Below are 57,671 nucleotides of genomic sequence, written 5' to 3' on the forward strand. Positions count from 1 at the left end.
GTTGCAAAAGAATACGCTCCAGTTAACGCTCTGTATGTTGGTTATGTAGCTAAAACTTCTTCCAACGACGCACGTATCACTCACACTGGTGGTTACTCGGTGGTTAACGATAACACTGTTTACACAATCAATGGCGAAGTGAAAGCTGTTACTGATCTTGCAGCTGACGACGTATTGGAAGTTGTACGTAACGCTAAACAAGTAGCTTCTGAAGTTAACGCTACTCGTAACGTTGTTACTGGTAAAGTAACTGCAGTAACGAAAGTTAATGCTGATACTTTCTACACAGTAAATGGCGAGCAGTACAAAGAAGCTATTGGCGGTCTGGCTCTGAAAAATGGTACTGAGTACAAATTGTTCCTGAACAAAGACAAAGGTATCGTTAAAGCTACTGTCGTAACTCCAGGCGCAGCTGACAACAACCTGGCTATCGTTCTTGGTTACAACACTGGTGACAATGGTCAAGGTGCTCAAGTAATCGTTGACGGTGTAGTTGTAAAACGTAATGTTTTGAAATACTACTCGGTAAAAGAAGACAAAATCGTTACAGTTAACCTGCCAGCAGTTGGTCAAGCTGGAAACACTGATATCGGTAATGTAGTTGTTGGCGAATTTGCTAAACTGAAATTCGACGGCGCAACTGTAACTGGTATTGATGGCGCTCCTAAAGGCAACGTTTTGGGAACTACTACTGTAGCGGAGAAATCCGATACATCTGTTAAAATCGGCAACAGCACTTACAACATCAACGGTAGCACTGTAGTTCTGGATGCAACTAAAGTTGTTGAAAACAATGCTGTTAAATCCGATGCAAAAATCACTAAAGGCGATATCGCTCGTGTAACTAAAAACGACATTGCTTTCGCTGTAACTGACGATAGCGGCTACAACGCTGCTTACATCGTATTGGTTAAAGATCTTGAAGCAGCTGAAAAAGCTCTTCCTACAATCGCTGGTAAATACTTGGCTGTTACAAAAGTTACCAACGACAACGTTAGCGACTCGGTATACAAAGTTAAACTGAGCGTAAACGGTAACGACAAAGAAGTTGAAGTTAAAGAGAACGTTTATCTTGCCCTGGCAGCTAAAAATGCTGACAACAACGTAATCGTTAAACTTGCTAGCATTCTTGATGGCAACGGAAATCCAGTGTCGTCGAAATACGATGGTCTGACTGTTGTTTACGAGAAGAACAGCACTACTGGTCTGATCAACAACTTCACTGCTGCTAGCCAAACATACAACACGTTTGTAGCTGACAACTTGAACTATGTATTGACAGCTGAATCTTCTGTTGTAGTAATCGATGCTAACAACAATGTTAAATTCGGTTCGATCGCAGACGTTGTAACTGCACAACTGACTGATGATCAAGGCGACAATGCATACAGCGTATTCGTATCTAACACTGGTAAAGAATTCGGTGTTAATAAAGAAGTTGCTGTAGTTGTTATCAAAAAAGGCTAATAATCTTCTAGAAGATTAAAGGTCTTATAGGGAAAGGGTTCCTGACATGGTCAGGAACCCTTTTTCTATATTAACTCTGTTCATCTTATGTTCATATAGCATTGCTAAAATAAATACATATAATAGATTGTAATGGGGAAACAAAATCGACTTGTATTGCGTCTATATAAAAAACGATACGGAGTGATTAAAAATGCATAGTTTTTTGCGAACGAAGATAAACAATAAGTTTTATCTGTTATTAGCTATTGTATTAGTTCTATCTCTTGTCCTGCCTATTGCTAGGCAAACCGGTTATGCAGCCGGTACAGACATTAGTAAACCGGTATACATAAACTCTAGTTCCTATGTTAAGCTGGAAAGCGCGGATCTGATTCCAAGCAGCAAAGGAAGTACAGCAAGTTTTACAGTAACATTCTACAATGGTGGTAGTGCAGCTATGAATTTGCAAGACTATTGGGCAAGGCTTTCATCGTGGAGTGGAAATAAATATACATTAGCTTTGATCGAATCTGATAAAGCTAAAAAATCTGTTGCACCTAAGTCGAGCGTTACTTTAACCTTCTATAGTGAAGTTCCTAATAATGTTACTTTAGCTAATCTGGTACTAAAAATTATTAAATTTGATTTTTCTGTATCAGGATACGAAAAGAATGTGGCTAAGTTTATGTTTCCATCGGATTATAATAATGATGTGAAAGTGGGCGGCTATAAAGCTGTTAAATTGAATAACACGGTTATCAACATGCGTGTTAATAAATCGACTGTTTCTTCAGGTTCAAGCAATAATGTTATTAACTTAGAACTCGCTATGCGTAACACCGGGAAATTTAGTGTAACGATCCCTAATTTTAAATTTTTTATGCAATCCACAACAGGTGCACTGTATGAATTGAAACAATCGTCATCCACTGCTCCCGCAGAGATTTCACTTCGCCCGGCTATTCTAGAAACAGTAAAGATATCGGTTGAATTACCTAAGACAATTAAAACGACTGGTATGAAGCTAATTGTTGTTCAATCTGTTGGAGAAGGTGCAGCAAGCATTAACGTACCAGCAGCCAGGTTCAATGTGAGTTTAAATGCACCAACCGTTAATGTTGCAACTAATAAATACGAATATATTACCGGTGATTATGTTTATGACATCAGTATTGACTCCCTGCAGAAATATCCATGGCAAACAAATGATAATTTAATTGGTAAGCTGACGATTACAAATAAAGGAACCAAGGCTGCTCCTATTCCAAAAATCAACGGCGCCTTTTACTTAGATGACAGTGCAGAAATTGATACAAAGGTTCTTCCTTTAACAACTCAGGTCTCTATTCCTGCTAAAGGTTCTGCAGTAGTATATTATTATGGTGCTGTGTCAAACAGTTTTAATATAAATAACATCAAATTCAAGTTGTTCGAGCTTGATGGTGAAAAGAAAAATGAATTAGCCTCACTTACAACTAAAGCTGCTACCACACCTAAAACAATTGCTGTTGGTTCAAACTATTCCATTGAAGATAATGGTGAGAAGGTAGCAGCCGCAGTAACAGATGTTCGCACTTTTGAAGGAGAATTCAGCAAAGTGTTTGCTATCTATATGGATATTACGAATAATCAAACACGAGCGAAAGCAACATCCAAATGGACAGGTTATGTTCAAACATCCAATGGATCTTTATTTGAAACTAAATTAATAAAAACGACAAATTCGATTAATCCTAATCGTAAAGAACAAGTCATTGTAACAGTAGACGTGCCGAAAGATATGGACATGACAGGCGCAACTCTATTGTTTGGGCTGGCATTTAACGATAAAGGTATTATTCAGAATAATGATGATCAGGCCCAAGGATACTTTAATGCTGCTAAATTCTCGTTACCAACTGAGAAGCAAGTAACCAAGGATTTTAGTAATATTAAAGTTGGTCCTTTTGCAGTTAACATCAAGTCACTTTCTGCGTGGGTTACAAATACAACATTAAATATGAATATTGCAACAGAAGTACAGCGTAATTATAGTTATGATGGATTTAGCTCTCGTAAATTGATTATTACAATTGAAGATGAATCTACTAACACAACAATTATGTCAGCACCAATTGAACTAGACACTAATTCAACTACAGCCAAATATATTTGGAAGACTGGAAGTAATTTTACAGAAATTAACGAAGAGATTAAAAATTATTCAACAGCAATAAGTGTAAATATCTATGAAGAACTTAATGGACTTAAAAAGAAGCTGATTTCCAAGAAAATCCAATGGTCAGGCTTTACTAACTGGGCAGATCCGAATGTAAACTAGTTCAACGCTATCAATTATCCAAATAACAGTAGAAAAGAAGTACTAAATCGGGTATCTTTAAACAGATACCCGTATTTTTTTGCTAGAGAGGAGTTATCGATTACGATGAAGAAATGGGTTGCTAGAATCGCGCTTGGGGCTGTGCTCGTTGTTGGCGGATTCGGTATCGGTTATTGGAACACGAGTACAATTGAAGCAGATGGGGCTTCAGCGGTGCCAGGCTCTGTAGAGGACCCAGTTGTCACTAAGAGCTACGTAGATGCATTAGTTGGAGATAAGGGCCAAGAAGGCAATTCGGGCGGCGACAAGCTGGAAGTCGTTACGGTGCCGAACGGCAAAATCCTGATCGCAAATGAAGGGACAGAAATTATTGTCCGCGCTGGCAAAGCAGTGGCTTATAGCCCTGACTCGAACGGTTTGGCTGATGTGACGGGCGGCAAGGATGTATTTAAAGGACAGTCTGTTCCGGCGAATCATCTCGTTATTTTCCCTCGGGCGGGACGCGGTATTACAACGGATCCTGGCTTTACCAAAACATTGACGGTTCTGGTACGCGGCGGCTATACAATTCAGTAAATATTGATGCTGTTATATTTTGCTCCGGCTGACAATAGCTTATACGCTTACGAAAACACAAATGAACGCAATCTATAGACATGTTCCTACATCCTATGGAGGTGTCTCATTATGGGTCGTCGTTCATCTAATCAAATCGTGGTGCCAAATTGCAAAGCAGCTTTAAATCAAATGAAATATGAAATCGCTGCTGAATTGGGTTTGTATTCATCCACAGCTCCTGGTGCAGGCGAGGATACCGAGTTTGCGGGCGAGCTTGGGGCCTATAACGGCGGAGGACATGGAGCGATTCAGTGGTCTACCCTTACCTCAAGAGAAGTTGGAGCTGTCGGAGGCTCGATTACAAAACGGCTTGTATCCCAAGCTGAAGCGGTTCTTCGGGGCTATCAGTAAAAGTTGTCAGGACTCCCGTCCATTGACACAAACCGACAATTTCGGTATTATACTGTTCTAGAGAGTTGTCTAACAACCTTTTCCTATGGGAAAAGGTTCATTTTTTGTTTAGAGTATTTGCACTTATCTTATAATAAGGCTGTAGGAGGTTGATACGGATGTCGGTTGTTAAAGGTCGTCACCTATTCACATCGGAATCGGTGACTGAAGGCCATCCAGACAAGATTTGCGATCAAATCTCGGATGCTGTTCTTGACGCATTTCTTGAAGCTGATCCTTATGCGCGTGTAGCGTGCGAAGTATCGGTTGCGACTGGACTCGTACTGGTAATTGGAGAAATCAGCAGCCGTGCTGATTATGTTGATATTTCAGCGATTGCACGTCGTACGATTAAGGAAATCGGGTACACTCGTGCAAAATACGGCTTTGATTCCAGCACTTGTGCGGTTTTGACATCATTGAACGAGCAGTCTGCTGATATCGCGCAAGGTGTTAACGCTGCCCTTGAAACACGTGATGGTAAAGACGTACAACAGGAAAATGAAGACATCGGTGCCGGAGATCAAGGCTTGATGTTCGGATTTGCTACGAATGAAACGCCAGAATTGATGCCTTTGCCTATCGCATTGTCGCACCGTATCGCACGCCGTTTGGCTGAGGTTCGTAAGAACGGTACGCTGGGTTACCTGCGTCCTGACGGCAAAACGCAAGTAACGATTGAGTATGTGGACGGCAAGCCTGTACGTGTCGATACAATCGTCGTATCCACGCAGCATGCGGAAGAAATCTCGCTGGAGCAAATCCAAGCGGATATTCTTGAGCATGTAATTAAGCCTGTTGTGCCAGTAGAATGGCTGGATGAGCAAACGAAATACTTTATTAATCCTACGGGTCGTTTCGTAATCGGGGGACCACAAGGTGATGCAGGTCTTACTGGCCGTAAGATTATCGTTGATACGTACGGCGGTTACGCCCGACACGGCGGCGGCGCATTCTCCGGCAAGGATCCTACGAAGGTTGACCGTTCCGCAGCTTATGCAGCACGTTATGTAGCGAAGAACATCGTTGCAGCCGGGCTTGCAGACAAATGCGAAATTCAACTGGCTTATGCAATCGGTGTTGCTCAACCGGTATCCATTAATGTGGACACTTATGGCACAGGCAAAGTTTCCGAAGAGAAGCTGGTTGAAGTCATTCAAAACAACTTCGATCTTCGTCCTGCTGGCATTATTAAAATGTTGGATCTCCGCCGTCCTATCTACGGCAAAACAGCGGCTTACGGTCATTTTGGCCGTACCGATATCGATCTGCCTTGGGAAAGCGTAGACAAAGCTGAGAAGCTGAAATCCGAAGCGCTTGCATAAGCGATAGACTATTACCAGAGCTCAGAATCTTATGATTCTGAGCTTTTTTTATTTCATCATAGAAAGATCTTTGGTGAACTATTCCAGAAAAGTAACTCCTAAACCTACATTTTTAAGTGGAACTAACCGACAAATAAAGTACGACTGTAATTTTTCGGGGAGTGAATGAAATGAATCGTTACCGCCAAAAGATCGGTTTGTTCTTATCGATCGTATTATTCATGCAGCTATTATTGCCGGGATCGATGACAAGTTCCCACATTGTCAAAGCCGCAGCAGCTGGGCCTATATTAACGAGTAAAAGCCCTGCTGACGATTTTACGAATGTTGGACTTAATGCACCGCTCATTTTTACATTTGATGAGCCCGTAGCGAAGGGGACAGGTTCCGCCTCGTTTACGATTTACAATTACACGCTAAACACAGTGTTTGAAAGCTATAATGTTGCAACCGATGGTCGGGTTTCGATCGATGCAACTGGACGGACCGTTACCGTGCGCCCAAGCAAGGCTTTCAATCTGAATACCGATTATTATGTATTAATCGACCCAGGTACATTCGTAAATGTATCGAATGGCGCGAACTATTCGGGTATTGCCAATGCAACGGAATGGAATTTCAAAACGGTGGAGACGGTAGATACAACGGCTCCTGTATTGATTGCAACCTATCCGGCAAGTGAACAAGCGGGGATTGCCATCACATCGCCGATCACCCTTGTTTTCAATAAAATCGTATACATCGCCAATGGCGATCTTAGCCTCGTTACCAATCCAAGCAGCACAGCTTACGAGGAACGGAAAATACCGGTTACCTCAAGCCAAGTAACAGGCAGCGGCACAAATACGATTACGATCACGCCAGCCACTGCATTGTATCCGAATAGTACCTATACATTCACGATACCAAGGGGCGTCCTGCAGGATGCAACAGGCAATGTTTATCAGGGCCAGATATGGCAATTTACAACTGCGCCGGCTCCGGTAAATGTGATAGGTCTATCGCCAGCGGATAATGCAACGTCCGTACCGGTAACGAATGCACTAGCGGTTGCTTTCGATAAAGAAATTGTTGCGGGGGCTAATAAGTACATACATCTTATTCGTGCCTATGACAACTATGACGAGCGGATTTTGGCAGCGGATATTTCTAGAGTTACAATATCAGGAAATGTAGTTACGATCCGTCCTCAAAAGATGCTCGCAAATACAAGATATTACGTACTGATTGATGCAGGCGCCTTTGTCGATAAAAACACAGGGAACTGGTTTCAGGGAATATCTAATGCATCAACATGGGATTTCACAACCGATCCGGGCGATGAGAAAGACCCTCCTCTCCGTACGGCAGTCTTTCCTGCCCATGGCGGAGCAATAGGCACTTTGAATTCTAATCTTGAAATTACGTTTAATGAGCCGGTTTATCCGGATTCCGGAAATATTGAAATTCGAAATGTAGTAAATAATGTATTGTTCCGTTCTATTCCGGTAACTTCAGATAATGTAACGGGAGGCGGTACAAATAAGATTACGATTAATCCTAATAAAGCGCTGCATGCAGGTGATTCCAATAAAGCGTTCGTTAATAACTCTCAATATTATGTTGTTATCGGCAATAGAGGTTTTAGAGATGCGGCAGGCAATTATTTCGCAGGTGTAACGGCAAACAGCTGGCAGTTCCGTGTTACTCAGGACACCGTCAAGCCTACGCTTGAATCGGTAATTCCGGCTAATAACACGAACAATGTATTGCCCAATGCATATTTTTCTGCTTTATTTAGTAAAACAGTTGTGAAGGGAACGGGTTCAATATGGATTAGACCGGTAGGTAGTACTACTGCACAGCCTGTCCAGGCAAATTACTATGTTAATCCAGACAACAACAAGCAGATTGTCATCGTTCAGCCAACTGGTACCGTTCTGGCCGGCAATACAAACTATTACATCGAGATTAGTCCAGATGCCGTCACCGATTTGGCTGGCAATGCCTATGCCGGCATTCAAAACCAATATCAATGGGCGTTCAAAACGATAGGCGAAGATACAAACCCGCCAGTCATTAGTAAGATGGAATATGAGGGTAATATTATTACGATGACTTTCAATGAAGAGTTGAATGTATACAGCGTGCCTGCGGTCAGCAATTTTTACGTGACCGTTAACGATGTGATGAGACCTGTCGTTTCCGTAGCGGTATCGGACGTCACGGTAAAGCTAACCTTGTCCAGCGCTATCGTGAATGGGCAGCCGGTCAAGCTATCGTATTCGAAGCCGCTTACTACAACCGGCGGTATCACGGATATTGTAGGGAACCAGACACTTAGCATCGGCAATTATGAGGTCAAACCGATTGTAAATACAACATCTGCTGCACCGGTAAGCGGTTCAGCCAACGGAAGTATTGTCTCAATTACGTTTAATAAAGCTTTGACTACTGCAAACAGCTATGCCTATTCACAGTTTGGCATCAGTGTCGATGGCACCTATTACAGCCCGACAGCTATTTATGTGAGCGGAAGCACCGTGCAGTTGACCTTTAATGGTACAGCTTCAAACAGTCAAGCTGTTTATGTTTCTTATTCACCAGGCTCCTACCCGATTAAGGATACCGATGGCATTAATGTAAATGCGTTCTCCAGCTACCGGATAAGCGGTGGAACGGACACAACTCCGCCTTCCTTAATTAGCGCAGTTGCCAATGGCTCGACAATCACGTTGCGTTACAACGAGTCCCTGAATAGCTCCTCTGTACCTTATCCGGGCAGCTATAGCGTTAGCGTGAACAGTTCTATCCGTACAGTTACACAGGTGCAAGTTAGCGGGGATCAGGTCATATTGACTTTGAGCAGCCCTGTATCATCGGGGGATTCGATTTATGTCAGCTATGGAGCGGCTTCTCCAAGAATAACGGATCAGGCCGGCAATGCTGCTGCATCCTTCTCTACAATTAATGCGCCTGTTGGGAATGCCTCAGGATTATTAGCAGCAGGAGTTGTAAAAGGATCGACGGCAACGTTGACCTTCAATGAGTCGCTTAACAATTATTACGTACCGTCCATATCCCAGTTTATGCTGCAAGCGGACGGAACAAATTATTCAGTATCAAAGGTGGTATTAAGCGGTTCTACGGTTACATTGACGTTATCGTCCCCAGTCGGCGCGTCCAGCAAAGTGACGATGTCCTACTACGGGAATTCATCAACAGGACTAAGAACGAATAGCGGCAAATTAATCGAGAACTTTACGAATTATACGCTTACTAATCAGACCTCTGTCATAGATTCCTTGCCGGGAGGCTTTGAGCAAGCTGAAGGCGGAGGCATCGGCATCCAGAAGTCCAATGCTACGATTACGGGCGCCACTTCGCCGGCAGGAAAATACGTAAATAAATACACGATTCCATCGGAGAAAATTATTTTGGCTTATCAAGCGGCTCGTACGCTGGGATCGAATAATCTGCGAGTTGTGTTCCAGGTACCTAGTACTGAGGGAGCAGCCGTAGTAGCATTTCCGCTGTCTGCCTTGCAAAGCGCAACGTATTATGGCAACAACGCAGCAATCGCTGTTCAGTACAACGGAATTTCGTATGATATTCCGCTAAGCGCATTGAATTTCTCGCAAATTGCAAGCTCGTTGAATGCAAGCGGAGCTGTAGGTGATTTGCTGATTCAAATCGATCAAGGCAGCTCCAGCTTGACGAGCACGCTGACGTCGGCGATTAGCAGAGCGAATGCGTCATCGCTGGCGCCCCCGGTTCACTTTGATGTGTCGGCCTCTTACGGAGGCACTGTGAAGCCAGTTCAAAGCTTCAATGGTTATCTGACACGTTCGATGGAAGCTCCGTATTCCATTGATCGCAAGACCGTGTCGGTTGTCTGGTATGATCCTGAGACGGGCGGATTGTCCTACGTGCCGACGACTTTTACGACTGTTAATGGCAAAATGATCGCTAAGTTCCAGCGCAAAGGCAATAGCGCATATGCACTTGTGCAAGGCAATGTAAGCTTCACGGATATTAGCAAGCATTGGGCGGGCACAACGATTCAAATATTGGCCAAGAAATATATCGTGGAAGGACGCAGCACGAGCAAGTTTGAGCCGGAAAAGCCGATTACGCGCGGCGAGTTTGCCTCGTATATCGCCAAAGGACTTGGTCTGGCCGGCAATAAAGCGGCTGCATCCAAGTTCAGGGACGTTAATACTGGAACAGCTATGGCTGCCTATATTGGCGCGGCTTCGGAAGCGGGCATCGTCCAAGGCAATTCGGACGGAACCTTTAAGCCGAACAGCCCGATTTCCCGTCAAGAGATGGCGGTTATGATGACGCGTGCTTCTAAAGCGGCAGGGGTTACAGTGACACTGCAATCTTCTACATCCTCTTATTTGTCGAAGTTCTCTGACCGCAGCAAAATCGCCTCCTGGGCGCAGACAGACGTCGCTAAGGCCGTCTACACCGGTGTCATTACCGGCAAAACGACGACAACGTTCAGCCCGACAACGAATGCAACACGGGCGGAAGCAGTCGTTATGATTAAAAGATTGCTCGAGAAAGTCAACTTTCTGAGTGCCTAACAGGTCAAAAGCCTCCCTTCCGCGGAATTCGGCAGGGAGGCTTTTTTCTGCCCTATTTCAGAGACTAAACTAGCTGAAGCTAATGATTGATCTCGCAAATAGGCTGATCTTATGCGATTCTACCGATCAAAGAACGGGTCAGGCTCTCACCCATTAATATTTATTAATATTGTGAATACGTAACTTTTAACCTAGTCTTGTAGTCTATAATAGATAGACTTAGAGATGGGAGAGTTGCAAAAAAGATGCGTAAGGTAGACAACAACCATGTTCGGCAGACGGTGAGCAAGAAAGTTATTGTAGTCCTGTTAGGCGGAGCACTCTTGATTCAACCGCTGTCGGCGGTACCTGTGAGCTGGAATCCGGTAAAAACCCCCGTCGCAGCAGCGGCAACGGCAAGCTCGGCATTTAAACTGCTTCAAGAATCATACATAACGGCTGGAGCGATCAAGAAAGAATACGTCTGGACGACGCAGCGCAGCGGCAAAAAGGCGGAAACGAACGTTCACGTCATCGAGATCGACCTCTCGAATCCTAATGTGAAGCTGGACGCAATGAGCGGGAAAAACAACACAGTTGGCAAACTGAATACGATTGCCAATATGACAAAGGAAAACGGCGCGGTTGCCGGAATTAATGCCGACGTGTTTATTACGTCTACGGAAGGCTCGCCGATGGGGGCGCAAGTTTCAAGCGGCACTATGCTTGTCAGCCCGATGAAGATAAAAGGGATGTACGCATTCGCAGTGACGAAGGACCGTCAGCCGGTCGTCGACAGCTATACGTTTGATGGAACGGTGAAGGCGGGAGACGGCGCAACCTTTGTACTTGCCGGCATGAACCAGTCTGCTTATGTTCCTGAAGTCGGGGACTCCAAATATAGCCATTTCAATCAGCTTCATATTTATACAAGCGCCTGGGGCGGAGCCGAACGTCCTCGCAACGCAATGGCCACGCCAACTGAGGTGCTCGTCCGCAACGGCATCGTCGAGCAGATCTCGGAGCAGGCTCCTATAGCCGGAGCAATTCCGAGTGACGGTTATATTCTACGGGGGCATGGAGATGCCGCTAAGTTTATTGTAGAGCATCTGCAAGTAGGCCAATCCGTAACTAGCAATTATTCACTAGTATCCTCTACTGGAAGCAAGGTAGATCCCTCCACCTTCCAAATGCTTATCGGCGGTCATACTATCCTCGTAGACAAAGGTGCGGCAGCGGCTTTCTCTCGCGATATTACGGGGGTCAGCGGCTCGTCGATCGTCTCTCGTTCAGCAGTAGGCTACTCCAAGGACGGTAAAAAAGTTTACTTGATTACGACCGAGAAGTTCGGCAACAGCACCGGCGCTACTTTGAAGGAAATGCAGCAAATTATGGTCGGACTAGGCGTCTACAAAGGGATCAATCTTGATGGCGGCGGCTCAACGACGATGATTGACCGGCCGCTGGGCGAGACGGGCTTGCAGCTTACTCACTCTACGCAATACGGGACGACGCAGCGCAGTGTAGCGAACGGAATCGGCGTGTTTTCGACGGCACCGAAGGGATCTTTGAAGGGCATTACGGTAAGCGGCTCGAATGTGCTGTTTATTGGCCAAAAAGCCTCGTATTCAGTTAAAGCTTACGATACGTACTATAACCCGTTCGAGCTGACCAGCACGAACGCCAAATGGAGCAGCATCGGCAGTGTCGGTACGATGAGCGGCAACGAGTTTACAGCTACAAAAGCAGGAACGGCAACTATTTCGGTTAGATCCGGCGATGTGACCTCCAACTATCCAATTGAAGTCATTGGCCAGGATCAGGTTGCCGAAGTGAAGCTGGATGCCGCTGCAGGCGTGCTCAGCAAGGGAGCGACCGTGTCGGTACCGGTTACGATTACGCTGAAGAACGGCAAAAGCTATAAGCTGACAGGCGATTCGCTGAAATGGGAGTTTATCGGCTTTACGGGCTCGCAGAAAGGCAATACGATTACGGTTGAGTCGACGGGATCATCGACAACTGGCTATGCGATTGGACGCTACGACGGTTTCCCGACACTTCTGCCATTTACACAAGGCGGTTCGGAGAAAACATTGGAGAACTTTGAGAACGTTGGCTACGCCATCACAACTCAAGTCACGCCTGCAGCGACGACAACAGGCAGCGTGAAGCTTGTCAGCGATTTGCCGAAACAGACATCCGGCAAGGCGCTGCAAATTTCGTATGATTTCAGCGCAGGTACAGGAACGAAGGCTGTATATGCTGTGTTCAACGGTACGTCCGGCAGAACGGTAGAGGGCGCTCCTAACGGCTTGTCGGTTGACGTCTACGGAGACGGCAGTTTGAACTGGCTGCGGGCTGAATTCACCGATGCTGACGGCAAAGCGCATTTGGTTGATCTGGCAAAGCAGCTCGATTGGACAGGCTGGAAAACGGTCAGAGCCGATCTTGGCTCCTACGGCATGAAATACCCGGTGAAGCTCAAGCGCATCTATGTTGTAACGATCGCTGACGGTCAAGATGAGCGTGCAGCAACCGGAGCGGTAGGACTGGACAACTTGAAGCTGCAGTATGCGACCGCACCGGTCACAAGCGTGAATAAGTCTATCGTCATGAACATCGGCAAGAAAACAGCGACTGTAGACGGAAAGGCTATTACGCTGGACGTAGCTCCTCTTGAGCTTAGCGGAACGACTTATGTCCCTCTTCGTTTCGTCAGTGATACTTTAGGCGCAACTTTGAGATGGGACGATAAGCTCAATCGCGTAACCGTTATTAAAGGCTCAACGATGCTGGAAATGGTTATCGGCAAGAAGGAGCTTGTCATGAACGGAAAACGCTCAGATACCGCCGTTGCGCCAATTGTCCGCAATGGACGGACGCTGATTCCGATTCGTCTATTCTCTGAAAACCTGGGCCTAAAAGTCGGGTTTGAGAACAAAACGAAAAAGATTACCATTGATTAAAAATAGACGGACGGCAGCTTTCCTGTGTTATGATAGAATGGTATAACCTTCTATATTCATCTTTTTAAGAGGGGTTGCCGAATCGTCGTGGATCAACATATTGTAGATATCAATCGCGTCATAACCAATGCAATTGCGGTTATGGAAGACAGCAAGATTCAAATTTACGAAATATGCGAATCAGCGCGCGCCGAGCTTGATTCCCTCGTGCAGGAGCTTGAGCTTGTACTGGAGGAGAACGGCAAAACGATTCTTCGGGTAGATGAGCTGGAGAAGGAGTATCGGCGCGCCCGTATTCGGCTGACTGAAGTCAGCAAGGATTTCGTCCGATATAAGGAAGAGGATATAAAGCAGGCGTACGAGAAGGCGACTGTCATTCAAATGGACCTGATGGTCTATCGGGAAAAGGAAGCCTATTTGAAGACGAGACGGGATGACTTGCAGAAGCGGGTCCGCAACGTCAAAAGCTCCATTGAGCGCGCTGAAATGATCGCCTCGCAAATCAATGTCGTACTGGAGTATTTGTCCGGCGACTTGAACCAGGTCACGAGAATATTGGAGTCCGCTAAAACGAGACAGATGATCGGCTTAAAGATCATCGTTGCGCAAGAGGAAGAGCGAAAGCGGATTTCCCGTGAAATTCACGACGGGCCTGCTCAATCGCTCGCCAATATTGTGCTGCGGACCGAAATTGCAGAAAGAATGCTCATCAAGAAGGAATTTCAAATGGTACAAGACGAATTAATAGATTTGAAAGGACAAGTTCGTTCAGGGCTGGAGGACATCCGCAAAATTATTTTTAATTTGCGTCCTATGGCATTGGATGATTTGGGACTTGTGCCTACGCTTCGCAAATTCGTGCAGGACTTCGAAGAGAGGACCAAAATACATACCATATTCGAGCTGACCGGAAAAGAAGTCAGAATGCCGTCTGCGATGGAAGCAGCAATCTTTCGGCTTGTGCAGGAGGCTTACACCAATGCGCATAAGCATGCAAGCGCCTCGCACGTCACACTGGAAATGAACTACCAACCCGAGATGGTGATCATTACCGTTCTTGATAATGGAGTAGGTTTTCAGAGCGAGCTTGTCGAATATCAAGCGAGTCACAACTCCCATTTTGGCCTGATTGGCATGCGTGAGCGTGTCGATCTTCTCGAAGGGAGGATGGAAATCGACTCAAAAATCGGACAAGGGACGAAAGTTTTATTTTATATCCCAATAACAGTAGAGTAGAGAAAGGAGAAAGATAACGAATGAACCAAAATGCTCAGGCACCAAGTGTAAAGAGAAAAATTAAAGTGTTGCTCGCGGATGATCACCAGCTTTTTCGCGAAGGACTCAAACGGATTCTGAATATGGAAGACGACCTTGAAGTGATCGGAGAATGCGGCGACGGCATTCAGGTGCTGGAGTTCTGCAATCATACGCAGCCGGAAATCGTGCTGATGGATATTAATATGCCGATCGAGAACGGGGTCGTCACGACAGAGCGTTTGAAGACGATTTTTCCCGATGTAAAGGTGATTATTCTTTCGATTCATGATGACGAGAGCTACGTATTCGAGACGCTCCGCAAAGGGGCGACCGGCTATTTGCTGAAGGATATGGAGGCTGAGGCACTCATTAACGCGATTCGTTCCGTTGTGAATGGACATGCGTATATTCATCCGAAAGTGACGGGCAAGCTGATCAATCAGCTGCGCCGGATGACGTATCTGGATGAAATGGGCGTCGTATCGGGTGCAGCTGCGACGAGCGAGCCGGGCGTGAAGTTCATCGCCAGCGAAGATAATCCGTTGACCCGCCGCGAGGCGGAGGTGCTTCGTCTGATGGCCGAGGGCAAGAGCAATAAACTTATCGGCGAGTTTTTGTTCATCAGCGAGAAAACCGTTAAAAACCATGTCAGCAGCATTTTGCAAAAGATGGAGGTCGACGACCGCACGCAAGCGGTTATTCAATCCATCAAATATGGCTGGGTGACGTTGTAATTCATACTGCTTAAGTTAGCTGGATGCGTTTTGCGGCATGATGCTGGGCTGTAGGCGTTTAGTCGCTAGGCTCTCGCAATAGAGCAGACCGAAGCTGCAGCTATAGGAGCAGGAGCGCGGAGGAAATGGGCTGGACCAACGCAGCCAGCCGTCAGTCGCAACAAGTCTGGTTAATACATAGCAGAGTCCCGTGTCTATAGACGCGGGATTTTTTTTGTTTTTGTTGGTTGCTAGCTAGAGGGGGAGATAAGACCCTGATAGGGTCTTAAGCATGCTGTGAAGCGTGTGAGGGTGATGCTTACGGCGTTGAGAAGGCCTTAGGTGAAGAGAAACTTGACTTTTTACGCAGATACGATGCCTCTGGGAGGGGATAAGACCCTGAGCGGGTCTTATCCTTGTTGAAAAGTGTGCACGAGTGATGTTTAAGGCCTTGAAAAGGCTTTAAGCGTAGAGAAACTGGACTATTTTATGCAGATTCGAGGCTTCTGAGAGGGGATAAGACCCTGGGCGGGTCTTATCTTTGCTGAAAAGTGTGCACGAGTGATGTTTAAGGCCTTGAGAAGGACTTAAGAGTAGAGAAACCTGACTTTTTTACGCAGATATGATGGTTCTGGGAGGGGATAAGACCCTAGGCGGGTCTTATCCTTTTTGAAAAACATGTACGCAGGCAGGTTAAGGTCCTTTCAGGGTCTTAAGAATTTGGAACAAACAAATTGGATGGCATGTTCTGCGGGATAGAGTACTGCTATGAAAGAATGGGTAGAGTTAAGGGTGGTACCGGACTAACAGCTGAAGTAAGATGGCAAGCCTTCATGCAATTTGTATAAACGAATACGTTGACTTCCTGTTGAATGAGCCGCGACATACTTTTTTTGCAAAAGCTCGAGCAGAAGCCGACGGGCAAACTTTGGCCCAATATGCAGAAGGCTGCTAATTTCTTTAGGACTAACCGGCTTTTGGACGATTGTCATATAGCGAATGATCTCCTTATGGTGAACAGTCAGGTCTGGCAGAAACTGCGGATTGTAAAGCTTCCCAAGAAGTTGATGCAGCAGCTGCTGGCATTGGCGCGGTCTCTTTGCAATGTCATCATAAGATAGGCGAATTACAGTCCAACCATCAAGAACAAGATGATTTTGACGCATTAGTCCGTCAGCAAAACGATCGCGGTCCACATCACGGGAATGCGGGCCGAAGCCATCGATTTCAAAACAAATCCGATAAGGCGGGCGAATATAGGCAAAATCCAAATATCGTTTGCCGTCTTTAAAGTCACTGACCTCATGTTCACCGTATAAATACTCGAAGTGACTAAAGGCCGGCCTCCAAACATGCTGTAAAAATAGTTGTTCGGCGTGTCCGTGTTGGGATAGGCGGCGTTTTCTCTCCCCTGTACAATCCGCTATTTGTTCCGAAATCCATATTGCATAGTTTGATTCAAACAAGACGTTTCCTCCAATCTTTTTAAAAATAAAAAAACCGCTCCTCGTCCGTTGATTCACGGAAAAAGAGCGGTGTGCTTCACACGCATCATATTAAGCAATTAAGGAACAGAGATCCTTCATCTGCTGCTTTGGTTTTATTTTACAGTAAGTATAAAGGGAAGTCGATAGCGGACAGGGAAAAGAGATCAGGCTATTTCAACAAAAACTCGTCCTATTTGTCCGGAACCACTAGGCTCGCCTCCGCATATAGTGTCAACAAAGAGGAGGTGGCTTCCATGGTTGGGATATTGCTCGTCGTTGTTGGCTGCTATGCTTTGGTCGCTGCTCTCGTGCACCTCACATATTGGCTCAAACGGGATCGGGTGCGGGTGAGTAAACATTACGTACTTGTGGCACACAATCAACATATGAGAATGGAATGGCTGGTACGATCGTTTTATGCTTTTTCGCGTCGGGTGGGTACGGATGCTAAGCTCACCTTAGTTGATGCCGGTTCGATGGAGCAGACAGCAGAAATTGTCGACCGGCTGGAGCAAGGCGGCGGTTCAGTATTCGTACACGAGGGAAAGGCAGAGAAGGACGTCGATTCAGGGGCAGAGCAGTCGAATGATCGGAAGCGCTCTCATACGGAAGATGCGGGCCATTCCAGATTGTTATGGCGGTTGAAAATGGACGGAGTCGTTACATCCTCTGAACATGCTATTCTAGTTGATCTGCAAAATCCGGAGGATTTGTCTAAAATGCCGTTTTGAGTTATAGTTGGAGCAACTAAAATATTTCGAAACTCGGAGTGAAGCACACCCGACGACGCTTGATGCGTCGTTGAGGTGTGCTTTTTTTATTGGTTAGCAAACAAGGGACGATAGGGGGCGTGAAATGAAGGCGCAAGTGTATGTGGTGAAAATTGGCGGAAAGTGGTTTTCTAATGTGACGATAGCGGCAGATGTTGATCGTTTATTTTGGTTTGGGCAGTATTACGATGGGGGTATCAAAAACAGCGGTAAGGGTTTTGAAGGCAATGCAGACTATGGAAAATATGAAGGAAGGTATAGGAATGAAGCGCTAGATTTGAGGGAAGAAGGCCGCTTGGCAGAAATGATAGTTCTGTGGAAGGAACTGCTTCCGCTTGGGGATGCATGGCGCTGTAAGCAATTGTGGGATGATGAGCAGGAGAGAGGCGAGTGGAAAAGCAGCGGTGCGTTGTTGAAAGTATTGGCGAAGATACCGGTGATGCAGAGAATAGGGGGGGTGGGAAGGCAGGGAGCCGGGGAGCGCAGGGGATTCCGGGAGGGTAGAAAGAGCTTGTATACGCAGGGACAAAAGAGGGAGGAGGATGGATTTAGCGAGGCGGGAATGAAGGGATTGTGCGAAAAAAGGGAATCGAGAACGGGAGAGTCGCACGGACATTACAGGGATGGAGAGATGACAGGCATAAACAGACATAGCGAGGATGTGGAGACGAAGGATGTAAATAGACATGACAGGGATGGAAAGAGGAAGAATGCAAGAGATGGAGACATAAAGCTGAATAGAAACAACAAGGAAAGGGAAGGTGAGAGCTTGGAGAGTAAGGAAATAAGCGGAGAGGAGGCCGCGGTGATGAAGCGACTTGCGGCTTGTGTCGAGCAAGCGAAGCACGAGGCGCATGGCGATCATCCGGGAGCGCAGCAGCAAGGAGGCGGAAGCCTGCGCGCCCGGATGGAGCGGTGGACGCGAGCCGAGGCAGGGCGGCGAAGCGGGGTTGTTTCGACAGAGCGCGCGGATAGCGGCGCGTGGTGGCAGGAGCTGGCGGCCGCCGCGAAGCGGGCCGCCAGTGCCTTGCAGGGCCGTGCGCTGCTTCGCGGCGAAGCGCACGCCCTGTTGGAAGGCGCCGCCGCCGATATTGGCGGCGCTCTGCAGTTGGCGCAGCTGCATGGCTGGCTGCGCCTCAGCGGCGCTGTCGCCGCCGGGGGCGGCGGGCGGCTTCGCCAGCGCCGCAAGAGCCAAACCCGCTGCCTGCGCTGCGGCAGCGGTGAAGCGCACATGCACCGCACGCGCTGCGCATCGTGCGGGCGCATGTGCGCCTACTGCTCCGCATGCCTCGGAATGGGACGCAGCCGCGAATGCGAGCTGCTGATCCTCGGCATGCCCTCGCTCCTTGGCGGCGCTGCGCTTGCGCCGCCGCAGCCCGAATCAGCTTTCGCCCGGTGGGGGCTCAGCCCGGCCCAAGCGGCTGCCACCAAAACAGCGCTTCGCTTCGTCAAATCCACCCTTCATTCCGCTTCAGCGAATGCGCGCCAAAGCGAATTGCCTCCGCCAAGCTTTCTCCTATGGGCGGTTACAGGAGCAGGCAAAACGGAAATGATCTTTCCGCTTGTTGATTCCGTAACGAGGCTTGGCGGACAAGTGCTAATCGCTACTCCCCGAAGGGATGTCGTGCTGGAACTGGATCCGCGAATTCGAAAGGCTTTTCCCGAGGCTAAGGTGGTCACTTTATACGGCGGCAGCGAGCAGCGCTGGGAGCGGGGTGAGATTACGCTGGCTACGACCCATCAGCTGATGCGGTTTCATCAGAGCTTTAATCTCGTCATCATCGACGAATTAGATGCTTTTCCTTATGTCAATGATCCCGTTCTCCACTATGCGGCGGAACGCTGCTGTTCTCCGGTGGCGGTACGAATGCTGCTTTCCGCCACGCCGCCGATGGAGCTTCAAAGACAAGCGAGAAGGGGGCGCTTGCCCCACGCCCGGGTGCCGGCACGTTATCATCGGCAGCCGCTGCCTGTTCCCCGGCTGCTTCGAACGCCAACCGTCAGACAAATGCTTGTGACGAAAAGGCTAACTGCGGCTCTTCAGGCAGCTATGATGAAATCGCTGCAGCGGGGCGCACAGCTGTTTGTTTTCGTCCAGCGCATTGAGCAGACGGAACCGATGGCGGCGCTCCTACGCAGTGTATTAAAACAGCCGGCCATCGGAGGAACCTCCTCCAAAGATCCGCAGCGGGCCGACAAAATTATACGTTTTCGCAACAAGGAGCTGCGCGTACTTGTTACGACAACGATTTTAGAACGGGGCGTAACGATTCCCCGCAGCGATGTGTACATATTGGATGCGGACGGCAGATTATTCGATGAGGCTTCGCTCGTTCAGATGGCAGGCCGAGCGGGACGCTCGGCTGACGATCCGAACGGCTTTGTCTTTTTTGGCGGCAAGGAACGGACACGTTCGCAAGTTGCTGCTGTGCGGCACATTCAGAAAATGAATCGAATCGCCCGTGCCAACGGCTATTTAGAACAATAAGGGAGATGTAGCTATTGTCGATGAAGTGGCTTCTCCATTTTTTGCAACGCTCTTACGCGGGCTTTGACCGTTCGATTCAATGGCTTGGCCCGAATGCTGTATCCTGTACATTTTGCGGACAAATGATCCGCGAGGGCAGTTCTTCATCTCGCAACGGCTTGCCCTCCGAATTGCCCAAATCGTTTATCCGCTCCGTCTGCCATAACTGCCTGAACGATATTCCATGGCTGCTCCGCCCGAAGTGCCGGATTTGTGGACGAGGCATTATTTGCGGCGATTGCGCCAGACGAACGAATGCCTATTTTGTTGCGAATCGAAGTGCGGTTCACTATACGAGTGAAATGAGAGAATGGCTGGCCCAGTACAAATACCGGGGGAATGAGCAGTTGGAGCCGCTATTAGCTGAAATGATGGTACCGGCGTATCACGCTGTGACTAAGCTTGCTGCGGCCCGCATTGCTCTTCAACATCCATCTCTTCACAATTCACCAAAGAGCAGTACAGCATCAATGGATGAATTCCGCTGGGATGCCGTCACGTACGTCCCAGTCAGTTCTGAACGCGCGGAGGAGCGGGGCTTTAATCAAGCCGAGCGGTTTGCGGAGCGAATCGCCCGTCAATTCCAAATCCCCCTTGTCAATTTGCTATACCGTGATCGGCACAGCGAAAAGCAAAGCTTTCAATCCCGTTCCGAGAGAATGCGCAACACGCAGCGTCTTTTTCGGGCTTTGCCGGAGGGGCTTGCCCATTTGTCTCAACTAGCCGCAGAGCCGTCAGCTGGCGAACGAACAGCATCTCTTCAATCCGGTAACATCTCTGAGGCTCGCCAGCGCCGTCGTAACCGGCAAATCCTTCTCATCGACGACATCTATACGACCGGAAGCACCATTCAGTCTTGCTCAGAATCGATTCATCGCAATGCCCCCTTTCCTCTTGATATTTATGCTTTAACCTGGGCCCGCTCCTAATCGGTTCCGGCACTTGCAAGATTAATAGTGAAATCATTGTCACAATCCGCTAGAATAGAGGATAATTAATCGTTAACAGATGGAATTGGGGGATGTTTATGATGAATTTAGACAATTGTCCTCGCTGCGGCAAGCTCTTCGCTAAAAACTTCCGTGATGTATGCCCGGCATGCATGAAAGATATTGATAAAGAATATGAGCTGTGCACGACTTACCTAAGGGAAAACAAAGGTGCTATCATTACAGAGCTGTCCGATGCGACAGGAGTTTCGATCCGGCAAATTACAAAGTTTGTCCGCGAGGGCAGAATTTCTCTTGTAAATGCGCCTAATATGTCCTATCCTTGCGAGGTTTGCGGTACGCTTATTCGGGAGAATCATATTTGCGACAACTGCCGGACACGCTTGCAGAAGGATGCAAACAAGCTGAAATCCACTTTTGCGAGCAAACCAGACGAGGAAAAACCTACGGGCGCGCATAGCGCTTACCGGATAAAAGATCAGTAAAACCAGTAAATAATGGCATTCTACAAATGTTCTATAAAATTTCATTTCCTTCAAGCCGATAATACTTGTAAAGAGTTATCGGCTTTTTTGATGCATTGAAAAGATGAGGTGAACAATTTGAAAATAAATGAGCCCCAGCGCATTGGCGCTTTGAACAATTACTTGAAGCAAAATGAATCCCGTGCGGCAGGCACGAGCCAGAAGCGTCAGAAGGACAATGTTCAAATTTCAGCGGAAGCGAAGGAGATGCTTTCTTCCAGCCAAGCACAAAGCACGGAGCGGTCCAAGCAGATCGAGCAACTGAAACAAGAGGTTTCGTCCGGTACCTATCATGTCGAGGCGGGTAAAATCGCCGAGAAGCTAATGGCCTATTTCAAAAACGATCCCGGCAAATAAGGAAGGATGCAGCTGACTATGTCTGTACAGCCTATTATTGAAATCCTCCAAGCGCAGCTTGCCTTGTACGGCACCTTGCTGGAAATCGAGAAATCCAAAAAACCATTGATTATGAGCAATGATTTTCTTCAGCTTAATGTGGTGACTCAGAAGGAGAAGCTTTTGGTCGCTCAAGCTGAGGAATTGGAAAGCAACCGCAGCTTGATTACACTGCGCTATTTCAAAGATATCGGCTTTCGTTACCGAGTCTCCTTGTTGTCAGAAGTTATTAAATCGGTTAGTGAGCTGGAACCGAAGCAGAAGCTTATGCAGCTGCATGAGCAGCTAACCGACATTCTGAAAGAGCTGCAGCAAATCAATGAGCTGAACCAGCAGCTGATTCAGCAATCGATTGCGTTTATTGATTTTTCGATAGATCTGATGGTAGAGGATCCAAGTGAGGATGTTGTTTACCAGCATCCGATGAACCAGATTGGAAATTACAAGCGCAGCGGATTGTTCGATTCCCGAGGCTAAGAAGGAGGATTTACGATGAGATCGACTTTCCATTCAATAGAGACCGCTAAGCGGACGCTTTTCACACAGCAGGCCGCACTTAATACAGTAGGCCATAATATCGCAAACGCCAATACTGAAGGATTTTCAAGACAAAAAGTAAATATGGTGGCATCCAGACCTATCGAAGCCTATGGCTTGCAGCGCTCGACAGCACCAGGTCAGCTCGGCACTGGCGTAGAATATACATCCATTACACGAATCCGCAATTCCTTTCTCGATACGCAGTACCGTGAGCAAAATCAAGGTGTCGGCAGTTTATCGATTCAGACGGACACGCTGAGCAAGCTGGAGCAGATCGTGAATGAACCATCCGATGCAGGAATTAGAACGGTGCTGGAAAACTTCTGGAACGCTTGGTCTGATTTAAGCAAGGACCCTGAGAATGTGACCGGCCGGGAAATTTTGAAGGAAACTTCCAAAGCTCTGACGGATACGTTTAATGAGCTGAGCCGCCAGCTGTCTCAAATGAGCTCTGACCTGACAACGAACATTGAAAATAAGGCGTCAGAGGCCAATTCACTTCTGCAAACCATATCCTCATTGAATGATGAGATTAGAAAAATTGAATCAATCGGCGACAATGCCAATGATTTGCGTGATCAGCGGGATCTGATGACGGACAAGCTGTCCAAAATCGTGAATATTAATGTCGTTGAAGGGGCTACCGGATATTCCATTACAATGGGGAACGTGAATCTGGTAGACGGCGGAGACATCACACCATTAACCTCCGGAGCTTTGGAAACCGCATTTGCAACCGGGGCGTTGACTGGCGGTGAGGTTCACGGGATGATCGTCTCGCGGGATGTAAACGTTGCTGGTTTCGCTAAAAGCTTAGATACACTGGCGAATACACTTGCCAACGGCGAGTTTCAAGTAACGATTCCGAAAGGCTCGATGCTTCCGGGGACGACGATTGAAACGACGGCAGATCAAATTGTTACGGTCAGAGGTATTAATGGTCTTCATAAACTAGGCTATTCATTAGACGGCACCGCAGGGGAAGACTTCTTTACATTCAAAAGCGGAGCGAATGGCATTACAGCCGCTAGTATTCAATTGAACCCGACGATTGCTGACGATTCAAATAAAATTGCAACATCTATTCGTGCTGCTGTTGATGGCGGCGGGGCTGTAACTCCGATTAAAGGCAACAATGGCTTGGCATTATTAATGGCCGGACTGAAGGACGTTAAATTCGCGTTTGATGAGACGGCTAGCGGCGGAAGTGTTACTAATGCTACTGTCAACGATTTTTATGGGGCCACTGTGGGTACGCTTGGCGTAAAAAGCAAAGAAGCGTCCAGACTTTATACGAACACGCAAGCCCAGTTGGATCAGGTGGAAAGCAACCGCCAGTCGGTCAGCGGCGTTTCGCTGGACGAAGAAATGTCTGATTTAATTAAATACCAGTACGCATATAGCGCTGCTGCACGTTTTATGACGACATTTGACCAATTGCTAGAGAAGCTTATTAACGGTACAGGCGTTGTAGGACGCTAAGAATCGGATACTTTGAGGGGGTATTAATGTGGCACTTCGTGTTACGCAGAGCAATATGCACTTGCAGCTTACGAGAAACTTGAACCGGAACATGTTACAGATGGAGCAGCTCCAGCAGCAAACAACGACAGGGCGGAAACTTAACAAACCATCAGACGACCCGGTTGGAATGACCTACTCGCTGCGTTACCGTTCTGAGATTGCAGGGAATACACAATATCAGAAAAATGTTGATGCGGCGTTATCCTGGTTGGATTTTAACGATACGGCAGCCGAACAAGTGGGGGATGTATTGCTTCGGGTTAAGGAATTGGTTACCAACGCTGCGACGGGTACCAATCCTCAGCTGGCCTTGGACAGTATAAAGAATGAGCTTGAGCAAATCAAAAATCAGTTGATTGATATCGGCAACAGTCAATTTAATGGAAAGTACGTATTTAATGGTGAAAATTTTAGTGAAGCACCTTATGATAAAACAGTTGCCGGTTTCGATCCCAAACAAACTGAGACGGATAAGGGAATCGTTAATTACGCATTAGGCGTCAATATGACGATTGATATTAATTTCTCCGGTGAACAACTATTTGGTGCTGCTGATCCGGCGGGCACGGGAAACAATATTTTCTCGGTGCTGGATCGTGTCATGAACGGACTAAATACAGGCAATTATGCTGCGGTTTCAGCAGAGCTGCCTAATATCGAAGCGGGCATGGACCGTATCATTAATGTAAGAGCAGAAATTGGTGCACGCGTGAACCGTGTGGAGCTTATTCAAAACCGCTTGGCTGATATGGAGATTAATTTAACGGACATGCAGTCAAAGACAGAAGACGCGGACTATGAGAAGCTGCTGATTCAAGCTCAAATCAATGAAAATATTTATCAGGCCTCACTATCGGTTGGTGCAAAGATTGTAAGCAAATCATTAGTCGACTTCTTGAGCTAATGTTATGATATTGCCACAGATTCAAATTCAATCTACTCCGGCTAGAATTGGTATACAATCGGAGCTCGGGCAATATCAAATGAGGCAAGGTAAAGTTAATCTTAATATCAAAACAGAACCTACGGTTATTGATATTAAAACCGAACGCCCTGTTCTGATCATCGACCAGACAGATACCTGGAACGCTCTAACAGGCGGGAAAGCGGAAGCGTTTTGGGATCGGATTTACAATTCATACGGGCAATATGCAGCGAGATATGTCGAGAACAAAACACAAGAATACGATCGTATCGGGGATATTACTGCAGGAGGCAATCCCGTGGCGGATTTAGCGCGGCAGAAGATGTCGCAAGATATGATTCCGCTTAATGTATACGGACATGCTTCTCCGCGTAATGTTAAATTCGATGCAATCATTTCAAAGCCAGAAGTGAATGTCCAGGTAGGGGGAGTGACTACAACTCCGGACTATAGCCCGCTGGATATTCAGTATCAAAGAGGAAAATTCAATGTGTATATGGAGCAATATGCTTCGGTTAAGATTACGCCGCCCGAAATTGACTTGACTATATAAGGGTGAGATAATCATTGCAAAGCTGTAGAATCGGGTAACGATGCTATGGCTTTTTTTGTTAATGAACATAATGGGGTGTGTGAAGAGCATGATAATTGAATCTACTCGTTTTGGAGCCTTTGAATATGAAGAATCTAGTATTATTCATTTTGCTAATGGGATACCAGGTTTTAAGGATAACAAAAACTACATATTAGCCGATATCGAGGATAGCCCGTTTGTTTTCATGCAATCTGTTGAAGATGAGGATTTAACGTTTATTGTTGCTTCCCCATTTGATTTTCATGAAGCCTATGAGTTTGAGCTTCCACAGCATTTGAAAACAGAATTGCAACTGCAAGATGAAAGTCATATTAAAGTATATAACATTGTCACAATTAGCGGTCTATTGGACACGGCTACAATGAATCTGATTGCCCCGATTATTATTAATACAGCAGAACGCAATGGCGTCCAGTATATTTTATCAGAAGGCAATTACTCGATTAAGCATCCTCTATTCTTAAATAGCCTTAGTGAAGAAGGAGGAAAGTAAATGCTCGTATTAGCAAGGAAAAAGGGTGAGTCGCTGCTTATTGGAGAAGATATTGAGATTAGCATATTGGAAGTTCAGGGGGATGTCGTAAAGATTGGGATTAAAGCTCCCAAAGACGTACCTATTCTTCGAAAAGAGCTGTATGCGGCTGTCGAAGAGATGAACCGGGCGGCAGAGCAATCCGCCATTGATGGCGATTTATTGAAAAATCAATTAAAAAACATTAAAAAGCATAAATAAGCTATAAACAAATTGAAATAATTGCCGATATATAAAGAGACAAGGAAATAGTGCAAACTATCAACTTGACCTGCCACAAGGATGTGGCATAAAACCAATTTCAGGGAGGAAATTTCAAATGCGTATTAATCACAACATCACAGCTTTGAACACTCACCGCAACATGGGCCTTAACAATGCTGCGGCTGGTAAATCCATGGAGAAACTGTCTTCGGGTCTTCGCATCAACCGTGCTGCTGACGATGCTGCAGGTCTTGCAGTTTCCGAAAAAATGCGCGGCCAAATCCGTGGTCTGGAAATGGCACAACGTAACGTTCAAGACGGAATCTCGTTCGTACAAACAGCTGAGGGCGCAATGAACGAAGTTAGCTCCATGCTGACTCGTATGAAAGAGCTTAACGTTCAAAAATCGACTGGCACTTACTCAACTGGCGACAAAGCTAACATCGACGTAGAGCTTGGCGAACTGGGCAAACAAATCACAGCTATCATGAAAGACACGAAGTTCAACGGCATGGCAATCACAGGCGGCGCAACGATTCAATCCGATGATGCAGCTCAAAAAATCGCTATCGGAAGTATCGCAGTTGCTAGCTTTAACGCTTTGACTTCAGCTTCGACTCTTGGTCAAGTTGAAACGGCTATCGAAGCTGTTTCCACTGAGCGCGCTAAACTGGGTGCTGTTCAAAACCGTCTGGAATATACTTCCAACAACTTGGGCACAACTGTTGAGAACCTGACTGCTTCTGAGTCGCGTATCCGTGATACGGACATGGCTTCGGAAATGGTTAAACTTACGAAGGACAATATCCTTCTTCAAGCGTCGCAAGCAATGCTGGCTCAAGCTAACTCGCAGCCACAAGGCGTTCTGTCCTTGCTTCGTTAATTCTTACACAAAGGGAGAGGCCTTGGTATTTACCAAGCGCCTCTCTTTTTTATTAAATAGATTTATATCTAATAAACCGGACTATAATTTCCGATATAATAGTTAACTAATAATAGTAGAGGTGAACAAAGGATGATGGATATTTCCTCTGTAAACTCTTCGGCTGCTTATACTTCAGAAGCGAATTTGAACATCGGACCGAAAAAAGAAATATTATCGGAAACGATTGATACGAGTGCCAAAGTAACAGGCGAACAAAATTTAGGCGGAGTTACTGATAGTTTCGTGCAGAAAAGTCTAGAACGAATCGTTAAAGCTATTCAGTCACCAGAAACAACAATTGACCGTTCTGTTCATGATGTAACGAAACAAGTCATTTATAAGGTAAAAGATAAGTTAACTGGCGAGGTTATACGTCAGTTTCCGGAAGAAAAATTGGTAGAGGCTGCTGCTAAACTCATCGAGCTGACAGGAATGATGATTGACAAGAAGGTTTAAGGAGGGGCTAATAAATGAGACTTTCAGGATTAGCGTCTGGACTTGATGTTGATGCAATGGTAAAAGAGTTAATGAAGGCCAAACGCAGCTCATATGATACGATGGTCAAGAAGAGAACGCAGATCGAATGGAAACGGGAAGATTATAGGACGATAAGCTCTAAAATAGTCGACTTTAGAAATAATAAGCTGTCTTCATTTAATCTATCGAATACTATTGCTGCAAAAACCACAGAGGTTAGCGGTGATACCAATGCGTTAAAGGTAAATTCAACAACCTCTAGTGCCTCCGGCACCTTAAGTGTAAATGTTACGGATGTTGCAACTAATGCAAGAACGATTTACCAAGTCGGAAATGGTAATCTTGGAGCCGTATCATTTACGATTAATGGGGAGCAAATCACATTGGATGCAGCTGCTTCTAAGGGCTCGGATCTGGCAGCTGCAATTAATGCGAACAGTAAGACCAAAGCGACAGCCGTTTTTAATGAGCAGACGGGACAAATCTCCATTTCTGCTACGGAAACAGGCGGTGGTGCCGTCACTGCACCTACTAGCAAGCTGATTATAACGAACACTGCCGGTCTGACAGCAACGAGCAGCGTACCGGGCAAACAAGCGTCGATAACGATCAACGGCATGACGTATACGCAAGATTCCAACCGATTCCTTGTTAACGGTATTGATTTTACGGTAAAGGCGCAATCGGCATCCGATACGACAATTGCAGTCGTACAGGACACTAGCAAAATAATAGACACTATAAAATCCTTCGTTAAAGAATACAATGATTTAATAGGTTTAATTAATGGTGAACTGTCCGAGGATAAAAATCGCAAATTCTTGCCGCTAACAAGCGATGAGAGAGCTGCTTTGAGTGACAAAGAAGCAGAACAATGGGAAGACAAGGCCAGAAGCGGCACATTGCGAAATGATTCAACCTTATCGAAATATGTCTCAGATCTGCGTACCATTGCGACTACATTAATTAATGGGATTAGTACGGGTGGTACGGATCGATTGCAAATTGGAATCACAACAGGCAGCTATGGTGAGAAGGGCAAGCTTGTGCTTGATGAGGATAAGCTGCGCAAGGCGTTAGAATCTAAACCGCAAGAAGTTACAAACTTGTTCGCAGACGGCTCTAATGGCGTATTTAAAAACATGATGGATGCATCTCTCACTGCTTTGACTTCATTATCAAAAATTGCAGGTACTTCATTGACAAGCTCAGATTCGAAGAGTTTCTTGGAGAGTTCAATACTGGGTGATCAGTTGAGAGGTATGAGGGATAAGGAATTTAACGTACTTGCTCGTCTTAACAAGCTCGAGACGCAGTATTACAAGCAGTTTAGTGCCATGGAAAAAGCGATCAATAAATTTAATAGTCAATCTTCATCACTTAACGGTTTGTTATAGTTTTTTAAAGGAGTGAACCAGCGTGCTTAATTCGCCGCATCAAATCTATCAACAGTCTTCCGTTCAAACAGCGAGTGGCGGACAATTAGTTATTATGCTTTATGAAGGCGCTATTCGCTTTACAAAGGCTGGTATTGAGGGCATTCACAACCGTAAATATGATGTAGCTAACACAAGTCTTAAGAAGGCCCAGGCGATTATTCATGAACTGATTGCTGCTCTAAATTACGATTATGCAATATCAAAAGAACTAGCTTTAATTTACGAGTATTTACTCCATAAATTGATTGAGTCCAATATGAAGAAAAGCGAAGCAGCAGCAAAAGAGGTCATGGCTCATTTGACCGAGCTTAGAGAAGCATGGAAACAATTGATTAAAGGGCCTGCCACAGCGGCTTCTCAGAGCCAGGTATAAAGAATGGCATCTCAATTGAATCATTTACATGAGTTAACGATGAGAATTGCCCAAAATATTGATATGGCTGATGTTGACGAACTTTTGGAGCTCGTAGAATGCCGGGATCATGTCATAAATTCGCTGCAGTCTATTTCGCTTTCTGAAGATGAGCGAACACTTTTAGTAGAGATCAATAAATATGATTCGCTCATTACTTCAAGAATGACAATATTAATGGAGGAAGCAGCGCAGGGACTTGAGAAAATAGCAAAAACCAAATTGCAAAAACAGTCCTATGAAAAGATGTACGCGGGGGAAAGCTACTTTTTTGATAAAAAAGAATAAGCTGTCCAAGCGTATTAAGTTTCATATTACAAACAAACCGTCAGGCTAGTCCAGACGGTTTGTTTGCGTTGATTTCAGATTAGGTGCTGCAAGAATGGTAATTTGCGATAACCGGGATATCGATGGAATAACTGCTGGCGGTACTCGGATTTTATCTTTTCATCTTGACTGAGAGTGAGGATTTGAATGTACAATTGTCTAGGATCAGGCGATTTTTTTATAGCATCTTGAAAGAAAGGTATAGCATCTTCGTATAACTGGTCATTAATATGTAACAAAGCTAAATTGACAGAACTGACAAGAGATAAGTCATTGGAATCAATCAAGTTGTTATAGTAACTGATGGCTATATCATACTTATGTTTAGAGTAGAAGTAGTTGGCTAGTTGATCAATAATAAAAGGATGAATAAAACAATTGATATATTTGTCGAAAGCACCGTATTGTTCCATTTGGAATAGATCTGTGATGAGCTCAAATATTCGAATTTGATTATTTTCGATCCAATCATTGGAATACTGGTCTCCAACTAAGTCCATATAAAATTGGTACATGTCATGGATATGATCTATTGTTTCCGAACGTTCATCATCAGGCAAAGCGGGCAGATCTATACGGGTATTCCAAATTAGATAGGCTAAAGAAAGTATATGAATTATATTTTTATCAAGCAGATCAAGCTCGTTTTGATTAAGATAAGTCTCAAATTCTGTTTTATCGCCGCACAACAATTGATAGCGAAGAATATCATGCGGAGTAAATATACTTTCATCTGAAACCAACTTATAATAGGTTGCGGACAGGTCAGCCTGTCCTAGACTGAGGAATACTTTAAATAATAGATAGTAATCTTCCAGTTGAGAATTAGGAAATTGTATCTCTATAAATTTTAAGACCGCTTGCTCCCCTTCGTAATTCATCAGCAATTCCAATAAGTGAGCTAACGAAGCATAATCGGAAGGATCGCTTTGTAACTTTTTCGTTAGGTAGTAAATTGTATCATGGATATTATGTTCTCTAACGGCCATTGTGATTAACTTAGCGAGTGGTGTCTCCAAAGCTAATGCAGGACTAACTAGCCAAAAAACAGGGTTTTGAACGGCAAGGATTTCCGATTTAGCAATTGCAGTCTTAAAGGATTCTTTCGCTAGCTCAAACAAACCGAAATGCTCGTAAATGACTCCTTGCATGCAATGATAATCAGGGTACTCCTTTCTTCCTACACTTTCCTTCTCAAGCAGCTCCCATGCGTCATAGATTCTGTCTAATCTTAAGTAATTATTGATTAATTCGAAAACACATATATAATGCCAGGTAGAATTTTTATTGGATTTTTTAAAGGATTTTTCATAATAATATAGCGCTTTTTTGAAATCCTTTTGCATGGAGTATTCATTGCCGATGGTAAAGTAATCGTAGGCTGTAAAGCCTGATTTACTTTTCAATAGGTTGAATATTTGTTTGTTCCGCTGTGCTTTATCTTTATTGAGCATCGTGGAATTTAAGTATCCGGTATGGTAGACGGTAATGGCTGCTTTTTTAGTAATGAGAGGAAGATCTTCTTTGGAGCATAACTGTTCATGTATCGGTCTATGAAACTTAATGCCAAAATGGTTAGGAAGCAATCTGCTAACCGCTGCTTCGCTCAAGCTGCCTTTCCTGGCAGATTCACCAAGAAAGCTAACGATAGATATTAAATAAATCGTACTGGCTAGCGGGGGCTCAAGTTCTAAAAATGTACGAATTGAAGGGATATCATTTGTTTCGATATATTCATCGGCATCCAATATGAGAACCCACTTCGACGTTGCATATTTTAAGCTCTCATTCCGGGCAGCTGAGAAGTCATTGCACCATGTGAAGTCATACACATGTTCGGTGTATTGCCGGGCGATGTCCTTTGTGCGATCCGTCGAGCCGGTATCTATAATAATAATTTCATCAGCAAGTTTGCTAATGCTGTTCAGACAACGATCAAGAACGTCTTCCTCGTCTTTTACAATCATACAGACCGTTAATAAATTGCTCATAGCTGCTCCTTTAGTAAATGTGGTAACATTCGTCACGATTATACTACATATATCGACATCAACAGACATATATATTACATAGTGGGAATTATAAAGACATAAAGCTACACAATTCTTGTTCAAATGTCGATATTAAATTATTGAAGCTACGAGGGGAATCCGCTATGAAGACAATATCACTAGTAATGATTGTTCGCAATGAAGAGACGGTGCTAAACAGATGTCTGAAAAGCGTTGAAGGATTAGTAGATGAAATTGTAATTGTTGATACCGGCTCGACGGATGCTACGAAGGCTATCGCAGCTGCCTACAATGCCAAAATTTTTGATTATAAATGGAATAACAACTTCTCAGAGGCTAGGAATTTTGCTCTAGAACAAGCCACAAGTGACTGGAATCTAGTGTTAGATGCAGATGAATATTTTGCAGACGATTATAGGGAGGAAATTCAGTCATTCATAAATGGGGCTTTGGCAATCGGAAGATTGAAGATTATCAATAAATTTAAGGATAAGGAGGGGGATGCATATGCTCAAACGTTCATCTCGCGATTGTTTCCTAGAGATGCACGTTATGAAGGCATTATACATGAGCAAATTGTATCTTCCTTACCTAGAGTGATCCTTGCTATTGATATTCAACATGACGGTTATTATGAACAGACGCGCTCAGATAGAAATATTCCAATGCTGCTGCGGGAAATAGAGGCTTCACCGCAAGATGCTTACTACTATTATCAGATTGCGAAAGAATATAAAGGGCTAGAGAGACATGATTTGGTTTATCAAAGTTTGCATCAAGCCTACCGCTATTGCCATAAGTCTGCGAATTACTTTCCCAATGTAGTCGTTGATTACATCTATGCAGGAATGGCCTGCGGCGAGTTGGAGCCGACTTTGCAAGTCATTCAAGATGAACAGGAACAGCTTAACGACTTTGCAGATTTTTATTTTGCTTCAGGTTTGTTCTACCTAGAAATAGTAATGAAGAATACAAACAAATATATTCATTTACTATCAAATATCGAAAACTGTTATCTTACTTGTCTTTCGATTGGCGAATCGAGTAAATATGATAGTGTTAAGGGGACAGGGAGCTTCTCTGCTTACCATAATCTAGGCGTATTCTATGAAGTAACGGGGCAAACTTCTAAAGCGCTAGAATGTTATCAGGAGGCCGCCAAGTATAACTATGCACCTTCTCTCGCTAGATTACTTCATTTTCATACCGTATCCAAAGAGGTATAACAAGGTAAATGATTTAAACTGCGTGTAAGGCATCATCGGGAAAATGCAGACTAGCATGAGGAGGAAAGAATATGGTTCTAGAAAAAATAAATAAGTTAATTTCTAATAATGAAATAGAGGCCGCATATGAACTTATAATTGAGAACGAAAAACAGTTTGAGGATAATGCAGAGTATTGGGGCTTGTATGGTGTTCTTTGCTTGTTAATTAAAGAATACCGTTCAGCGGTTACTTGTTTGCAAAAGGCACATTTGATAAATCCAAATGATTCCGATATTAACTATAATTATGGATATGCATTAGAAGCGCTGAATCAGCATAGTGACGCAGCCATTCATTATGGTATTGCATATCGTAATGCGGATGACATGCAGCTAAAAGCAGAACTAGAGAATTTATATGTAGATAATCCTACGCTAAAGAAAATTTTTATTGCAGCAGGCGGGTCAGAGAAGCTTAAGTTTATTATGTTGTCTTCCAACGGATGGAACAATGAATATCAGAGGATGCATCATATTGCTCGTGCATTGAGTAATATGGGGCATGAGGTGCATTATGTTTGTCCACCTCTAGCTATTAATAGCTACGAGGAGAGTGTCACTTTAGAGAAATTAAATGAAATAAGTGAACAGTATAAGAAAGTAATTGATGGTGTAAATATTTATCAACCGTTACATATAAACAGCAAACCGGTAATGTCAAATATTCTAAGCCTTACCCAGTTGCTTGTTAATGAACAATCTAATCGCAATGAACCTATTCTTATTACTTATTTGCCTAGTCACTATCACATTATTGATAAATTAAAAGGTGAATTTTACCATATCTATGATTGTGTAGACGATCATTCAGATTTAAAGTATGCATTTTGGGGGAAAAGCTCAGATTATTATTATGAACAATTATTAATGGATAAGGCAAATGCCATTACTACGACAGCAACTTCGTTATATTTGCAACGCACTGTAATAGAAAATAGAAAGAATGTTTGGATGTCAAAAAATGCAGTACATCAAGCAGACTTTCTATTCGCGGAAGAACCAATCATTCCATTCGATTTAGCTGAAATACCAGAACCAAGAGTGATATTTACTGGTGTTGTGTATCAACGATTTGATGAGGAACTATTCTATGGGATTGTCTCAAGCAATCCAGATCTTTCGTTTATTATTGTCGGAGCGGTTTTAGATGGACAACTTACAAAGTCCTATCCGAATCTGTACTTATTAGGAAGTAAAAAGCATGTTGAGCTCAAGGATTATCTCTATCACTGTGATATCGGAATAGTGCCATATACGAACGAGTCTAGTATGAATATAGCATGTGATTCTATTAAGCAGTATGAGTATATTGCTAGTGGATTGCCGGTTATTACAACGTACATGCCGGAATCTTTTCTGGATAAGATTAATGTGCGTCTCGCGCAAGATGTTGAAAGCTTCAATCAAGCCATTGAACTTTGTTTGAATAGCAAAGGTGAGAGAAGTGAAGTTGAACAATTTTTAATAGATAACTCATGGAATGAGAGGGCGGCCACCCTCGTACTTATTGCAAATAGACAACTGCAGCATCATCCTGTTCAGGAATTAGATAAGGTTGGGCAATCCTTGTATCAATTATCTACATCGTTTTCTGATCCTGTTTTTGATTTGCTCTATGGATTGTATTTACATACAAAGGATAAACATGAGTTCTTGAGATATGCTCGTCAGGCTTATGAACAGAAGCCTATAGATTATGTTGAGCAGAAATATTTAGAGGCTTTGCTTATCCACAATAATATGAATGATTTTTTGGGCGTGTTAGAGAGCAGTGTACGTATTGACGATATTATAAAGGAAGAGTTCTTATTTCATCTCAATAATAATTCGGTACAACTAGCATTGGCTATTGCTCATTTAGTTGTTCGAGATGTTCAGGGATGTATGGGACTGCTTAATATGGAGTCAAATGAATGGAATTCGTTATACACACTGTATATTTCATCTACCTTCGGTGAGCAGGTTACCAGGAAAGAATTAAATGAACTTCCGGATACGGTTAGACTGTCGCCAATATACCAATATATGATGTCGACAATTCAAGATACTTTTTCGGGTATGACTTGGTATCTTGTACATATGTCAGATTTGAATGTTCAAACCGTAATCAACGAAATGGAAAGTTATAATGTCCCTATTGAGGGAGTATGCTCTTCATTTGAACTGAAAGCAAAGAACAAAGATGTAGTTTCGATTCGACGAGCGATAGAACTGCAATCAACTCAAGCTATTAGGCTTTTGGTGCCGTTTAATGATCTTTATAAACAGCAAATTCAGCTGTTAGCTGAGAATGGGGTTACAGAGTGCGATGTTTGTGTGTATCAAGCGGGCCGCCCGCAAATTGTACATATTGACCAAATCTTAATGCAAAGTATAAGGAACAGGGAATATGAGCATACGATAATTTTCAATTTGTATCATTCAGCTGATTCAAATGTGTATGCGCTGTTGCAGAATGTGCCGGAAGGATATCAAGACAAGTACAATATACAAGTTATACATGGCCAAGATGTGTGGTCGATAGAACAAGTAGTTAAGGTGCCTTTACAAGCAAACGTTACTGTATCAGGATTTAATACTTTTTTGTATAACCCTAAATTTACGGTGAATGTAGAGGTTTGGCATGCAGGAATACCGTTAAAAGCTTGCGGGATCATGGATAAAAAGGACAAGAGCTCAGGAGGCACACCTGAAATATTTAAAAAAGTGGATTTCGTCTGCACCGCATCTCACATGAATATGATTGTCTTTAGTTCATTCTATAGTGTTCCTGAAGATAAATATAGAATCACCGGCCTTCCGAGAAATGATAAGTTACTTGCGAAAGATGGAAAGGCAAAGCGTAATTTGGAACGTTTGCTGGGAATTGATTTATCAGGGAAAAAGATAATTTTCAATATGCCAACATTCCATGTATTCGACAGTATTCAAAGAGTTGAAGGCAACTCACAGCTTACGGACTCTGTAAAAATCATTGATTTTGATTACACGGTATTTAATGAGTTTTTAAAACAAAATCAGATCGTGTGTATATCAAAGTCTCATCATGCAGAACAGCTCAGTGTCGCTGAACATACACAATTAAGGGAATACGATCATTTGTTTTTCTTAAATAATGATAATTTGGGTCAGCATGGACTTGATCTGTACGAGGTTTTAGAGGCGGGCGATTTGTTAATTACAGATTATTCGTCAGTGTATAATGACTTTTTATTTATGAACAAGCCAACGGTGTTTGTTCCTACAGATATCGAAGAGTATCGTCTTGAAAGAGGATTAGCGTTGGAGCCCTATGATTTTTGGACTGCTGGGCCTAAAGCTTATTCGCAGGAGGAGCTGCAATCTGAGATTCTGAAAAGTCTTTCAGATTCAGAGTACTACCAGGCTGAACGAGATCGGTTACGTCCCGTATTTTTTAAATATACGGATAATCAAGCTGTAGAACGAACATGGAATGTTATAGATGAAGCTTTTCAAGTTGCACTTAAAAAGGAGCGATTAGGATGGTGAAAATTGAACAGCAATTACTAAGTGAAAAGGGGAATATTAATTATTGGAATGAATTCTATAGGAAAGTTAGAATACAAGAAGAATCTACTTTTTGTAAGTTTATTAAGCAGAAGTTTGGTAACGAGACTATTATAATGGACATAGGCTGCGGGAGCGGCCGTGATACATTTGCTTTTGCAAGGGATGGATACGAAGTAATTGGAGTTGATCGTTCGGAACAATCTATTAAAGTAAACAGTGAGTTAGGATTAGATTTTAAAAGTCCTGATACGGCTTTGGAGTTTAGAAGAGTGGATATAAGCGATGCAGCAGAGTTGAGCGTTGTCATAGAGGATATAAAAGAACGCGCAAATGCTCTAAATAAGCGGCTGGTTGTTTATATGAGGTTTCTGCTTCACTCTATAAATGAGCCAACTCAAAGCATTTTATTATCTACATTATCTAGCGTATGCCGTTCAGGTGATTGTATAGCAGCTGAGTTCCGGACGATTGAGGATCAAATGCTAGATAAAGTTTACAATGATCATTATCGCCGATTCGTAGATTCTGAGAATTTGCTCGAGCAGCTCACACACGAGTATAAATTCAAAGAAGTTTATTCTATTAAAGGTAAAGGATTATCGCCATTTCAAAACGAGGATCCATATTTATCTAGAATAATCGTTGAAAAAATCTAGAGTAACATCGCCTTGGCTTCGATTTAGAAGTCAAGCGGGACCTGAATGAATTCGCTTACAAGGAAATATTGACAATATAGTGACGCAGATGTTATATTCGATTTGTGGGCCATACCTAAAAGACGCCTCACAGTATTTGAAGATGAAGGGACTGTTTATGTATGCAAGGTAAAGTTAAATGGTTTAACGCAGAGAAGGGTTATGGATTTATCGAGACTGAGCAAGGCGGCGACGTATTTGTTCACTTCTCCGCAATCCAATCCGAAGGCTTCAAAACACTCGAAGAAGGCCAGTCGGTCGAATTCGACATCGTAGAAGGCGCTCGCGGTCCACAAGCAGCTAACGTAGTTAAACTGTAATCATCCGGCTATTAAGCCAACGATAGATGGTTCGTTTATAACTGTCTAAACTCAAAGCCCCGGGCAACCGGGGCTTTTTCTTGTTGGCAGTGAAAAGAAATTATCATACTGTTTACCATTCATGTAACGCACGCAATTTCCAGAGCGCAAAACGGCTTTGCATGTAGAGGCCTGCTTGTTCTACCATACATCATTCCAAAAAAAATTCGTTCTTTTCCAACAAATTATCAGAAAATTCACAATAAACTAAAATCTGTTTTGTCATAGGTCTTCACCTATGTTATAATAAGAACATGTAAAGGAGGAATGCCCCATGAAATACATCATTCGAGGTCAACGCTTTCAAGTGACAGATGCATTAAGAGATTATGCCGAGAAGAAGCTAAGCCGCTTGGAAAAGTATTTTGAAGCACCTGCCTCCGAAACAACCGTAACATTATCCGTAACCAAAGGTCAGCATGCCGTAGAGGTGACGATTCCGCTCGTAGGAGTCCTTCTCAGAGCCGAGGACAAGAGCCAGGATATGTACGCTTCCATTGACGTCGTAGTGGACAAACTGGAGCGTCAGATCCGTAAGCATAAGACGAAGCTGAACCGCAAATTCCGCAATAGCAATGGCGTAAGAACAATCTTCAAGGAAGAGGCAAACGGCTCAGCCGTACGCGTATTAGATGAAGAGGACGAATTAGAGCTCGTAAGAACGAAGCGCTTTATGCTCAAGCCGATGGACGTGGAAGAAGCGATTCTCCAGATGAACATGGTCGGCCACAACTTCTTCGTATTTTCCAATGTGGACAATAAGGAAGTGAATGTCGTCTACAAGCGAAGCGACGGGAAATACGGCTTAATTGAGCAAGGCTGACGGCCGCGCGAATATACAGGATTAACAAGGAATACTTAACAACTTATACAATCAACAGAGCCTTTTTCCTTCATTGGAGAAGGCTCTTTTCATTAGTTAAACCATACCTATTGCTGGAAATGATATCGACTCATTGCGGCGGTCTCTACAAACTGTTACAATTTAAGGCAAACAGGCGTAATACGAAAGGGGAAGACCATGCTCGGACTAGTGAAAAAAATATTTGGTGACGCAAACGAGCGCGAGGTCAAGCGTCTCACGCGGACCGTAGAGGAAGTTAACGGTTTGGAGCCCCAGATTTCCGGCTTGTCGGATGAGGCGCTCCGCAATAAAACCGAAGAATTTAAGGCACGTCTTGAAAAAGGCGGCACGCTGGAGCAAATTATGCCCGAGGCATTCGCTGTCGTGCGTGAAGCGTCCAAGCGTACGCTTGGCATGCGCCACTTCGATGTGCAATTAATGGGCGGCATGGTGCTGCATGAGGGCAAGATCGCCGAGATGAGAACCGGTGAAGGTAAAACGCTCGTAGCTACCCTTCCTGTCTATTTGAACGCATTGCTCGGCAAAGGCGTTCACGTCATTACGGTCAATGACTACCTGGCATCGCGGGATAGCCAGATCATGGGCCAGCTGTACAACTTCCTTGGCTTGACAGTCGGCTGCAACATGCACGGCTTGTCGCATGAAGAGAAGCAGGAAGCTTATGCTTGCGATATTACTTACGGAACGAACAATGAGTTTGGCTTTGACTATTTGCGCGACAACATGGTGTTGTACAAAGAGCAAATGGTTCAACGTCCGCTCTATTTTGCGATTATAGATGAAGTGGACTCCATCCTTGTCGACGAGGCGCGGACTCCGCTTATTATTTCGGGACAAGCTGCTAAGTCGACAGAAATGTATTTTGCAGCGGACCGTTTCATTTCCCGTCTGAAAGCGGAAGAGGATTTCACAGTTGACGTGAAGCTTCGTACCGTTATGCTGACAGAATCGGGCGTGGAGAAGGCAGAGAAAGCGTTCCATATCGAGAACTTATTTGATCATGCCAATGTCCTGCTCAATCACCATATCCAGCAAGCGCTGAAGGCGCATGTCATTATGAAACGCGACGTCGACTACGTCGTGCAGGAAGAAGAAGTCGTAATCGTCGACGAATTCACCGGCCGTCTCATGTCGGGCCGCCGTTACAGTGACGGTCTGCATCAGGCGATTGAAGCGAAGGAACAGCTGAAGGTTCAGAACGAGAGCATGACGTTGGCGACAATTACGTTCCAGAACTACTTCCGGATGTACCGCAAGCTGGCCGGCATGACCGGTACGGCGAAGACGGAGGAAGAAGAGTTCAAGCGGATTTACGGTCTTGATGTTATTCAAGTGCCGACTAACCGCTCCATGATCCGTAAGGATCTGGCGGACGTTGTCTACAAAAACGAGCTTGGCAAGTTCAAAGCCGTCGTAGAAGAAATTGTAGAGCGTCATAGCAAGAACCAGCCGGTTCTCGTCGGTACGATTTCCATTGAAAACTCCGAGAAGCTGGCAGAAATGCTGAAACGCCGCGGCGTTGGACATAAAGTGCTGAATGCGAAGTTTCATGCCGAGGAAGCGGAAATCATCTCCCGGGCAGGACAAGCCGGCGCGGTAACGATCGCGACGAACATGGCGGGCCGTGGTACCGACATTTTGCTGGGTGATGGCGTAGCCGATCTGGGCGGACTTCATATTATCGGTACGGAACGGCATGAGAGCCGCCGGATTGATAACCAGCTGCGCGGCCGTGCCGGCCGTCAAGGCGACCCGGGCTCCTCGCAGTTCTACCTCTCGCTTGAGGACGAGCTGATGCGCCGCTTCGGCTCTGAGAACATTATGGGCATGATGGAACGTCTCGGTCTCGAGGAAGATCAGCCAATTGAAAGCCGGATGATCTCCCGTGCAGTGGAATCTGCGCAAAAACGGGTAGAGGGCAACAACTTCGATACGCGTAAAGTCGTCTTGCAATATGACGATGTGATGAACCAGCAGCGTGAAGTGATTTACAAGCAGCGCCGTGACGTGATGAGCTCCGATAATATCCGTCAGGTCGTACTTGAGATGATCACACCTGTTATCGACCGTATCGTTGATGCACATACTTCTGAGGATATTCCGGAAGAGTGGGATCTGCAGGCGATTGTGGACTACGTCCACGCAACGCTGCTGCCGGACGACTCGCTCACGAAAGACAATCTATGGGGCAAAGAGAAGGAAGAGATCAACGAGCTTATCTACAACAAGGTCATTGCGTACTACGACCAGCGTGAAGAAGAGCTTGGCGCAGAAACGATGCGTGAATTCGAGAAGGTTGTTGTACTCCGTGCTGTAGACAGCAAGTGGATGGATCACATCGATGCGATGGACCAATTGCGTCAAGGTATCCACCTTCGTGCTTACGGCGGTACCGATCCACTCCGTGAATATCAATTCGAAGGCTTCGAGATGTTCAAGGAAATGATTGAGCATATTCAGGAAGAAGTCGCGAAATATATTATGAAGGCTCGCGTTGAGAGCAACCTGGAACGCCAAGAGGTGGCACAGGGCCAGACGACAACGAACAGCCCGGCTGAAACCCAGGAGAAACGTCCGGTAAAACGGAATGACCGTGTAGGCCGGAACGATCCTTGTCCTTGCGGCAGCGGCAAGAAGTACAAGCAATGCCACGGCGTTGAGAAGTAACAAGCCGGCAATGAACGGAATAACGTTCAGGCGCATACGGTAACAAATGAACGGACGCGTCAGTCACTGTCGCGAGGTGGGGCTCGTCCACGCCTCGCGCAAGGGACGGCGCGTTTATGCGGTTCAAACTTAAATTGAGGTGAAGCAAACGCTATGATCGATATAACGGTAAAACAGGATTTGCGTGAAACAGCGAAGCGTCTCCAAGAACTTAGGGGGTCTCTTTGACTTAGATCTTAAGCAAGAGATGATCGCTAACTATGAAGAAAAAATGACCGTTCCCGACTTTTGGGACGATAATGAGAAAGCACAAAGCTTAATCGCTGAGCTGAACGCCGTCAAATCGGTCGTTGAGCAGTATGAGCGTCTGAACAGTGATCAGGAAGATTTGGAGACGATGCTGGAGCTGGCGGAAGGCGAAGACGATGATTCGATTGAAGCGGACATTGTCGAAGGTACGGCCGCATTGGTGACGAAGGTTAACGACTTCCAGCTGCAATTGCTGCTTAATCAGCCGTATGACAAGCTGAACGCCATTCTCGAGCTGCATCCCGGCGCAGGCGGTACGGAGTCTCAAGACTGGGGCCAAATGCTCTACCGGATGTATACGCGCTGGGCGGAGAAACGCGGCTTCAAGGTTGAGGTTCTGGATTATCAGGATGGCGATGAAGCAGGTATCAAGAGCGTAACGATTGCTGTCAAAGGCTACAACGCATACGGATATTTGAAAGCGGAGAAAGGTGTACACCGGCTGGTGCGTATCTCGCCATTTGACTCGTCGGGCCGCCGGCATACGTCTTTCGTTTCTTGCGACGTTGTACCTGAAATTACGGATGACATCGAGATTGAAATCCGCAGTGAGGATTTGAAGATCGATACGTACCGCGCAAGCGGCGCCGGCGGACAGCACGTCAATAAGACGGAGTCAGCTATCCGGATTACCCATATTCCGTCCGGTATCGTCGTTGCCTGCCAGCAAGAGCGCTCGCAGATTCAGAACCGTGAGCGTGCGATGAATATGCTTCGTTCCAAGCTCTATGAGCGCAAAATCGAAGAGCAGCGGCAGCATCTGGCTGAGATTCGCGGCGAGCAATCCGATATCGCATGGGGCAGCCAAATCCGTTCTTACGTCTTCCATCCGTACAGCATGGTCAAGGATCATCGCACGGAAGTGGAGACCGGCAATGTCGGTGCTGTTATGGACGGCGACATCAACGCTTTTATCGACGGATATTTGCGCCATCAAATTCGCAAGGAATAGCCGCTTTATGCACGAATAGCGCATAGGCGATAAGAAGAGTTCCGATACTGATTGGAGGAGCTCTTCTTTTTTTGCGTCATACATAGGCAACGCAGATACACCAGAACTGGAAAGGGGATATGAACCAAGTGGCGATTGCAATCGAAGGGGCCGTCCGGCAAAAGCAGCGGAAAAGGCACAAACAGCCGATAGGCAAAAAACAGCAGGCGGCTTGGGGTGTCATTCAAGTCATATTGGGCTCGCTGATCGTGGCGATTAGCTTCAACCTGTTCTTGCTGCCTAATGGAATTGCATCGGGCGGCGTTTCCGGCGTTTCGATTCTGGTGCAGCGGCTGACTGGCATCACACCCGCTATTTCGCAATGGGCGCTCAACATTCCGTTGTTTTTCGCAGGCTGGTGGCTGATCGGACGCAAATTTGCGCTGAATACGCTAATCGGCTCCGCGCTGCTGCCCTTGTTCGTCCTAATGAGCTCCCATTGGCAGCCGCCGACCCATAATGCGCTGCTGGCTGCGATTTATGGCGGTATCGGCGTTGGCCTGGGACTTGGCCTCGTTTTCCGCGGCCGCGGCTCAACCGGAGGATTGGCGCTTGCGGCGCAAATTTTGCACCGGTTTACCGGCTTGCCGCTAGGACTTGCGGTCGCCTGCTTTGACGGCTGCGTCATTGTGGCCGCCGGCATCATCATTTCGCCTGAGGTTGCGCTTTATGCGCTAATCGGCCTATTCGTCACGAGCAAGACGATCGATATTGTTCAGAGCGGTCTTTCGGTCTCGAAAGTAGCTTTCATTATTAGCGAGCATACGGAAGAGCTGGCTGAAGCGGTCTTGCATGATCTGGACCGCGGATTGACGAAGCTGGATGCCCGCGGAGGCTATACGGGGGAAGGCAGGACGGTATTAATGGTCGTCGTCGGGCAAACCGAGGTGGCGAAGCTGAAACAGCTCGTTAAGGCCATCGATCCTGATGCTTTTGTTATCATTAGCGACACGGCAGAAGTGGTTGGACAAGGGTTTAAATTAGAGTAAGTAAACGTCTGCCATCGGGTTATTTTTGCGTTGTATTATTATGAATACGACTGTATAATAATACGAAACAAGACGTTATTTCCATGGGCTATTGAATCATGTAAAATATAATGATAGATCTCATAGGGAGAGAAGAATCATGACTAATAAATTAAGAGCAGCCATCGTTGGCTCTACGGGTTACGGCGGCGTTGAATTGATCCGTCTGCTGGCATCCCACCCCTTGGTTGAAGTCACATCGGTGATTTCCTCCTCTAGCGCGGGTACGCCGATTACGGAAGGCTATCCTCATTTGACGAACATCCGGACGGAGCTGCTAGACGATGTAGATCCGGCAGCCATTCGCGAGAAGGCTGATGTTGTATTTACCGCAACACCTGCCGGAATCGCATCGAAGCTGGCTCCGCAATATCTGGAAGCAGGCCTCAAGGTAATCGACCTGTCGGGCGATTTCCGTCTGCAGGATACAGCTTTATACGAGCAATGGTATAAGAAGGAACCGGCTGACAAAGCGTATTTGGAGCAGGCCGTTTACGGCATGTCCGAAGTATATGGCGACAAGGTGCGCGGCGCATCGTTTATTTCCAATCCGGGCTGCTATGTGACAGCGACGGTATTGGGTCTTGTGCCGGCTTTGCAAGCGGGCTGGATCGATCCGTCCACCATTATTATCGATGCCAAATCGGGCGTTTCAGGAGCGGGACGCGGCGCTAGCCTTGGCACGCATTACTCCGAGCTCAACGAAAACTTCAAAGCTTACAAGCTGAATAAGCATCAGCACATTCCGGAAATTGAAATGGTGCTCTCCGACGCGGCTGGACGCGAGGTTGTGACGACATTCACGACACATCTGGTGCCGATGACGCGGGGCATTATGTCGACGATGTATGCAACGGTGCAAGGCGGCCGTAAAGCGGCTGATTTCATCGATTTATACCGCAGCTATTATGACGGCCGTCCGTTCGTCCGCGTACGCGGCGAAGGCAATTGGCCTATGACGAAGGAAGTATGGGGCTCCAACTATTGCGATATCGGCTTTGCAGTCGATGAGCGCACAGGACGGGTAACGGTCATTTCGGTCATCGACAACCTCGTCAAAGGGGCAGCAGGCCAAGCGATTCAAAACTTGAATTTGATGATGGGCTGGGACGAGACGCTCGGTTTGCAGTTCGTGCCGGTATATCCATAAGCAACATGCAGCATATTTGAAATAGATGAAGGAGAAACGATTCAATCATGGGACTGGAGCAAGGTTCAAATGCGACAGCCGCGCCGTTCACGGTCGTGGCAGAAGGCTCGATTACGACACCTAAAGGCTTTACGGCTGGCGGGCTGCACTGCGGTTTGAAAAAATCAACCCGGCATGATCTGGGAGCGATTGTCTGCGAGGTGCCTGCCGCGGCGGCTGGCGTTTACACGACGAATGTGTTCCAAGCTGCGCCGATCAAGGTAACACGCGAGAGCATCGGTTCGGACGGAAAGCTCCGTGCCGTACTGGTGAACAGCGGTAACGCTAATGCTGTGACCGGCAAGCAAGGGGAAGCGGACGCCTATGAGATGCGTTCGCGTTTTGCCGAGCAGATCGGCGTGGAGGCGGATCAGGTTGCGGTAGCCTCGACTGGCGTTATCGGCGAGCTGCTCAAGATGGACAAGGTGCGCGGCGGTATTGACGCATTGCCTGCGGCGCTGGCGGCGGACCGTGCGGGCTCGGATGACTTTTGCCAAGCGATCCTTACGACGGACCTCGTTCAAAAAATGGTCTGCGTATCGGTTGAAATCGACGGCAAGCTTATTCACGTTGCCGGCGCTTCCAAAGGCTCCGGCATGATTCATCCGAATATGGCTACGATGCTTGGCTTCGTAACGACGGATGCGGCAATTGACAGCGAGCCGCTGCACCAGCTGCTGCGCGAAGTAACGGACCTTACCTTTAACATGATTACGGTCGATGGCGACACGAGCACGAATGATATGCTCGTTGCGATGGCGAGCGGCCTTGCAGGAAATGCTGAGCTTACACCAGAGCACCAAGGCTGGGCTGATTTCGCAGCCGCAGTTCGTTATGTATGCGAAGTGCTGGCGAAAGCGATTGCCCGCGACGGCGAAGGCGCAACGAAGCTGGTTGAGGTTCAAGTGAACGGCGCAGTCAGTGATGACTCGGCGCGTGCCATTGCGAAGACGATTATCGGATCGTCGCTCGTGAAGTCCGCTGTATTTGGCGCGGATGCGAACTGGGGACGGATCATCGCTGCTGCCGGCCGCGCAGGCGAGCCTGTGAATCCGGAGACGGTTGACGTAAGTCTCGGAAGCATTTTGACGCTGGAGCAGTCGCGTCCGGTTGGTTTCGACGAAGAGGCAGCGCTGGAATACCTGAAGGGCGATACCGTCGTAATCAAAGTGGATTTGCATTTGGAGAACGGCTCTGCAACAGCATGGGGCTGCGATCTGACCTATGACTATGTACGCATTAATGCGGCTTACCGCACGTAACGGAATGCGGGTAAAGGGGAACGATTCAACATGGCACAACGGTTTGTAATGAAATGCGGCGGAAGCACGCTGGCGGCGCTTCCTGATTCTTTTTTCGGCGAGCTTCGTGAGCTGCAGCAGTCCGGCGTACATCCGGTTATCATCCATGGCGGCGGCCCGGCGATATCGGAGACGCTGACCAAGCTTGGCATTGAGACAGAGTTTGTCAACGGCCTGCGCAAAACGAATGAAGCGGTGCTCGATGTCGTGGAGATGGTGCTTGCCGGCCGGATTAATAAGGAAATCGTCCGCAAAATCCAGTCCAACGGAGCGCAGGCGCTTGGCTTGTCCGGTGTTGACGGTTTGCTCATTCAGGCAAAGCCGGTGGCGAATGCCGATGAGATCGGTTTTGTAGGTGATGTAACAGACGTGAATGCGGCTGTTATCGAGGGCGTTATGACGATGGGGTATATGCCGGTTATCGCGCCGATTGGCATCGATAGCAACGGACAGCGCTACAACATCAATGCGGATACGGCGGCGGGAGCAGTCGCTTCCCATCTGGGCGTCGAGCAAATGATCGTTGTGACGGACGTGCCGGGCATTATGAAGACCGTTGACGGCGAGAAGGTCGTTCTCCCGTCAGTAACGGTTGAAGAGATCGAGGCGATGATTGAAAGCGGCGAGATCTACGGCGGCATGATTCCAAAAGTACGCGCCGCTGTGCAGTGCATTCAAGGACGCGTGCAAGAAGTGGTTATCGTTAGCGGTGAACACCCAGGCGTCCTGACGCAAGCAGTGCGAGAAGGCGGCGTCGGCACGCGAATCATCCGATAAGATAATTGGACAAAGAGCAAGTAAGAAACGATAGAAGGGCGGTTATCATTAATGAGCGATACGAAAACGGCGGCGGTTGACGCCGGTCAATCGTTGCTGCCTACATACGGCAGATTTCCGATCGCGCTGGTTAAAGGGGAAGGAAGCTACCTGTGGGATGATCAAGGCAAGCGCTACCTCGACTTTATGAGCGGCATTGCCGTGACCAATCTGGGTCATGCTCCCCGTAAAGTAAAAGAAGCATTGGTGAAGCAGCTTGATGAGCTGTGGCATGTATCGAATTTGTTCCGTATTCCCAACCAGGAAGATGCGGCGAAATTGATTACGGACAACAGCTGCGGCGATGCAGTATTCTTCAGCAACTCCGGTGCGGAAGCGAATGAGGCGGCAATCAAGCTGGCTCGCCGCTACAACCAGAAGGTGCTGAACAATGGACGTTATGAGATTATTACGTTTGAGCAGTCCTTCCATGGACGTACGCTGGCGACACTGACCGCTACCGGTCAGGAGAAGGTGAAAGAAGGCTTTGCTCCATTGCCGGAAGGCTTTAAGTATATTCCGATTAACGACATCGGCGCAGTTGAAGCAGCAATCTCCGACAATACCGCAGCAATCATGCTGGAAATGATTCAAGCGGAAGGCGGTATTCTGCTTGCCGATCCACAGTTTGTGAAGGACTTGGCACAGCTTTGTGAGCAAAACGGCATTCTGCTCATCGTCGACGAAATTCAGACGGGGATGGGACGTACCGGCAAGCTGTTTGCATATGAGCACTACGGCATTGAGCCGGACATTTTCACGCTGGCTAAAGGACTTGGCAGCGGCTTCCCGGTTGGGGCAGCTGTTGCGAAGGAGAAGCTGCGCGAAGCGTTTGGGCCTGGCAGCCATGGCTCGACGTTTGGCGGCACGCCAATTGCAACGGCCGTTGTCAAAGCGACGATCGAAGAAATCGTAGGCGAGAAGCTGCCGCAGCGTGCAGCAGAAGCAGGCGAGTATCTGATCAGCGAGCTGCGCTCCAAGCTGGTGGGCAACTCGTTCGTGAAGGAAGTACGCGGTCTGGGACTTATTGTTGGCATCGAATGCGCAGAGCCGGTGGCTTCGATTATTACAGCGGCACAGGAACAGGGCTTGCTCGTCATTACAGCGGGGCCGAATGTTATCCGTCTGCTGCCGAACCTGCTGGTTACGACTGAAGAGATCGATTCGGCGGTAGCGACATTAACGGAACTGTTAGCCGGTTACAATCGTTAAGATAAGGCACATAGAAGAATAAAGGGAGTGGGCGGCTCCGGGGCATCATCGCATCGGATCGATGGAGCGGTGGGACGCTGCCGGGCCGCCACACTCGCCGAGGAGGAACTTCAATGCAAGATGTAGTGCAGGAAGAACTGGCTTTGAGCTTGAAAGGCCGCGACTTTCTTATGCTGGTTGACTATACGCCGCAGGAAATTCGTTACCTGATCGATCTGGCGATCGATTTGAAGCGGAAGCAAAAAGCAGGCGAGACGCATCATTTGCTGAAAGGCAAAACGCTGGGCATGATTTTTGAAAAATCGTCCACACGCACGCGTGTATCGTTTGAAGTTGGCATTTATCAGCTCGGCGGCCAAGGGCTGTTCTTGAGCGGCAACGATCTGCAAATCGGACGCGGCGAGCCGATTCTGGATACAGCGCAAGTGCTGTCGCGTTATCTGGACGGCATTATGATCCGTACGTTCGCTCACCGCAATGTGGTGGAGCTTGCACGCGGTGCGACAGTTCCGGTTATTAACGGCCTGACTGACCTTTCCCACCCTTGTCAGGCGCTTGCCGACTACCAGACGATCCTGGAGCACAAAGGCAAGCTGGAAGGGCTGAAGGTTGCTTATGTCGGCGACGGCAACAACGTCGTTCACTCGCTTATGATGGGCGCGGCTAAGCTTGGCGTTAACATTTCGATCGCGACGCCAGAAGGTTATGAGCCGGATGCCAGCATGATTCAGCAATCGAAGGAGCATGCTGCTGAGACAGGAGCGACGATCCACATTTGCCGCGATCCGAAAGAAGCGGTTGCCGATGCGGACATCATCTACTCCGACGTTTGGGCGAGCATGGGTCAGGAAGCGGAGCAAAAAGAGCGCGAGCTTGCTTTTGCAAACTACCAAGTGAATGAAGAGCTGATGAAATACGCGAGCAAAGATTATATGTTTATGCACTGCCTCCCGGCGCATCGCGGCGAAGAAGTGAGCGAAGGCGTTATCGACGGCAAGCATTCCATTATATTTGACCAGGCGGAGAACCGTCTGCATGCGCAAAAAGCGATTATGGCAGCAATTATGTAATACCGTTTTCCATTACAATTAAGGGGTGCAACCAAGCTCATGGCAAAAGAAAAAATCGTATTAGCCTATTCCGGCGGACTGGATACGTCCGTTATCTTGAAATGGTTGAAAGAGACGTATGACGCGGAAATTATCGCATTCACAGCCGATATCGGCCAAAAGGAAGAATTGGACGGTCTGGAAGCAAAAGCGCTGGCAACAGGCGCTTCGAAAGTATATATCGACGATTTGCGCGATGAGTTCGCAAGCGACTTCATCTACCCGATGTTCCAATCGGGCGCTTTGTATGAAGGGCAATATTTGCTCGGCACATCGATCGCTCGTCCGCTTATCGCTAAGCGCATGGTTGAGATCGCTCGCGCTGAAGGCGCTACAGCAATTGCGCACGGCGCAACAGGCAAAGGCAATGACCAAGTCCGTTTTGAGCTGAATGCTGCTGCACTGGCTCCGGACATTAAAGTCATCGCGCCTTGGCGTGAAGAAGCGTTCCGCGACCAGTTCCCTGGACGTGCGGAAATGATCGCTTACGCGGAACAGCACGGCATTCCGGTAACAGCTTCGGCTGCTAAGCCGTATTCCACAGACCGCAACCTGCTGCACATCAGCTTCGAGAGCGGCATGCTGGAAGATCCTTGGTTCGATCCAAGCTCCGAGGAGAACGAGAGCATGTACGTGCTGAGCGTGTCGCCTGAGCGTGCTCCTGATCAAGCTGAATATGTAGAGCTTACGTTTGAAGCCGGCAACTGTACAGCAGTAAACGGCGAGCAGCTTAGCCCGCTTGGCGTAATGGATAAGCTGAACGAGCTCGGCGGCAAGCATGGCATCGGCCGTGTCGACATGGTTGAGAACCGTTTTGTCGGCATGAAGAGCCGCGGCGTGTACGAAACTCCGGGCGGTACGATCCTGTTCACTGCTCACCGTAAAATGGAATCCCTCACAATGGACCGTGAAGTGATGAATCTGCGTGATTCCCTGCTGGCGAAATACAGCCAGCTCGTATACAACGGCTTCTGGTTCGCGCCGGAGCGTATTGCCCTGCAAGCGCTCGTATCGGAGTCGCAGAAGAACGTAACAGGCGTCGTTCGCTTGAAGCTTTACAAAGGCAACGTCATCGGCGCAGGCGTGAAGAGCCCTGTGAGCCTGTACAATCCGGACATCGCAACGATGGAAGCTGATCCTTCCCAAGCTTACGATCAAGGCGATGCAACCGGCTTTATCCGTCTGAACGCTTTGCGTCTGAAAGTATCTTCCGGCGTACAGCAAAACAATAAATAATAATCCGGATCAAATTGGGATAGGTCGCTGTATGTCCGCTTTGCGCGGAGACGGCGGCCTATCCGCACGCTTGCATCCGTAAGGGAGTGTACGAACCAGTGAGCAAACTTTGGGGCGGACGGTTCACGAAAAAGACCGACCAATTAGTAGAAGAATATACGGCATCGATTACGTTCGACAAAGAATTGGCTGAAGAGGATATCCAAGGCAGTCTGGCGCATGTAACGATGCTGGGCAAGCAAGGCATTCTGCCTGCTGATGACGTAGAAATGATTAAAGACGGCCTTCACCGCGTGCTGCAAAAGATCAAGCGCGGCGATCTGGAATTTTCCATCTCTGATGAAGATATTCATATGAATATTGAGAAAACGCTGATTGACGACGTAGGTCCGGTCGGCGGCAAGCTGCATACAGGCCGGAGCCGCAACGATCAGGTAGCGACCGATATGCACTTGTACTTGCGCAAGCGCGTTGTCGAGTTTGTCGACCTGCTGCAAAAGCTGCAAGCAGCGCTTATCGAGCAGGCGAAAGCGAATATCGATACGATTGTTCCAGGCTATACGCATTTGCAGCGGGCGCAGCCGATTCTGTTCGCTCATCATCTGATGGCTTACGTATCGATGTTCGGCCGCGACTTGGAGCGTCTGCAGGACAGCTACAAGCGGATCAATGTATTGCCGCTCGGAGCGGGTGCATTGGCGGGAACAACATTCCCGATCGATCGCCATTTCGTAGCGAGCCAGCTGAAATTCGACCGCGTGTACGAGAACAGCTTGGATGCTGTCAGCGACCGCGACTTCATTCTGGAGTTTCTGTCCCATGCTTCGATCATCATGATGCATCTGTCGCGTCTTAGCGAAGAGCTGATCTTGTGGTCGAGCACGGAGTTCCGCTTCGTCGAGCTGGACGATGCGTTCTGCACAGGCAGCAGCATTATGCCGCAAAAGAAAAATCCGGACGTGCCGGAGCTCGTTCGCGGCAAAACAGGCCGCGTCTACGGCAACCTCGTTGGCTTGCTGACGGTGCTGAAGTCGCTTCCGCTTGCGTACAACAAGGACATGCAGGAAGACAAAGAAGGCATGTTCGATACGGTGAAAACAATGCAGGGTGCATTGCAGCTGTTCACGCCGATGATCGCAACGATGAAGGTCAACAAGGACCGGATGCGCCAAGCGGTCAACCAAGACTTCTCCAACGCGACGGATATTGCGGACTTCCTCGTTGGCAAAGGGCTTCCTTTCCGTCAAGCGCATGAAGTTATCGGAAAGACGGTGCTTTATTGCATCGAGCAAAACAAATATTTGCTCGATCTTACGCTGGAAGAGTTCAAACAATTCTCGACGTTGTTCGATGACCGCATTTATGCGGTGCTCCAGCCGGAGCAAGTCGTTGACGCCCGCAACGTTTACGGCGGAACGGCGAAGGTACAGGTACAAGGCGCAATTGAGCGCGCAGAGCAAAACCTCGCCGAAGCTGCAGCTTGGGTAACGGAATACGCAGAGCGCAGCCAATAATTCAATAGAATGCAGGAAAGCCTCAAGTAGCCGATAACGGCATCTTGGGGCTTTTTTGATGTGATTCGATCTATTGTCGTGGGGATTATCCGCGCAGCAGCGATTCAGCTCCGTCGATATAGACGGTCGTCCCGGTAATATGGCTGGATTCGCTGGAAGCCAGGAAGAGAGCGAGATTCGCCACCTGCATCGGATTTCCCGGCGCTTTTTCGAGCGGATGATTGCCCTCCGGGTATTCTACTGGTATCGCCACTTCTTCAAGCTCCGGCGTCTTTTCCGTGCTTTGGCCGATATTCGTATCGATGGCGCCAGGACAAATCGCGTTGACGCGGATGCGGTAGTCAGCAAGCTCCAGAGCCGCCATTTGGGCAAAAGCTGTCTCTGCAGCCTTGGTGCTGCTGTAGGCGCTGAAGCCGATATTGGAAAATACACGGTTCCCGTTGATAGAGCTGGTAATGATCATGCTGCCGCCCTTTTCCTTCATCAGCGGTATCGCATGCTTAACGGTGAGGAATGTACCGGTCAGATTTGTTCCGATCGTCCGGCTCCAGTCACTTAGCTCCATATGCTCAATAGGCGTAATGACGCCGTTAATACCGGCATTGGCGAAGACGCTGTCCAATTTGCCGAATGCTTCTTGCGTTTGTCTGAACGCGGCAGCAACTTGTTCCTCGCTGGAGATGTCGGTTTCGATAGGCAGACAGCGCACGCCGTAATGTTCAGCGTGTGCGCTTACGCCGGCTAGCGTGTCATTTTTCAGGTCGAGGAGCACCAGGTCTGCTCCTTCCTGTGCGAAACGGATCGCAGCGGCCCGTCCAATGCCGGAGGCTGCTCCTGTAATGAGCGCCACCGTACCTTGCAGTCTTCCGGGAAAGCGGGGATTAGAGTCTGCTGCTGGTGTATTGTTGAAATCATTATTCTCAATGGACATGAGGATGAGCCTCCTTTTCCAATTTAAGCTTTGTACTTGGTATTATCCTGAAATGGAGCATTCTAAACACAGTGCATTGCTTTTCGCGCCTTATGTCTATTGTTGAGTGCCAGTGTGAAAAGGCGATTTGTTTACAAGTTGGAAACAAGTTGGAGATGGTTCGCATATATTCTTTGTTTAAAATAGGAACCATATGGTTATTTAATGGATGAATAGAGAAAGAGTGGTGTGGCCAGGTGGAGCATCGGCTGCTGGTGGTGGATGACGAGGCGAGCATTGTGAATGCAATCGCCTATGCCTTTCGGCGCGAGGGTTATATTGTAGAGACGGCCTATGACGGGGAGGAGGCGCTAGCCAAGGCAGCGTCATTCCGGCCGCATGTCATCGTGCTGGACGTGATGATGCCGCGGATGAACGGCTATGATGTCTGCCGGCGGCTCGAGAACCGCAAAGGTGTCGGCATTATTCTGCTCACGGTGAAAAACGATATCGTCGATAAGGTGCTGGGCCTGGAGCTTGGAGCTGATGATTATATGACCAAGCCCTTCGATCTTCGTGAACTGACGGCAAGAGTAAAAGCGCTGGCGAGGCGGGTGGAGAAAAGTGCTGCGGAAGAGCCGGAGAAAGTATCGTCGATTGAGCTGGGTGGCGTAAAAATCGGTGTGCTGCAGCGGACGCTCCACGCGCATGGCGAGCCCGTCGAGCTGACGCCGAAGGAATTCGATTTGGCCGTGCTGCTGCTTGGACATCCCGAGCGCGTTTACACACGCGAAGAGCTGCTTGAGCTGGTATGGGGAATAGAGTATGCAGGAGGAACTCGGACCGTCGATATTCATATTCAGCGGCTGCGCAAAAAGCTTGGCGATCAGCAGCAGCTGCTGCTCCAAACGGTTTACGGCATCGGCTATAAGGCATCAGGAGAGCGGTCATGAAGTTTAGATTCAGCCTTAAGCTGAAAATGAGTCTGGTGCTGGCCATTCTGTTGATTTTGACCGTCAGTGTGCTAAGCGGACTTGTACTGCGCGGTATTACGCAAAACCAGCAGCAGCGGATGGAAGAAGCGCTGGCTAAGCAAAGCCAGGTTGCCGCTCAATATGTGCGGCAAAATTACATTACCGGCGAGGAACGGCTGCCGGCAGCGACGTTTATGTCGCAGAACGGCAAGCGGCTGTCGCTTTACCTGGCCATGCTCAGCGGCTTGCCAACGGCGCTTTACGACGCCAGCGGAAAGGAGACGGGAAGCTCCCTCACGACGCCGGGTTCGCCCGATTACAGCGATACGCTGGACTACGCTTTGAAGGGGAGTATCGCGTATCAGAGCGCTGGCGATTCCGTTGTTTATTTCGCCCCTATCCGTAGCGATGACGGCGGCATGCTGGGCGTGCTTCGTATGCATTACTCCACCGGCCGCGAGCTTCATTTCGTCAAGGAAATTCGCGATTTATTCCGTACGGCAGGGCTGATTGTGCTCGTTGCCAGCTTTTTGATCGGGTACGGCTATTTTTACAGGCTTGCAGCAGTTATCTCCAAGCTTCGCCATGCCTCTAGGGAAATCCGGGAAGGACATTATTTGAAGCGTTTGCCGGTGCGCAGAGGTGATGAGCTGGGCGATCTGAGTAATGACATTTACTATATGAGCGGCTCTATTGAAGCCCATATCGCAGGTATGCAAGAGGAGCAGCGCAAGCTTGAACTGGCTATCCGGAAGCTTCAGCAGCTGGAGCGCCAGCAAAAGCAGTTTATCGGCAATATCAGTCATGAATTTAAAACGCCGCTGACCGCGATCCGCGCCTATATCGATTTGCTCGGCATGTACCGAGACGATCCGAAGCTGATGGAGGAAGCGATCGACAGCATGGGAAAAGAGTCGGAGCGGCTGTATGAAATGGTCGATAAGGTGCTGCATCTCGCGGAGCTAGAGAAGTATGATTTTGAGCAGCAGGCGGAGCCCGTTGCGCTGGATGAGCTGCTGCTCGACCTGTCGGGGCGGATGCGCGGCAAGGCGGCCAAGTTTGACTTAACGATCGAGACGTCGCTTCACCCTTCAGTCGTATGGGCGGACCGTGAAAGCTTAATTCATATTTTCGTTAACTTGCTGGACAACGCCATTAAATATAACTTGCCGGGCGGGCGAATCGTCATCCGTACAGAGCCAAGCAATGACAGTCTGGCCGTCGTTACGGTTGAAGATACAGGTATCGGCATCCCGGAGGAAGCGTTGGATAAAATTTTTGAGCCGTTCTTCACCGTCAACAAGGACCGCGCCCGGAGATCCGGCGGAACGGGATTGGGCTTGTCGCTTGTAAAGCAATTGACGGAGGCTCAGGGCGGAACAATCGAGCTGTTTCCGGCTGCCGGGGCGGAAGGCGGAACGGTTTTTCGCATCACTTTTCCAAAGTTTCGGAACCAGACATAACGATGCAATTGTTTTACACGGTTGAAACATATCAGAAACAACTGGAGACGGCGGTGAAACATCGGTTGTGTACGATACAGCTATACCGACGAGAGGGGCCTTAACATAATGAAAGAGAACAAGAAAAGAAACAGCAAATGGATAGCGGGGACTGTGGCGCTTAGCTGCTTTGTCATGCTGGCGACCGCATGCTCCAGCGGAACGGGCAAAGAGCTTGGAGGACCCGCGGGACGCGAGACCGTCAATAAGCCGGATAAGACGATTACCGTTATTAATGAGCCGGTGCAGAAAAATACAAAGCTGACGGTTAGCGGCATCGCAACGATCGATAATGCGCGGGGCATGAATTTTGCTGGCAGCGGCAAGCTGATCATCAGCCGTCCGAATAAGGATGTAGAGCCAATTCAGGGGGAAGGGGAAAAGGTTCAGCCAAACAACATTTACTTGTACGACTTGCAGACGAAGACAGCGGAAGCGCTGGCTCCAGCTTCGGAAAATCAAGGGTTCTCCGAAGTGTCGCCGGACGGCAAATACTTGTTTTACAAAATGACGGAGGAAGCTACTGCGTTTGGCCGCATTTTGAACCTGGAGACGAAGCAGTCTGTCATGCTCGGCAAAGAGCCAATTGACCTGAGCTCCGGACAATGGATTGACAACAGCCATGTGTTCTTCACCACACTGTCAGGCAAAATGCTCTTGGCCGACACGGAGGGCAATCTGAAGACAATCGCGCAGGCTAATGGATACATTCTTACCGCGGCGATGGGGAATGGCGGTATTTATTATGTAGCGGGCGGCGATCAGATGGAGCTTTACTTCCAGTCTCTTGAGGAAGGCGCGAAACCGGAGAAGATTGCGGAGGGCGTGGAATGGATCATTCCATCCCCGGATATGAAGCAGCTGGCGATGGTGAAAAAGACGTCAGAGACGATGCGGGAGCTGTCGGTCGTGGATGGGAAGGGCAAAACGCTGCTCAAAATTACGAAGGCTACGCAAATTTTCGGAACGCGCTGGTCGCCGGACGGAACGAAGCTGGCTTATAGCTTGACCTCGGAAAACGGCGGAGACAACGGTATTTTCGTTGCCGATGCGTTGACGGGGGAGACGACATCGGTGCTTGTCGAGCAAGCGGCAGACACGCTGAACTGGGACGCAACGGGCACGAAGCTGGTCACTTCGACATTTAAAGAAGACCAATTCCGGACATCGATCATTTCTTTGAACTAATTTTATGAAATAATGAACTAATTCCATGCATGAGTTGTCTAATAAAGGGAGCTAATGCTGATCAAACATTTGTAGAGAGGCGGGGTGAAGGAAATGGATAAAACGCAGCGAATCAAGCGTCTGAGGGAACTGGAAGAAATCTGCTACAGGTTATGCTATGCATTGCTCGACAGCGAAGTATTGGCTCATGGTGCGGCTAAGGAGGCGTTATTCCGGATTTGGCGCGACGATCAGTTTTTCGAAGGCGAGGCCGATCAGACGAAGCTCTTGAGACGCCATGCATCCGCTGCGTGCTTATCCTTTTTCAAACGGGCCAAAACCCACACTATCGCTTAAGCTGGTTTTATGGCAGGACAGAACAGCCCCTTTCGTTTGCGAAAGGGGCTGTTTTTGTTTGTTTTACCTACCGCGCGTCGGCATCGGGGCATGCGGTGCTCGGCCACACGTCGGCGGTCCAACCGTGTGTGTCGAAGCAGATTCGTAATTAGCGAATCTGCTTCGTTAACCGAGAGTAACTAGAGCTAGAGCGAACCATCTTCGCTAATTAGCGAAGGCAAGTTCGCTCGAGGATGGCTAGTTGAGGTCGCTGTTCAGAATAGCGAACCAATCTTCGCAGTTGGTGAACCAAACTTCGCGGATAGCGAAATTTGGTTCGTTGTAGGTTGCACAAAGGCGGGAATGAGGAAGAATAGCGAAAACAGGTTCGTTAGATAGCGAAGCTGCTTCGTTAACCGAGTAACTAGAGCTCCAGCGAACCACCTTCGCTAATTAGCGAAGGTAAGTTCGCAATAGCTTAGCTGTTTGGGGGCGCTGGACAGAAGAACGAAAATTAGTTAGTTGTAGGTCGTACAAAG

The 57,671-nt window shown here is 47.1% G+C and carries 47 protein-coding genes (1 of these 47 cut by a window edge); 44 read left to right on the forward strand and 3 right to left on the reverse strand.

All coding sequences use genetic code 11. The annotated features are described in order from the left end of the window. The 9 genes from ACFVVF_RS18890 to ACFVVF_RS18930 form a co-directional block, all read left to right on the forward strand. A protein-coding gene (locus ACFVVF_RS18890) for an S-layer homology domain-containing protein (RefSeq protein ID WP_387812908.1) crosses the window boundary here: on the forward strand, positions 1–1,467 show its 3' portion. Its footprint begins 1,200 nt before the window's first position; the window shows 1,467 of its 2,667 coding nt (coding positions 1,201–2,667); its start codon lies off the left edge, out of view; it ends in the stop codon at positions 1,465–1,467. 193 nt (positions 1,468–1,660) lie between these two features. Next, positions 1,661–3,769, forward strand: coding sequence for a hypothetical protein (locus ACFVVF_RS18895; protein ID WP_387812910.1), 2,109 nt, complete (start codon positions 1,661–1,663; stop codon positions 3,767–3,769). Positions 3,770–3,874: 105 nt separating this feature from the next. Then, positions 3,875–4,345, forward strand: a complete 471-nt coding sequence (locus ACFVVF_RS18900) for a hypothetical protein (protein WP_387812913.1) — start codon at positions 3,875–3,877, stop codon at positions 4,343–4,345. A 111-nt stretch (positions 4,346–4,456) separates the two neighbouring features. Next, positions 4,457–4,738, forward strand: coding sequence for an alpha/beta-type small acid-soluble spore protein (locus tag ACFVVF_RS18905; RefSeq protein WP_387812915.1), 282 nt, complete (start codon positions 4,457–4,459; stop codon positions 4,736–4,738). Positions 4,739–4,896: 158 nt separating this feature from the next. Then, entirely contained in the window at positions 4,897–6,102 is a 1,206-nt protein-coding gene (gene metK, locus ACFVVF_RS18910) for a methionine adenosyltransferase (RefSeq protein ID WP_387812918.1), read from the forward strand. A gap of 170 nt (positions 6,103–6,272) precedes the next feature. Then, the gene (locus tag ACFVVF_RS18915) at positions 6,273–10,673 is read left to right on the forward strand and encodes an Ig-like domain-containing protein (protein WP_387812921.1); all 4,401 of its coding nucleotides are present in this window, start codon (positions 6,273–6,275) and stop codon (positions 10,671–10,673) included. Positions 10,674–10,918: 245 nt separating this feature from the next. Continuing rightward, on the forward strand, positions 10,919–13,618 hold the full coding sequence (locus tag ACFVVF_RS18920; RefSeq protein WP_387812924.1) for a stalk domain-containing protein: 2,700 nt from the start codon (positions 10,919–10,921) through the stop codon (positions 13,616–13,618). An 87-nt stretch (positions 13,619–13,705) separates the two neighbouring features. Then, positions 13,706–14,854 carry a sensor histidine kinase gene (locus ACFVVF_RS18925; RefSeq protein WP_387812927.1) on the forward strand — a complete coding sequence of 383 codons (1,149 nt, stop codon included), beginning with the start codon at positions 13,706–13,708 and terminating at the stop codon, positions 14,852–14,854. Positions 14,855–14,874: 20 nt separating this feature from the next. After that, complete coding sequence (locus tag ACFVVF_RS18930; RefSeq protein WP_387812930.1) at positions 14,875–15,609, forward strand: response regulator; 735 nt, start codon at positions 14,875–14,877, stop codon at positions 15,607–15,609. Positions 15,610–16,391: 782 nt separating this feature from the next. On the opposite strand, the gene ACFVVF_RS18935 is transcribed toward ACFVVF_RS18930, so the two are convergent. Continuing rightward, positions 16,392–17,054: a DNA-binding response regulator gene (locus tag ACFVVF_RS18935; RefSeq protein WP_387812933.1), complete on the reverse strand. Its 663-nt coding sequence runs from the start codon at positions 17,052–17,054 to the stop codon at positions 16,392–16,394. 275 nt (positions 17,055–17,329) lie between these two features. On the opposite strand from ACFVVF_RS18935, the gene ACFVVF_RS18940 reads away from it, so the two are divergent. From ACFVVF_RS18940 to fliT, 16 genes are all read left to right on the forward strand, one after another. Then, positions 17,330–17,806, forward strand: coding sequence for a hypothetical protein (locus ACFVVF_RS18940; RefSeq protein ID WP_387812936.1), 477 nt, complete (start codon positions 17,330–17,332; stop codon positions 17,804–17,806). Between the two features lie 124 nt (positions 17,807–17,930). Continuing rightward, on the forward strand, positions 17,931–20,333 hold the full coding sequence (locus ACFVVF_RS18945) for an ATP-dependent helicase ComFA (protein ID WP_387812939.1): 2,403 nt from the start codon (positions 17,931–17,933) through the stop codon (positions 20,331–20,333). Between the two features lie 14 nt (positions 20,334–20,347). Beyond that, positions 20,348–21,301, forward strand: a complete 954-nt coding sequence (locus ACFVVF_RS18950) for a ComFC family protein (protein WP_387812942.1) — start codon at positions 20,348–20,350, stop codon at positions 21,299–21,301. Positions 21,302–21,402: 101 nt separating this feature from the next. Beyond that, positions 21,403–21,807, forward strand: coding sequence for a TIGR03826 family flagellar region protein (locus ACFVVF_RS18955; protein WP_387813172.1), 405 nt, complete (start codon positions 21,403–21,405; stop codon positions 21,805–21,807). 117 nt (positions 21,808–21,924) lie between these two features. Then, the gene (gene flgM, locus ACFVVF_RS18960) at positions 21,925–22,203 is read left to right on the forward strand and encodes a flagellar biosynthesis anti-sigma factor FlgM (protein WP_387812945.1); all 279 of its coding nucleotides are present in this window, start codon (positions 21,925–21,927) and stop codon (positions 22,201–22,203) included. Between the two features lie 18 nt (positions 22,204–22,221). Continuing rightward, a complete protein-coding gene (locus tag ACFVVF_RS18965) occupies positions 22,222–22,719 on the forward strand; it encodes a flagellar protein FlgN (RefSeq protein WP_387812947.1) in 498 nt (165 codons plus the stop codon). A gap of 15 nt (positions 22,720–22,734) precedes the next feature. Beyond that, positions 22,735–24,264 (forward strand): flagellar hook-associated protein FlgK, encoded by a 1,530-nt coding sequence (gene flgK, locus ACFVVF_RS18970; RefSeq protein WP_387812950.1) that lies wholly within the window; start codon positions 22,735–22,737, stop codon positions 24,262–24,264. Between the two features lie 28 nt (positions 24,265–24,292). After that, complete coding sequence (flgL, locus tag ACFVVF_RS18975) at positions 24,293–25,210, forward strand: flagellar hook-associated protein FlgL (RefSeq protein ID WP_387812953.1); 918 nt, start codon at positions 24,293–24,295, stop codon at positions 25,208–25,210. A gap of 10 nt (positions 25,211–25,220) precedes the next feature. Then, on the forward strand, positions 25,221–25,784 hold the full coding sequence (locus tag ACFVVF_RS18980; protein ID WP_387812956.1) for a DUF6470 family protein: 564 nt from the start codon (positions 25,221–25,223) through the stop codon (positions 25,782–25,784). 88 nt (positions 25,785–25,872) lie between these two features. Further along, positions 25,873–26,319, forward strand: coding sequence for a flagellar assembly protein FliW (gene fliW / locus ACFVVF_RS18985; protein ID WP_387812958.1), 447 nt, complete (start codon positions 25,873–25,875; stop codon positions 26,317–26,319). Further along, a complete protein-coding gene (gene csrA / locus ACFVVF_RS18990) occupies positions 26,320–26,559 on the forward strand; it encodes a carbon storage regulator CsrA (protein ID WP_387812961.1) in 240 nt (79 codons plus the stop codon). It abuts the gene before it with no gap. 118 nt (positions 26,560–26,677) lie between these two features. Beyond that, on the forward strand, positions 26,678–27,445 hold the full coding sequence (locus ACFVVF_RS18995; RefSeq protein ID WP_387812963.1) for a flagellin N-terminal helical domain-containing protein: 768 nt from the start codon (positions 26,678–26,680) through the stop codon (positions 27,443–27,445). Positions 27,446–27,577: 132 nt separating this feature from the next. Beyond that, complete coding sequence (locus ACFVVF_RS19000; protein WP_387812966.1) at positions 27,578–27,943, forward strand: flagellar protein FlaG; 366 nt, start codon at positions 27,578–27,580, stop codon at positions 27,941–27,943. Between the two features lie 14 nt (positions 27,944–27,957). Further along, positions 27,958–29,361, forward strand: a complete 1,404-nt coding sequence (gene fliD / locus ACFVVF_RS19005; RefSeq protein ID WP_387812968.1) for a flagellar filament capping protein FliD — start codon at positions 27,958–27,960, stop codon at positions 29,359–29,361. 22 nt (positions 29,362–29,383) lie between these two features. Beyond that, positions 29,384–29,776 carry a flagellar export chaperone FliS gene (fliS, locus tag ACFVVF_RS19010; protein WP_387812971.1) on the forward strand — a complete coding sequence of 131 codons (393 nt, stop codon included), beginning with the start codon at positions 29,384–29,386 and terminating at the stop codon, positions 29,774–29,776. Positions 29,777–29,779: 3 nt separating this feature from the next. Next, a complete protein-coding gene (gene fliT / locus ACFVVF_RS19015) occupies positions 29,780–30,103 on the forward strand; it encodes a flagellar protein FliT (RefSeq protein WP_387812974.1) in 324 nt (107 codons plus the stop codon). A 74-nt stretch (positions 30,104–30,177) separates the two neighbouring features. Here fliT and ACFVVF_RS19020 read toward each other — a convergent pair whose 3' ends face one another. Beyond that, positions 30,178–32,133: a tetratricopeptide repeat-containing glycosyltransferase family 2 protein gene (locus ACFVVF_RS19020; protein WP_387812976.1), complete on the reverse strand. Its 1,956-nt coding sequence runs from the start codon at positions 32,131–32,133 to the stop codon at positions 30,178–30,180. A 164-nt stretch (positions 32,134–32,297) separates the two neighbouring features. Between ACFVVF_RS19020 and ACFVVF_RS19025 the strand changes: the two genes are divergently transcribed. From ACFVVF_RS19025 to argH, 15 genes are all read left to right on the forward strand, one after another. Continuing rightward, positions 32,298–33,380 carry a glycosyltransferase family 2 protein gene (locus ACFVVF_RS19025; RefSeq protein ID WP_387812979.1) on the forward strand — a complete coding sequence of 361 codons (1,083 nt, stop codon included), beginning with the start codon at positions 32,298–32,300 and terminating at the stop codon, positions 33,378–33,380. A gap of 71 nt (positions 33,381–33,451) precedes the next feature. After that, entirely contained in the window at positions 33,452–36,931 is a 3,480-nt protein-coding gene (locus ACFVVF_RS19030) for a CDP-glycerol glycerophosphotransferase family protein (RefSeq protein ID WP_387812982.1), read from the forward strand. Further along, complete coding sequence (locus ACFVVF_RS19035) at positions 36,925–37,608, forward strand: class I SAM-dependent methyltransferase (protein WP_387812985.1); 684 nt, start codon at positions 36,925–36,927, stop codon at positions 37,606–37,608. The genes ACFVVF_RS19030 and ACFVVF_RS19035 overlap by 7 nt, the downstream gene beginning before the upstream one ends. Before the next feature lie 161 nt (positions 37,609–37,769). Beyond that, on the forward strand, positions 37,770–37,967 hold the full coding sequence (locus tag ACFVVF_RS19040) for a cold-shock protein (RefSeq protein ID WP_028599014.1): 198 nt from the start codon (positions 37,770–37,772) through the stop codon (positions 37,965–37,967). Positions 37,968–38,280: 313 nt separating this feature from the next. Continuing rightward, a complete protein-coding gene (hpf, locus tag ACFVVF_RS19045) occupies positions 38,281–38,829 on the forward strand; it encodes a ribosome hibernation-promoting factor, HPF/YfiA family (RefSeq protein WP_387812990.1) in 549 nt (182 codons plus the stop codon). Positions 38,830–39,027: 198 nt separating this feature from the next. Beyond that, on the forward strand, positions 39,028–41,538 hold the full coding sequence (secA, locus tag ACFVVF_RS19050; protein ID WP_387812993.1) for a preprotein translocase subunit SecA: 2,511 nt from the start codon (positions 39,028–39,030) through the stop codon (positions 41,536–41,538). Between the two features lie 153 nt (positions 41,539–41,691). After that, a protein-coding gene (gene prfB / locus ACFVVF_RS19055) for a peptide chain release factor 2 (RefSeq protein ID WP_387812996.1) occupies positions 41,692–42,799 on the forward strand; the annotation gives its coding sequence in 2 pieces (ribosomal slippage) (positions 41,692–41,763 and positions 41,765–42,799; 1,107 coding nt in all). Between the two features lie 119 nt (positions 42,800–42,918). Further along, positions 42,919–43,827 carry a YitT family protein gene (locus tag ACFVVF_RS19060; protein WP_387812998.1) on the forward strand — a complete coding sequence of 303 codons (909 nt, stop codon included), beginning with the start codon at positions 42,919–42,921 and terminating at the stop codon, positions 43,825–43,827. Between the two features lie 139 nt (positions 43,828–43,966). Next, entirely contained in the window at positions 43,967–45,016 is a 1,050-nt protein-coding gene (gene argC, locus ACFVVF_RS19065) for an N-acetyl-gamma-glutamyl-phosphate reductase (protein ID WP_387813001.1), read from the forward strand. A gap of 47 nt (positions 45,017–45,063) precedes the next feature. Next, positions 45,064–46,317, forward strand: a complete 1,254-nt coding sequence (gene argJ, locus ACFVVF_RS19070; protein ID WP_387813004.1) for a bifunctional ornithine acetyltransferase/N-acetylglutamate synthase — start codon at positions 45,064–45,066, stop codon at positions 46,315–46,317. Between the two features lie 30 nt (positions 46,318–46,347). Beyond that, positions 46,348–47,133 carry an acetylglutamate kinase gene (gene argB / locus ACFVVF_RS19075; RefSeq protein WP_387813007.1) on the forward strand — a complete coding sequence of 262 codons (786 nt, stop codon included), beginning with the start codon at positions 46,348–46,350 and terminating at the stop codon, positions 47,131–47,133. Between the two features lie 51 nt (positions 47,134–47,184). Then, entirely contained in the window at positions 47,185–48,384 is a 1,200-nt protein-coding gene (locus tag ACFVVF_RS19080; RefSeq protein ID WP_387813010.1) for an acetylornithine transaminase, read from the forward strand. Positions 48,385–48,497: 113 nt separating this feature from the next. Next, a complete protein-coding gene (gene argF, locus ACFVVF_RS19085) occupies positions 48,498–49,454 on the forward strand; it encodes an ornithine carbamoyltransferase (RefSeq protein ID WP_387813012.1) in 957 nt (318 codons plus the stop codon). 39 nt (positions 49,455–49,493) lie between these two features. After that, on the forward strand, positions 49,494–50,729 hold the full coding sequence (locus ACFVVF_RS19090; RefSeq protein WP_387813015.1) for an argininosuccinate synthase: 1,236 nt from the start codon (positions 49,494–49,496) through the stop codon (positions 50,727–50,729). Positions 50,730–50,827: 98 nt separating this feature from the next. Continuing rightward, positions 50,828–52,243 carry an argininosuccinate lyase gene (argH, locus tag ACFVVF_RS19095; RefSeq protein ID WP_387813018.1) on the forward strand — a complete coding sequence of 472 codons (1,416 nt, stop codon included), beginning with the start codon at positions 50,828–50,830 and terminating at the stop codon, positions 52,241–52,243. 85 nt (positions 52,244–52,328) lie between these two features. Here argH and ACFVVF_RS19100 read toward each other — a convergent pair whose 3' ends face one another. Continuing rightward, on the reverse strand, positions 52,329–53,174 hold the full coding sequence (locus ACFVVF_RS19100) for an SDR family oxidoreductase (protein ID WP_387813021.1): 846 nt from the start codon (positions 53,172–53,174) through the stop codon (positions 52,329–52,331). A gap of 236 nt (positions 53,175–53,410) precedes the next feature. On the opposite strand from ACFVVF_RS19100, the gene ACFVVF_RS19105 reads away from it, so the two are divergent. The 4 genes from ACFVVF_RS19105 (at position 53,411) to ACFVVF_RS19120 (ending at position 57,153) form a co-directional block, all read left to right on the forward strand. Then, positions 53,411–54,106, forward strand: coding sequence for a response regulator transcription factor (locus tag ACFVVF_RS19105; protein WP_387813024.1), 696 nt, complete (start codon positions 53,411–53,413; stop codon positions 54,104–54,106). Beyond that, positions 54,103–55,590: a sensor histidine kinase gene (locus ACFVVF_RS19110; protein ID WP_387813027.1), complete on the forward strand. Its 1,488-nt coding sequence runs from the start codon at positions 54,103–54,105 to the stop codon at positions 55,588–55,590. The genes ACFVVF_RS19105 and ACFVVF_RS19110 overlap by 4 nt, the downstream gene beginning before the upstream one ends. Before the next feature lie 108 nt (positions 55,591–55,698). Further along, positions 55,699–56,817, forward strand: coding sequence for a TolB-like translocation protein (locus ACFVVF_RS19115; protein WP_387813030.1), 1,119 nt, complete (start codon positions 55,699–55,701; stop codon positions 56,815–56,817). Between the two features lie 93 nt (positions 56,818–56,910). After that, complete coding sequence (locus tag ACFVVF_RS19120) at positions 56,911–57,153, forward strand: hypothetical protein (protein ID WP_387813033.1); 243 nt, start codon at positions 56,911–56,913, stop codon at positions 57,151–57,153. Positions 57,154–57,671: the final 518 nt, after the last annotated feature.

This window comes from Paenibacillus sp. NPDC058174, assembly GCF_042883865.1.
Classification (GTDB): Bacteria; Bacillota; Bacilli; order Paenibacillales; family Paenibacillaceae; genus Pristimantibacillus.

What these genes read in the sequence shown, in the direction of transcription:
- ACFVVF_RS18895 (WP_387812910.1), top strand. Translation starts at nt 1,661, where the DNA reads ATGCATAGTTTTTTGCGAACGAAGATAAACAATAAGTTTTATCTGTTA.
- ACFVVF_RS18900 (WP_387812913.1), top strand. Translation starts at nt 3,875, where the DNA reads ATGAAGAAATGGGTTGCTAGAATCGCGCTTGGGGCTGTGCTCGTTGTT.
- ACFVVF_RS18905 (WP_387812915.1), top strand. Translation starts at nt 4,457, where the DNA reads ATGGGTCGTCGTTCATCTAATCAAATCGTGGTGCCAAATTGCAAAGCA.
- metK (WP_387812918.1), top strand. Translation starts at nt 4,897, where the DNA reads ATGTCGGTTGTTAAAGGTCGTCACCTATTCACATCGGAATCGGTGACT.
- ACFVVF_RS18915 (WP_387812921.1), top strand. Translation starts at nt 6,273, where the DNA reads ATGAATCGTTACCGCCAAAAGATCGGTTTGTTCTTATCGATCGTATTA.
- ACFVVF_RS18920 (WP_387812924.1), top strand. Translation starts at nt 10,919, where the DNA reads ATGCGTAAGGTAGACAACAACCATGTTCGGCAGACGGTGAGCAAGAAA.
- ACFVVF_RS18930 (WP_387812930.1), top strand. Translation starts at nt 14,875, where the DNA reads ATGAACCAAAATGCTCAGGCACCAAGTGTAAAGAGAAAAATTAAAGTG.
- ACFVVF_RS18940 (WP_387812936.1), top strand. Translation starts at nt 17,330, where the DNA reads ATGGTTGGGATATTGCTCGTCGTTGTTGGCTGCTATGCTTTGGTCGCT.
- ACFVVF_RS18945 (WP_387812939.1), top strand. Translation starts at nt 17,931, where the DNA reads ATGAAGGCGCAAGTGTATGTGGTGAAAATTGGCGGAAAGTGGTTTTCT.
- ACFVVF_RS18955 (WP_387813172.1), top strand. Translation starts at nt 21,403, where the DNA reads ATGAATTTAGACAATTGTCCTCGCTGCGGCAAGCTCTTCGCTAAAAAC.
- ACFVVF_RS18965 (WP_387812947.1), top strand. Translation starts at nt 22,222, where the DNA reads ATGTCTGTACAGCCTATTATTGAAATCCTCCAAGCGCAGCTTGCCTTG.
- flgK (WP_387812950.1), top strand. Translation starts at nt 22,735, where the DNA reads ATGAGATCGACTTTCCATTCAATAGAGACCGCTAAGCGGACGCTTTTC.
- fliW (WP_387812958.1), top strand. Translation starts at nt 25,873, where the DNA reads ATGATAATTGAATCTACTCGTTTTGGAGCCTTTGAATATGAAGAATCT.
- csrA (WP_387812961.1), top strand. Translation starts at nt 26,320, where the DNA reads ATGCTCGTATTAGCAAGGAAAAAGGGTGAGTCGCTGCTTATTGGAGAA.
- ACFVVF_RS18995 (WP_387812963.1), top strand. Translation starts at nt 26,678, where the DNA reads ATGCGTATTAATCACAACATCACAGCTTTGAACACTCACCGCAACATG.
- ACFVVF_RS19000 (WP_387812966.1), top strand. Translation starts at nt 27,578, where the DNA reads ATGATGGATATTTCCTCTGTAAACTCTTCGGCTGCTTATACTTCAGAA.
- fliD (WP_387812968.1), top strand. Translation starts at nt 27,958, where the DNA reads ATGAGACTTTCAGGATTAGCGTCTGGACTTGATGTTGATGCAATGGTA.
- fliT (WP_387812974.1), top strand. Translation starts at nt 29,780, where the DNA reads ATGGCATCTCAATTGAATCATTTACATGAGTTAACGATGAGAATTGCC.
- ACFVVF_RS19020 (WP_387812976.1), bottom strand. Translation starts at nt 32,133, where the DNA reads ATGAGCAATTTATTAACGGTCTGTATGATTGTAAAAGACGAGGAAGAC.
- ACFVVF_RS19025 (WP_387812979.1), top strand. Translation starts at nt 32,298, where the DNA reads ATGAAGACAATATCACTAGTAATGATTGTTCGCAATGAAGAGACGGTG.
- ACFVVF_RS19030 (WP_387812982.1), top strand. Translation starts at nt 33,452, where the DNA reads ATGGTTCTAGAAAAAATAAATAAGTTAATTTCTAATAATGAAATAGAG.
- ACFVVF_RS19035 (WP_387812985.1), top strand. Translation starts at nt 36,925, where the DNA reads ATGGTGAAAATTGAACAGCAATTACTAAGTGAAAAGGGGAATATTAAT.
- ACFVVF_RS19040 (WP_028599014.1), top strand. Translation starts at nt 37,770, where the DNA reads ATGCAAGGTAAAGTTAAATGGTTTAACGCAGAGAAGGGTTATGGATTT.
- hpf (WP_387812990.1), top strand. Translation starts at nt 38,281, where the DNA reads ATGAAATACATCATTCGAGGTCAACGCTTTCAAGTGACAGATGCATTA.
- secA (WP_387812993.1), top strand. Translation starts at nt 39,028, where the DNA reads ATGCTCGGACTAGTGAAAAAAATATTTGGTGACGCAAACGAGCGCGAG.
- ACFVVF_RS19060 (WP_387812998.1), top strand. Translation starts at nt 42,919, where the DNA reads ATGAACCAAGTGGCGATTGCAATCGAAGGGGCCGTCCGGCAAAAGCAG.
- argC (WP_387813001.1), top strand. Translation starts at nt 43,967, where the DNA reads ATGACTAATAAATTAAGAGCAGCCATCGTTGGCTCTACGGGTTACGGC.
- argJ (WP_387813004.1), top strand. Translation starts at nt 45,064, where the DNA reads ATGGGACTGGAGCAAGGTTCAAATGCGACAGCCGCGCCGTTCACGGTC.
- argB (WP_387813007.1), top strand. Translation starts at nt 46,348, where the DNA reads ATGGCACAACGGTTTGTAATGAAATGCGGCGGAAGCACGCTGGCGGCG.
- ACFVVF_RS19080 (WP_387813010.1), top strand. Translation starts at nt 47,185, where the DNA reads ATGAGCGATACGAAAACGGCGGCGGTTGACGCCGGTCAATCGTTGCTG.
- argF (WP_387813012.1), top strand. Translation starts at nt 48,498, where the DNA reads ATGCAAGATGTAGTGCAGGAAGAACTGGCTTTGAGCTTGAAAGGCCGC.
- ACFVVF_RS19090 (WP_387813015.1), top strand. Translation starts at nt 49,494, where the DNA reads ATGGCAAAAGAAAAAATCGTATTAGCCTATTCCGGCGGACTGGATACG.
- ACFVVF_RS19100 (WP_387813021.1), bottom strand. Translation starts at nt 53,174, where the DNA reads ATGTCCATTGAGAATAATGATTTCAACAATACACCAGCAGCAGACTCT.
- ACFVVF_RS19110 (WP_387813027.1), top strand. Translation starts at nt 54,103, where the DNA reads ATGAAGTTTAGATTCAGCCTTAAGCTGAAAATGAGTCTGGTGCTGGCC.
- ACFVVF_RS19115 (WP_387813030.1), top strand. Translation starts at nt 55,699, where the DNA reads ATGAAAGAGAACAAGAAAAGAAACAGCAAATGGATAGCGGGGACTGTG.
- ACFVVF_RS19120 (WP_387813033.1), top strand. Translation starts at nt 56,911, where the DNA reads ATGGATAAAACGCAGCGAATCAAGCGTCTGAGGGAACTGGAAGAAATC.